We start from the raw sequence: 47,424 nt of genomic DNA, 5'->3' as shown, positions 1-47,424 counted from the left end.
ACGAATTGCTGCCGTGGGCGTGGGTCCGCGAAGATCATGTCAATGCCTGATTAAGTGCAAGCTTCGGACGCTTACGGGCGGGCAAAGTCAACTCATTCCCACGCTTTTCTTCGACTCTTCGAACTTCAGCCACTACCGACTCCCTGCACCAACGACGCGCAACTTCACCACAGCCGCGTACGCGACGTGCATTCACCAGGCGGGGTCCATGCGTTCCTTCGCGTTCAGCACTTCGGCCGTCGCATGCTCTTCATCAGGTTCGTAAACAGGGCTGTCCAAGCAGTCCGGCGCGCTCGTCCCCGAAGGGCGGTAGCCGGCAAGAGATAGCGGACATCCCCCGTTTCGCGGCCCCGCCAGGGAACGCCCACCGCGCGCGCGGATCTCTAATTTCGCTTCTCGTCAACATGCCTGGCGCAAACCCAGCGCTAATCCGTCGTCATGTGCCATGCCGCTACTGTGCAGGTTTCAACCGCAGCCTTCGCCGAATCCGACGTGGAAATCGGTCGCGCTGACCCACATCCGGTGCAGAATGCTCGCCAGCTTGCGCGACCGCGGTGATCGCGCACAACATGCTTGACCGTTTGGCGATCCGCAGGCCCCACGCCCGCAAGGCCGACCATTTCCTGACCCGCAGCAGCAGGCTTGCAGCCGCCTCGCAAAGCGCCTCCCGCACGGCGACGTCGCCCTGTTTGCTGATGCGCCCTTCGTAGTCGATCGACGTGCCGGAGTGGTGCCGCCTCGGCACCAAGCCAAAATGCGCGCCTACCGTTCGCGATCTGGCAAAGCGCCTGGGATCATCGACGTCGACCTTGAACGACAGGGCCGCAACGGGACCGACGCTAGAACCGTCATCAGGCGGCGGCATACAGCATCATGCTGGACCACCTGCAGCAGCACACGATGCAACCGATCGTAACCCTCAAGGATGGCGCAGCGCACATCCAACAATGCGTCGATGGTCATTACGAAGATCGGATCGCTGCGCTCGATCAGCTCGCGCAAGCGGGCTTCGTAGGCACCGCGGGCGACGGCTCCAACGAGCAACCCATAGGCCCGCAGTGCACCACGAACTTGGTTTTCGATGTCGATCAGTTTACGCTTGAGCAGCCTCCGGTTGGTCAGCAGCGTGCGCATCTTCTGCATGTCGATATTCGTGACATTGACGGCGCGGTACCAGCTCCACCGCACCATCCGCGCAATGCCGCGCGCATCGTTTCGGTCGGTCTTGTTGCGCATCGTCGACAGTGACACACGCATGTGGCGCGCTTCGACGACAATGAACGGAAGCCCGGCTGGCCGCAGTTCGCGATAGAGCCAGATGCCAAGCGATGACGCCTCGACTCCCACTCTCTCCAGGCGATCCGCGTAGTCCTCTACAGCGGAGCGGATCGCCGTTGGCTCGGTCGTGACCTTGAGCTCACGAACCTGAGACCTTCGCCATCGATAATGCAAAGACTGGTTTCTTCCAGACCGATGTCAACACAACGTAAAGCTTCATCGGAGCTCTCCTGTATGCGAACCACGACCTAAGGGCTCCAGATTCGGCCACACGGCGGCTATCCCCGTGCACCGATTTCTCGGAGCCCGATTTGAAGGTCTCACCCTCGTGCTTCCCAACTGTCCTCCCGCTTCCGCCAAGTCGACTCCTGCGTACCCCAGCGCTCGCCGGTTCACGCCATTGCTCATCGCGCGCCTCCAACTTCGGATCTCGCGCTGAACAGGCTCGCCCCCTCGGAATGATCGATAACATGGCGTGAACACCCGAAGAAGCGATCGCGTCGTTCGCAACGCTCCTGGCCTGTTGCCAATCTGGACTGCTCTTGCGTTCCGATTGCGTGACGAAGAGCGGGGCGACGGTCCAAGAGAGCTGGCCAGCGAGTCGACACTCTCACCAAGGTCGCGAGATTGGCGACATACGCTTGCGTCTCGGCCGGCAACGGTTCACCGGTGATATGCCATTCGTAGCGTGCTGGCCGGCATTGTATGCTGCAAACGCACCGGGCGCGCCATAGCGGTCAAGCAGTTCAGCTAGATACGCCGTGCCAGCCAAAATGTTGTCGCGAGCGTCGTAGGGATCGTTGCCAATACCAGGTCCCCGGCATGATTTGCATCAATCCCATTGCGCCTTTCGGCGATTTGGCGCGCACATCGCCGACGCTCTCCAGACGGATCACCGAGCTGACCCAGCGCACGGGCACTGCGAACCGTCGTGAGGCTTCTACAATGAATGGCGCAAGCACATTGCTAGCCTGATCCTTCACTGGCTGGCCAGCAAATTGCTCCCCGGCGAGAACGGCGCTGCTGCAGATCGTGAAAACGAACAGCAGTGGCACGACAGCCCAGATGCGCGCTCCAGACCGAGCCAAGCATGCCGTCGTGCTCGCGCCCGTCCAGGGTAAAGCCGCTTCGCGCCGGCCGTTCCGCCCTGGACCGCGGCTGCGCGCGTCATGTCGACCGAAATTGTGAGCCCGGTTCTGCAATCCGTTTGCCCTGGAAGCGCCAGCACGCGTTTGAGCATTGGCACGCCGACGGGCAGATGACGCCCTGAAGGACATGTAGCGTTCAATATCATTCAGAAATCTGTCGGCTATTGTGAGATCTTCGGCGAGCTCATCCTCTATGTGAGCAATCAACTCTCAACCGTATCGACATCAAACGGAGAAGACGGTGGCTTCGCCGCAGCTGTTCCAAGTCGCCTCTTCCAGACTCGACACGATTTTGGTCCCAGCTTCCGGCATGACAGTGCTGAGCAGCTGATACTGGGCAGCGGTGGCGGCCGGCCATGCGCCTCGCAACTTGTTAGCTGGAATGGATCCCTCCGCGAAGGCAGCGGCCATCGTCGATCTTGCGTCAACAGAGAAAGCCAACCGCTGGCTTTGCTTACAGCAGCGCAATCTCAGCGAATGACCAATCGTCGTGTTCTTCCTTCAGGCGATAGTGCTTGTGGGCATGGCCTGCAGCCGATCGGTCTTAACCGGCCGCCCTCTACGCCGACATGATCCTTTCCCTGCCAGCGGCGTGCAAGGGAACTGGCCTCATCAGGTCAACCGAAATCGCCGAACGTTTCTTTTTGTACGACACGCTGGCCAGGCGGTTGCCGGGCAGAGCCAAAAATCTTAGGCGCACAGCACTTATTGGTCTCAATCGCATGGAGAAAGCAATATGGCGCGTCGGGAAATCACACCGTTCAAGCGCACCATCCGGCGAGACCAGCTTCGCGAGATGGTCCCGCTTGCCGACAGCACCATCTATGAGATGGAGCAGCGCGGCGACTTTCCGAGACGTTTCGCGCTTTCGGCTCGATGTGTCGTCTGGGACCTTGCTGAGGTCGAAGCATGGCTGGCTGCGCGCAGGTCGACACCTCTCTCGCGCGCGCCACATCCTGACGTGAGGCAACGCCGAACCCGGCCGGTTAAAGGGCCGGGTCGGGCTGCACGAGCGGCATTGACGGCGGAATGAGTGCCGGGATGTATTTCTGGCCACCGATCCAGGCATCAACGATGTTGGACCACTCCTGCATCATATGACGACGCTGTACTTCGTATTCTGCCTTGTTGTAGACTCCCCTCGACGACCGTCCGTCCTCGTGCGCAAGGCACTTTTCGATCCAGTCGCTGTTAAAACCTAGTTCGTTCAGGAGAGTTGACGCCGTCCTTCGCAGGTCGTGAACCGTGAACGGCTCCAGCGGAAGTCCCTCCTTTCTTGCCTGCTCGACGACAAGATATGTGACGCGGTTAAACGTTGCTCGCGACATCGGAGCGTCGGCGTCATAGCGCGACGGCAGGACGTACTTCGAATTTCCTGCGCAAGTCTTCAACGCAATGAAGATATCGAGCACCTGGCGCGAGAAATACACGTTGTGCGCCTTGGAGCGCTTCATGCGCTCCTTGGGAATTGTCCAGACTGCATTCTCGAAATCGACTTCATCCCATGTGGCATCAAGCAGCTCGCTCTTGCGGACCATCGTGAGCAGATAGAGACGCATTCCCAGCCTGATGGTGGGCAATGTCGCGACATGTTCCAGTTGTTTGAGCATGATGCGAATTTCTGTCGGTGAAAGCGAACGGTCTCTCGGGACAAAGCTCGCGATCGACGCAGGTCCAACCTCGTCCGCTGGATTGGCAATCTTCTCGCCGTGCAGGATCGCAAACCCGTAGATCTGCTTCACGATATCGCGGACATGGATCGCTGTTGCAGGGGCCCCGCGCTCCACGATCGCAGCGCAATGGGCACGCAGATCGTCCGGTGCAATCTCATACAGGAGGCGCCTGCGCCAAACGGGAAGCAGCTCGCGTTCGAAGATCGATCGCCGCATTGCCCGCGTACTGTCGGCCATGGGTGCCGCGACGAGCCACTTCTCTCCGAGCTCGCCGAAACTCCTGGCTTCAAGGAGACGCCGCTTCTCGCGCTGTTTCTCGATCGCAGGAGAACGACCTTCACCGATTGCGCGCCTCGCATCGATGCATTTCTCGCGAGCGCGTGCGAGCGACAGGCCGGTCGGGCCGTACCTCCCGAGAACGACGGTCTCACGTCGGCCATGCAAACGGTAATCAAGCCTGAACGACACCGTTCCACCCGGCGTCACGAGCGCGTACATGCCGTCGCGGTCGGTGACTTTGTACGATTTTTCCTTTGGTCTCAGAGCTTTAAGCGCGGCATCTGTCAGCACGACTTCCCCTCCAGGCAAATCCCGTCGGCCACTTTTCAGCCGCGACTGGCCGGAATTTTCCTTGTTTTACAAATACTTGGACAAAGAAAAAATACCGTCAGACGCAGCATCGCGTGTGACGGTATCGATCAGGATCGGTGGTTTCAATGGGCTGTGACGCCGTCAGGCGCCCCGTCTGGCCAAATTTCTGCGTATCGATAGATATCGAACGTGGATAACGAATTCAGTCGTAAAATCAGTCTGTTAATTCGTGCAATTGGATGGAGCGGGATAGTCCCGGACGGACCCGAATTATTCCCACTCAATCGTCCCCGGCGGCTTGCTCGTTACGTCGTACACCACCCTATTCACGCCCTTCACCTCGTTGATGATGCGCGTGGCGGTCTCGCCCAGAAACTTCATGTCGAACTGGTAGAAGTCGGCGGTCATGCCGTCGGTTGAGGTGACGGCGCGCAGACCCACGACGTAGTCGTAGGTGCGACCATCGCCCATGACGCCCACCGTCTTCACCGGGAGCAGCACGGCAAACGCCTGCCAGATCTCGTCGTAGAGGCCGTGCTTGCGGATCTGGTCGATGTAGACGGCATCGGCCTTGCGCAGGATGTCGAGCTTGTCGCGCGTGATGTCGCCGGGGCAGCGGATGGCGAGGCCCGGGCCCGGGAACGGGTGGCGGCCGACGAAGATTTCGGGCAGGCCAAGCTCGCGGCCGAGCTCGCGCACCTCGTCCTTGAAGAGCTCGCGCAGGGGCTCGACGAGCTTCATGTTCATGCGCTCAGGCAGGCCGCCGACATTGTGGTGCGACTTGATCGTCACGGAGGGGCCACCGGTGAAGGAGACGCTCTCGATCACGTCGGGGTAGAGCGTGCCTTGGGCGAGGAAATCGGCGCCGCCGGTCTTCTTGGCCTCCGCGTCGAACACGTCGATGAAGAGACGGCCGATGGTCTTGCGCTTCACCTCCGGGTCGGTGACGCCTTCGAGCTCGCCGAGGAACTGCTTTGAGGCATCCACGTGCACGAGCGGGATGTTGTAGTGGCCGCGGAACAGATCGACCACCGTCTTGGCCTCATCGAGACGGAGCAGGCCATGATCGACGAAGACGCAGGTGAGCTGGTCGCCGATCGCCTCATGAATCAGCACCGCGGCCACCGCCGAATCGACGCCGCCGGAGAGGCCGCAGATCACCCTGCCCTTGCCGACCTGGTTGCGGATCTTCTGGATCGCCTCCTCGCGGAACGCGCGCATGGTCCAGTCGCCGGAAAGGCCTGCGATCTTGCGCACGAAGTTGCGGATCAGCTTGGCGCCATCGGGCGTGTGCACGACCTCGGGATGGAACATCAGGCCGTAATATTTGCGCTTCTCGTCCTGGATGATCGCGAACGGCGCATTCGGCGAGGTGCCGGCCACGGTGAAGCCCGGCGGCATCCTGGTGATGCGGTCGCCATGGCTCATCCAGACCTGGTGCTTGCCGCCGAGCGTCCAGGTGTCCTCGAACAGCCTGCTCTCGGCCTTCACCTCGACGTCGGCGCGGCCGAACTCGCGGTGGTGGCCGCCCTCGACCTCGCCGCCCAGCTGGGCCGCCATGGTCATCTGGCCGTAGCAGATGCCCATCACGGGCACGCCGGAGGCGAAGATCAGTTGGGGCGCGCGGGGCGAGCCCTCTTCATGCACCGATTCCGGTCCGCCGGAGAGAATCACCGCCTTCGGCTTCATCTCCTTGAAGGCCTCTTCGGCCTTGTTGAACGGGACGATCTCGCAATAGACGCCGTCCTCGCGAACGCGACGCGCGATGAGCTGCGTCACCTGGCTACCGAAATCGACGATAAGAATCTTGTCGTGCGCCGAGGCCACATGGGGCGACGACGGGGAGCGGTCGTGCTGTGCTGCTGTCATGGCAAGCAAATACGCGAGCGGGGACGGCCTCGCAATGCCGGAAACCGGCTTTCCAGCGGGAATTTTGGCCGATTTCGAGGGGAAATGGCCGCGTTGACCGGGGTGAGCAAAGCCTCACTTGCGCCGTGCCTGCCCCACACCGCTGAGCTGCGACGGCAGGGCGGAAAGGCCCAACATGCAGCGCAAGATAGAAAAGTCATACGATTCGCGATCCGCGCGCGCCGCCTTGAAGTAGCCTGAATATCTCGTTATATTTCAAGGATCGATACTTGGCCGAACGACTGGGCCGCTTCGCCTCGTTTTTGACGGGCGCGCACGCTTCAGATGATTTCCCCAAAACATCGACCAATCCGGATCATGGGCGCATCGATGCGTACCGGTCCACGTGCGTACTATCAAACAAAGGATATCCCCATGGCTATGGGCACCGTGAAGTGGTTCAACAATCAAAAGGGTTTTGGCTTCATCCAGCCGGATGACGGCGCCAAGGACGTTTTCGTTCACATCAGCGCAGTCGAGCGTGCCGGTCTCAGCACCCTCAACGAGGGCCAGAAGGTGTCGTTCGACATCGTCGCAGACCGCCGCAGCGGCAAGTCTTCCGCCGACAACATCCGCGCCGGCTAGTAGGCCCGCGCAACGCGCCAGGGCGCTCTGACCACGGACGTACTGGCAGAGCGTAAGCGATCAAGCCCCGCCACCGAGCTTCGGTGCGCGGGGCTTTGTTTTGGCGCGGGACAGCACTGCCTCGCGCACCGCTGTCATTCCCCGCGAAAGCGGGGAATCCAGTACGCCGCGGCCTATCGATTCACTGGATCGCCCGGTCAAGCCGGGCGATGACAGTTGTGATTGTGGATTCCGCTTCGCCCTTCGAAGGTGAGGTTACGCGGCCCTCTTCAGCACCGAGATGAAGAACCCGTCCGTGCCCGTACGGCGTGGCGTCATCAGCCAGCCTTCGGGCGATCGCAGCGCGGCCTCGGCAAAGGCTTCCGCCTTGTCCCAGAGCACGCTCGCGGTCTGCTCACTCGGCACGACCGAGAACTCCGGATGGCGCGCCACGAACGCCCTCACCTGCTCGTCGTTCTCCTCCGCCAGCACCGAGCAGGTGATGTAGGCGATGCGGCCGCCCGGCTTCACCAGCGGCACGGCGCGATCAAGCACCTCGACCTGGTCCTTCAGCCGGATCTCCAGGGCGCCTGGGCGCATGCGCCATTTGGCGTCGGGGTTGCGGCGCCAGGTTCCGGTTCCCGTGCAGGGGGCGTCGATCACGACGAGGTCCGCGGTGCTGCGGATATCGGCGAGCGGATCGGCCTCGCCCTTGGGCGTGCGGATCTCCGCATTGTGGACGCCCGCGCGCGACAGCCGCTCATGGATGGGGGCGAGCTGGCGCTTGTCGCGGTCGGTCGCGATCAGGCGTCCCTTGCCCTGCATGAGGGCCGCCAGCGCCAGCGTCTTGCCGCCGGCGCCGGCGCAGAGATCGATCACCTGCTCGCCGGGTTTTGCGGCCGTGAACAAGGCCGCAAGCTGCGAGCCTTCATCCTGCACTTCAATGGCGCCCTTGATGAAATCCTCTTCCGACTGGATGCCGGGATTGCGCGCGTCGGCGCCAAGCTCGATGCGCAGGCCGTTCGGCGACCATGGCGTCGGCTGCGCCTTCAGATGAGATAACCGGCCGAGAACCTTGTCGCGACTGCCTTTCAGCGTGTTGACACGCAGATCAAGCGGCGCACGGCTCGCCATTGCGGCAGCTTCCGCTGCACGATCCTCGCCAAAGATTTTTGCGAGGTACGGATCGAGCCACTCGGGATAGTCGCCGGCAATCGCAGCCGGTGCGTCCTTGAGGGAACGCGAGGCCAGCGCGGCCTGCTCGGCGTCGGTCAGCGGCGCCGGCGCATAGCGGTTGCCGTCGAACAGCGCAGCCATGGTCGGCGTGTCCATGTCGCGCTCCAGGCGCAGCATGCCGATCAGGCGGGCGCGCGCCGTGCCTGCGTCCATGAGATACGCGCTGGAGGCGTAACGGCGCAGCACGTCCCAGACAAGGCCCGCGATCGCGGCGCGGTCGCCGGAGCCGGCAAAGCGATGTGCAGTGCCCCACTCCTTCAGCGCCTTCGCCGCGGGCACGCGGTCTTTCTCGATGGTGTCGATCAGTTCGATGGCCGCGGACAGCCGGGCAGCAGGGGTCATGTGAATCTTTCAGATCAGGATCGGCGCGCAAAACGCTCAGATCAGCAACAGAATCTTCAGCGCGAAGTAGATCCACATCGCGAGCAGCACAAGCATGCTGGCGAGCCAGATCGTCGAGCGCTGGCCGAGGTCGTTCGAGTTGACGAAGACGCCGGCATGGGCGAACCGCGCCACCACGAACACCCAGGACATCAGCACGATGAAGAGATCGGCATGGCGCAGCGGCAGCGCCAGCGCGATCAGCACGTAGAACAGCACCGGCAGCTCGAACTGGTTGGCAAAGCAATTGGCGATCTGCGTGGCGCGCTTCGGCCAGTTCGGCTCGCCGAGCGCAATGTCGCGGATCTTGGTCTCGCCGGAGACCAGCGTCTCGCGGCGCGCCAGCGCCATCCAGATCAGGAGCGCGAAAGTCAGCGCGACCTGAACGAAGACTGGCAGCAAAACCATTTGAACGGACATCGGAATCCTTCCCGCTTGGTGCGGAGGGCGAGACCGTCATTAGCCGCCACCGCTGGCCCTGACAATCAACGACTTGAACCGCCGTTCCCGGTTCCGCGACCAACTATCGATAGTTAAAGCGATTTTGGCCTCTTCTCCCGCGCGACCTGCGAGCCGCCACCATGACGCTGTTGTCGTCCCTTTCCGCCCTGTTCGGCGATTCCGCCGATGGCGGGCTCGGAATCCTGATGTCGGCGCTGGCCGGGATCGCGGCGGCCCTGGCGGTCGCGATTACCCTCACCGTCTATTTCCGCACCGGCTACCGCACCCGGCGCGATGTCGTGCGACATGTGATCGCGGCACTGGCGGCCTTCGGGCTCTTCGCCTTCGTCGCCTACGACATGCGCGGCGCCGCGCTCGCCTATCTCGGGCTCAATCCGTCCAAGCCGGCGGTCGAGTTCGAAATCCGCTTGCCCAAGGGGGCTTTAGTGGAAGCTTCTGACACCCAGATCGAGCTCCACACCGATCGCAACCAGCGTCTCGCTCAAGTCGAGGGCACGGTCGACCTCGCCGACGGCCGCAGCGTGCTGAAGGGTGCGGTGGCGCTCGACCATCGCACCAGCGATCGCCGGCTGGTCGTGAGCCTCGCCGGCAAGGGCACCTTCGAGTTCAGGCTTCGGCTAGCAGCCGATCCCGCCCACACCGCGCAGTTCAGCCCCTGGCATCTCGCCGACCGCGTCGTCTCGCCGATCGCAAGCGCCGTCGCGCCGCAGGACGCCTTCGCGATCCGCTACCGCGTGCTTTAAACTTTGTTCGATCGCAAACGATGCGCGCGTCGTCATCGCTCCGACAAGCGAGTGCGGATATGCTGATCCCATGCCCGAATTTCGCCTCACGCAGATCTCCGACACCCATCTCGGCCGCCGCTTCCCGGGCCTCATTGCGAATTTCCACAGGGTCGCCGAGCACATCGACACCGCGCGCCCGGATCTCGTGATCAACACCGGTGACGTCTCCTTCGACGGCCCGACCAGCCGCGACGACATGGAGTTTGCAAAAACCCTTCACGACGCCCTGCCTGTGCCGTGCCGCTATCTGCCGGGCAATCACGACATCGGCGACAATCCGACCGCGATCGGGCCTGCGCCCGCGCCGCCAGTGGACGAAGCGCACCGCCGGCAATTCTGCGCCGTCTTCGGCCACGACCATTGGCAGTTCGAGGCGGCCGGCTGGTGCTTTATCGGCCTCAACTCGCTGGTGATGAATTCGGGACTTGGGTTCGAGCGCGAGCAGTTCGACTGGCTCGCCTCGCAATTGTCGCGCGCGAGCGGCAATCCGATCGCGCTGTTTGTGCACAAGCCGCTGTTCCCCAACAGGCCCGACGACCCTGAAGCGTTCGACACTGCGATCCGCTACGTGCCCCAGCCGGCGCGGGCGCGCCTGATCGAGATGATGGCGGGCGCAGATGTTCGCCTCGTCGCGAGCGGTCACGTCCATCAGCGGCGTGATTTCACCTATGGCCGCACCAGGCACGTCTGGGCGCCTTCGGCCAGCTTCGTGATCTCCAGCGATGCGCGCCAGGTGCGCATCGGCATCAAGGAGACCGGTCTCGTCGAGTACCGCTTCCAGCCCGACAGTTTTGAGGTCCGCCAGGTCAGGGCCGCCGGCCAGGTCGATGTCGACATCGAGGAATTGCTGGCACAGATGGGCCAGCCTCATCCTTAGGCACCTCTCCCTACTATAGCACCTCAATGCCTCGCTCTTGTGTTGCAATGGCTAGAAACTCCTGATGACAACGTTGTCATTTCCGTCATATCGTCGTCCCCGGCGATTGAGCGTCGCGAGACGGAGGGACAATGCAGTCGTTTTCCCGGTGGGGCACCCAGCGCCTGTCTGCGACCACGCGGGGAATCCCCGTGGTCGACGGCCTCGCCACCGAGGAGATCGGCAGCCAAGGCTGGCGGCCCTGCGGCGGCGACCTCGCGCTGCCTGCCCTCACCCTGGATGAAGCCGCCTTTGCGGCCAACCGCGACCTTTTCCTGCGCTGGTGCAGTGGTGCCGGCGTTGCCGTTGCCCCGCACGCCAAGACGCCGATGTCGCCGGAGCTCGCCCGCTCCCTGCGCGAGGCCGGCGCCTGGGGCACGACGGTCGCCAACATCCAGCAGGCCGCCGTGCTCCTTGCCCATGGCGAACGGCGCCTGCTCTTGGCCAACGAGATCGGCGGCCTTGCCGCCGGGCTGCGGCTCGGCGCGCTGCTGGGCGCCTATCCTGATGCGGAGTTTTACGCCTTCGCAGACTCGCCGGCTGCGGTCGCCTCGCTTGCCGAAGCCGCGCGCCTGTCGGGCCGCAACGACATCGCCGTACTGGTCGAGCTCGGCGCGGGACGCGCCGGCGCGCGCGAGCGCGGTACGGTCGAGGCCGTCATCGCGGCGGTGCTCGCTGCGAAGGGACTGACGCTCGGCGGCGTTGCCACCTACGAAGGCGCTGTTGCCACGTCCGGCGCTGATGAGACCGCCCGCGCGATCGCGAAGCTGATGGCGCGCACGATCGAGGCCTTTGCGTTCGTCCGCGACGCCGCCCCTGGCCGCTCGCTGATCCTCAGTGCTGGCGGCTCGGCTTATTTCGATGTCGTGGCAGCAGCCCTCGTGCCGGTCGCGCAGCGCGACGGCAACGCGACCGACGTCCTGCGCTCCGGCGCGCTGTTCTTCTCCGATCACGGCATCTACGCACGCGCCGTCGCAGAAATAGACCGGCGCGGCGGTCTCGTCATCGACGGCGTGCACCGCTCCGCGGCTGAAAGTTTTCGCCCTGCCCTCATGCTCTGGGCCGAGGTGCTGTCCCGCCCCGAGGCCGGGCTCGCGATCTGCGGTTTCGGCATGCGCGACGCGTCCTTCGATCAGGGCCTTCCGGTCGCGCTCAGCGTCTACCGCGATGGGGTGGAGCAGCGAGGCCTTGCCGAGGCGCTCACCGTCACCCGGCTCAACGACCAGCACGCCTTCATCGCCCTCGCTGAGGACAACCCGCTCGCCGTCGGCGACATCCTCGCCCTCGGCATCTCGCATCCCTGCACCTGTCTCGACCGCTGGCGCGTGATCTATGGCCTCGATGCCGGCGGCACGGTCACGCGTGCGCTCACCACGCAGTTCGGCTGAGAGCGGCCACGCGATGAATTTCCTTCCGCTCTGGCGCTATCAGAACCAGTTGATCGACGGGGCGATCGTCACGCTCGAATTGACCGTGATCGCCGCACTGTTTGGCCTGTTGATCGGCATCGCCGGCGCCGTCGCGCTGAAGGGCAGCGTCAAATCGCTGCGCTGGCTGGTGCGCGGTTACATCGAGCTGTTCCGCAACACGCCATCGCTGATCCAGATCTTCATCGTCTTCTTCGTACTGCCGACCTTCGGCCTGAAGCTGCCGGCCTTCGAGGCCGCGTCGGTGGCCCTGTCGCTCTATTTCGGTGCCTATTCGGTCGAAATCATCCGGTCGGGCCTCGATTCCATTCCGAACAGCCAGGTCGAGGCCGGCCACTGCCTCGGCCTCTCCGGCTGGCAGGTGTTTCGCCACATCGTGCTGCCACCGGCGCTGCGCAATGCGTATCCGGCGGTCACCAGCCAGTTCGTCCTGCTGCTGCTCGGCACCTCGCTCGCCTCGCAGGTCGCCGCTGACGAGCTGTTTCACGTTGCAGGCTTCATCGAGAGCCGCACCTATCGCAGCTTCGAAGTCTATGCGGTGATCTGCGTCGTCTATTTCGCGATGGCGATGTCGTTCAAGGCGCTCTTTGCGCTTGTTGGCGCGGCCGCCTTCCGCTGGCCACGGCGGCGCTGAGGGAAGAGGCAATGCGATCCTTCTCCCTCATCGATCTCGTCTCGCTGTTCGCAGCCCTGCGCTGGACCGTCGTCCTCGTCGTGCTCGCGCTCGCCTTCGGCGCGCCGCTGGCGCTCGGGCTTGCCATGGGCCGTATCAGCCGCTTCACCGGCCTGCGCTGGACGATGGCCGGTATCATCCAGGTCGTCCAGAGCGTGCCGCTGCTAGGGCTGCTGTTCTTCTTCTACTTTGGCATGCCGGTGTTCCTCGGCATCCAGGTGCCGGCGCTCGTCGCGGTCACTGTTGCCTATGCGCTGTATACCGCTGCCTTCCTCGGCGAGATCTGGCGCGGCGGCCTCGAGGCCGTGAAGCTGGCGCAATGGGAAGCGGGCGCGTGCCTCGGCCTGTCGCTCTGGCACCAATTCCGCCACATCATCGCGCCGCAGGCGCTGCGATTGTCGCTGCCGCCGACCGTCGGCTTCCTGGTTCAGCTCATCAAGGGCACCTCGCTCGCCTCGATCCTCGGCTTCGTCGAGCTCGCCCGCGCAGGGCAAGTGGTGAGTGCGGCGACGTTCCAGCCGCTCCTCACCTACGCGCTCGTCGCCGCGATCTATTTCGCGCTCTGCCTGCCGCTCACGCTCTGGTCCCGATCCCTGGAGGCCCGCCTCGATGGCTCTCGTTGAAATTCGCGACGTGCACAAGAAGTTCGGCCGGGTCGACGTGCTCAAGGGAGTCTCGCTCGACGTCGAGGAAGGCGAGATCGTCACGATCATCGGCCGATCCGGCTCCGGCAAGTCGACCCTGCTCCGCTGCATCAATGCGCTGGAGAGCGTCGACGCCGGCGAAATCCGCGTCGAAGGGCAAAAGGTCTACGCTGGGATGCCCGACCTCAAGAAATTCCGTCAGCACGTCGGCATCGTGTTCCAGGCCTTCAACCTGTTTCCGCATCTGAAGGTCGAGCGCAACATCACCCTGGCGCCACTGCTGACCGGCCGCATCGACAAGGCAAAGGCCCGCGCGTTGGCCCTGGACGTGCTCACCCGCGTCGGGCTTGCCGACAAGATCGACGCCTGGCCGGAGCAGCTCTCCGGCGGCCAGCAGCAGCGCGTCGCGATCGCCCGCTGCCTCGCCATGGCCCCTCACCTGATGCTGTTCGACGAGGTCACCTCGGCGCTCGACCCCGAGCTGGTCGGTGAGGTCCTGAAGGTGATGGAGGCGATGGCCAAGCAGGGCATGACGATGATCCTCGTCACTCACGAGATGGGCTTTGCCCGCAACGTCGCCGACCGCATCGTCTTCATGCATCAGGGCCGCGTCTGGGAACAGGGCCCGCCGGCAAAGCTGTTCGCAAACCCCGAGACGTCAGAGCTCGCAAGCTTCATCGCTTCGGCGAAATGAACGTCGTCCCACCAGTCCGGCCATCGTGCCGCCACCAGGAGAGAGTCATGAGAAAGCGGAAGTCCCTTTTCACGATCGCAGCAGCGGCGCTTGCCGTCCTCGCCGCGACAAGCCTCGCCAAGGCCGACAAGCTCCAGGACGTGCTCGGCGCAGGCAAGCTCCGCGTCGGCATCCTCACCGACGCCGCGCCCTGGGGATTCAAGGACGACAAGGGCGAGATCGCGGGTCTCGACGCCGACCTCGCCAAGCTGATCGCTGCCGACATGGGCGTGAAACTCGAGCTCGTCCCGGTCACCGGCGCGGCGCGGATTCCGAGCCTGCTCTCGGACAAGATCGATATTTTGATCGCCGGTCTCGGCGCCACACCGGAGCGTGCGCAGCAGGTGATGTTCTCGCAGCCCTATGCGGTGGTGAATCTCGGCGTCTACGGCGCCAAGTCTATCCCGGCAGCAACCGGCAAGAAGCCCGACAATCTGGAGGGGCGCACCGTCGCGGTCGCCAAGGGCACGACGCTCGACGTCTGGCTCACCGACAACGCACCAAAGGTGAAGCTGGTCCGTTTCGAGGACACGCCGGCCGCAATCGCCGCCTTCCTCGCCGGACAAGCCGATACCTTTGCCGAGAACAGCGCGATCGCGATCAAGGTGCAGGAGCAGAACCCGACCAAGGAGGTCGAGCTGAAATTCCTGATCCGCCAGTCGCCGGCCCATGTCGGCGTGCGCCAGGGCGAGCAGAACCTGCTCAACTGGATCAACACCGACATCTTCACCAACAAGCTCAACGGCAAGCTCGGCGCGCTGCAGCTCAAATGGTTCAAGGAAGAGCAGTCGCTGCCGACGCTGTAAGCTTGGACAACGCTCCCGCGCGCCGTGCGCGGGAGCTCATCTTCACGAGGAGAATTTTCAGATGATCAAACGTTACGTCGCCGGCCCGCGCATGAGCCAGGCGGTCGCTGCCGGCGGCCTGGTGCACATCGCCGGCCAGGTCGCCGACGACCGCAAGGCAGGCATCGTGTCGCAGACGCAGCAGGTGCTCGCCAAGATCGACGCGCTGTTGAAGGAAGCCGGCTCTGACCGCTCCAAGCTCGTCGCGGTCAACGTCTTCCTGCCGCACATCACCGACTTCGACACCATGAACTCGGTCTATGACGTCTGGATCGATCCGGCCAATCCGCCTGCGCGCGCCTGCGTCGAGGCCCGCCTCGCAGATCCCGACCTGCGCGTCGAGATGACTGCGGTCGCCTTGCTCTAAAGGCGTCGCTTCTCTTCCAACCTTCGGCCGGCGTCGCCAACGGCGCGGCCCCGAGGCAGCACATGCACACCGGACTTTTTCACGAGATCGATTTCGAGAAGGACCAGAAATGGTCCGGCCATCTCGGCATTCCCTTCTCGATCGATCGCTCCCCCTATTTCCAGCTCAAGATCCCGATCTTCCGGATCAGGAACGGCGCCGGCCCAAAGCTCCTCTTGATGGCCGGCAATCACGGCGACGAATATGAGGGCGAGATCACGCTCGCGCGGCTGTATCGCCAGCTCGATGCTGCCGCCATCAAGGGCGAGATCACCATCCTGCCCTTCGCCAACCTGCCCGCCGTGATGGCGGCGCGGCGGCGCTCGCCGCTCGACGAGGGCAATCTCAACCGCGCCTTCCCGGGCGATGCCGGCGGCACGCCGACGTTTCGCCTGGCACACTTCCTCGAGCACGAGCTGTTTCCACGCCACGACGTCGTCTTCGACATTCATTCCGGCGGCACCTCGATGGCGCATGTTCCCTGCGCGCTGATCGAGCGGCAGGGACCACCCGAGATGTTCGGCCACGCGCTGCGTCTGATGGAAGGGTTAGGGATGCCCTTCGCCTTCGTCGCCGAGAATGGCGCCACCGCACCGACCTCGATGGCGGCGGCGGCGCGCGCCGGCGCGATCGGGCTGTCAGGTGAATTCGGCGGCGGCGGCACCGTCACGCCGCAGACGATGGCCCTCACCGCGCGCGCCGTCGACCGCTTGCTGCTCGCACTCGGCATCGTGCAGGCGCCGGTGCTCGGACCTCATGCACCGGTCGAGCGCGATACCGAATTGCTGGCCCTGCAAAGCCACGCGCAAGCGGTGTTCGCGTCGCGGCGCGGCTGGTTCGAGCCGGCCGTCACGGTTGGTGCACGCGTCAAGGCCGGCGACATCGCCGGCTGGTATCATGATTTCGAGCGCCCGGAAGTTCCCGAAGAGGTGCTTCGCTTCCCCACCGACGGCATCGTGATCTCGCAACGCCTGCACACCGACAGCCAGAGCGGCGATTGCCTGGTCCAGGTCGGCCGCGCCCTGACACGCGAGGAGACATTGGCGCAATGAGCTTTGGCCGCAGGCACGCTGCACCTCTCCCGCTTGCGGGAGAGGTCGGCGCGAAGCGCCGGGTGAGGGCTTTCTCCCCTTGGGGGTTGCGGAGAAACCCTCTCCCCAGCCCTCCCCGCAAGCGGGGGAGGGAGCGCACCTCCGTCGAGGTTGCAATGAATTCTGATCTCATCATGCTCTAACCTAACGTCGTTTTCTTCAGGGATTCGATGACCGCTCCGACAACGCCGACATACGATGACGTGCTGCGCATTCCGTCGCCGCCTGGCCGAGGCAGCGCGGGCGGACGGCCGCCGCGCATCGAGGAGGTGGCGGAGCGCGCCGGTGTCGCGCCGATCACGGTGTCGCGGGTGCTGCGTCATCCCGAGAAGGTCAATCGCGAGACGCGTGACCGCATCCTCGAAGTGATCGAGGCCACCGGATACGCGTCGAACCCGCATGCGCGCGCGCTGCGCTCGGGCCGCTCGAACGTGGTCGTCGCCTTCGTCTCTAACATCCTGAGCCAGCAGTTTGGGCTTGCGGTACGCAGCTTCGCCGCCACGCTTGAGCCGGAAGGTTTTGAGGTGCTGGTCGGCCAGACCTCCTACTCCTATGCCAAGGAGGTCGCGATGATCCAGTCGCTGCGCGGCATCCGCCCTGCAGCGGTGATGTTCACCGGCGTGATCGAGCTGCAGGAGAACCGCACCGCGCTCGCCGAGCTCGGCATGCCCGTGATCGAAACCTGGGCGTTTCCGCGCGATCCCATCGACATGCTGGTCGGCCTCTCCAACACCGACGCAGGTGCAATGGCGGCACGGCGGTTGGCGGACGCCGGTTATCGCCGCGTCGCCTTCATCGGGCGCAACGGCGGCCGCGGCGCTCTCCGCCGCGACGGGTTTCGCGCGGCGGCGGCAAGGCTGGGCTTAGAGATCGTCCACGAGATCGGCCTCAATGAGATCACGGGCCTCGTCGACGGCCGCGCAGCCTTCACCGCCCTTCTCGACCGCGGCGGCAGCGTCGACGCCGTGTTCTGTGCCAACGATCTGCTGGCGACCGGTGCGCTGATCGAGGCGCGGTCGCGCGGTGTGTCGGTCCCACGCGATCTCGCCGTGCTCGGCTTTGGCGACAACGACGTGGCGGAGCAGATCACGCCGGGCCTCACCACCATCACTTTTGATTCCGCCGCGATCGGCCGCATCGCCGGCGAGCTCTTGCTGGCGCGCCTGTCCGGCAGGCCGAGCACCGAGCCGCGACGCGCGGTCGAACTCGCCCTGGTCGAGCGCGGCAGCGTCTAGGCTCTATGCAACGTCCTTCAGGTTCTGTTGGATCGCGACCAGCAGCGATTGAAGGGCGTCGCTGTTCACGGGCTTCGGGCTGCCAACGGCCCGCGGCACGGGACGCTTGGGGAAGACCGGCCGGGTCGGAAACGGTGGCGCAACAGGCGCTGCTCCTTCCTCGGCATCGGTGTGAACAAACTTGCCGTGCAGCACGTCGTCGTGACGGCCCATAATGAACATGGTCGCCCAATAGCCGGCGGCCAGCAGAATTACGCTGAAAATACCAATCTCAAACATCATCGCACCTGAAATTGGTCCAATGATTCAATGCCTTCACCGGCCGGTCAATGAACGGACGGTCACAGCTGCGACTTTTGCGGGCAGGTGTTGCCGATTGGCGACTCTTTATTAACCAATCACCCGCCCCGGGCCGAAGCGGGGCCAGCTAGGGGTTCTGCCCCGGACTGCCGTCCTTGCGAGCGAATTGCGGCCGCCAGCCGAACTCCTTCGTGGCGGCCGCGATGACCGGCGCGATATCCGTCGCGATCTGCGGCGAGCATGATTGCCCTGGCACCCGGATGACGGTCCGGCGCTCGATATGCAGCGTTTGCCCGTTGAGCTCATAGCGAGCTTCGAAGCTCGCGAGCGGCAGGCTCACATTGACGCTAGCGGGAATGTTCGTCGGGGTCCGCCCCTCAGGCAGGTGTAGATCGATGATTTGATCGTAGCTCTGCGCCTGGCACACGAAGTTCTGCCTGTGCTTTCCCTTGATGGCCTGGTCGAACGGGTTCAGGGCCGGAAGCAATAAACGCGGCCCCATCGGGATGGCACTCCGGTTGCCTTCGTCGCCGAAGAACTTGTTGGACAAATCATAAGTGGTCTTTACGACGAACGGCTCGCTGTGATCAGTCGCCGGCCCGACCTCGATATTGCCTGTGCCACGCCAGTTCTGCTTGCCAAGCAATTCCTTCGCAAGCACGTCGCCCCCCTTCAGGGCGACCTGGGTCATGACCCCGCGCAAGCTGGCGCCTGTCGCGCCCTGCGCTGCGACGGTTGCAGTGCCTTTGGCCGTCCCATCCGCTGCGAGGGTGACGTCGGCCGTGACCGTCAGTCGATTGCTCTCGGCGGCAAGTGGGGGCGTCCGCACCACGACGATGCCTTTGGTGCCGATCCGCAGCACGGTCTTGTCCGTCTCGACGCCCGGCAAGCTTGCGAAGGTAGAGGTGCTCGCAGTCGGATCGACGTAGTGGTCGAACTCGGGCAGCCACAGGATCACATGGTTGAACCACCCTGGGGTCGGCACCTCAAAGGCGCGATAGACCGGTAGCGTGGAAATCAGCGCGTAGTCCGCCTCGATGCCTTTGGCGGCCAGGAGAGCCCGCATCAGCGTAACGTGATCCTTGCAGTCGCCGTACTTGTTGGCGAGCACGCTTGCCGCATCGTGCGGCACGAAGCCGCCTTGCCCGAGGAAGATCGAGAAATAGCGCACATTCTTCGAGACCCAGTCGAAGATGGCGCGCGCCTGATCGCGGCGATCCGTGATGCCCCTGGTGACGTCATCCGCCAGCGTCTTCAAGTCCGCTGTCGGCTTGCTCATCGGGGCGGCACCGTCCAGAAACGTCTGGCCGATCGCCTGCCAGCTGCCGTAGCTCGAAAGAATGAGATACGGGCTGTGATCGATGGCCGCGGTCGCGCCGGGCTCATCGGCCTGATAGGTCTGTGGTCCAAGCGTCCATGACACGACCCGGCGCTCGCCCTTCTCTTCTGACAAGCGAGCAAAGCCGTCCGACTGTTCCGCGACGGCAAGGCTCTTGGGCGCATCAAGCGTGATTTCCACATTTTCGAAACGGCCCGAGGGCGGCACGACGTACGTCGCGCTGAACCCGCCCGAGATGCCGTGCTGGCGTTCGCGGCTGTGCGTTTTGTAATGAAGGCTATCGCCGACGGCGACGTCGGGGAAGACAATGGTGCGGTTCCTGACATCCGCCTCGAAGATACCGAGTTGCGACGCGTTCGGGAGATTGGAGGTGAGAATCTTGTCCGCGGGAACGTCGATGCGGCGCCCGTCGGCCTTGACGGTCGTCGCCTCGATGATCTCGAGGTTCGCGAAGTGTTCATTGACCTGAAGCGTGATCTGGCCAAACGCGGTGACAGCCACTTCGGAGCGGATCGCGACATCGACCGTCGATATGGTTTCGAGGAGATCGCCGGGCAGCACCGTCAACGCCATCGACACGCGTCGCGAGAACGGCGCTTCGTCAGCCAAGGCTGGGGCAACGAGGGCAGACGTCAGGGTGATTGCGACGACGACATGCAGTCCTACGCCGATGTTCATCGTTCGCCGCCCGCCAGCCCCTTTTCGGAATGCCACGGCCGCGCGAATTCGTGGCCCGATCCGATCAGTCACTCTAACGAGCGCATTTCTTCCGCACAATCATTGGGTGAGTCAACCGGATTCCCGACCGACCCACCCACCAGCGTCGCGTGCCGCGCAGACGACGGCGGCTTAAGCCTTGTCCGGCCCGACCCGGACGAGTTGCTTACCGAAATTGGCGCCCTTCAGGAGCCCCATGAAGGCGCCGGGCGCGCTGTCCAGCCCCTCGGTGACGAACTCCTTGTACTTGACCTTGCCCTCGCGGACCCAGGCGGACATGTCGCGAAGGAAGTCGCCGTGGCGAGACGCAAAGTCGCTGACGATGAAGCCGCGGAACGTGAGCCGCTTGGTCAGGATCGCGCGCATCATGCTGCCTGCCCATTTCGGCGGCTTGGCCTCGGTGTCGTTGTAATGCGCGATCAGGCCGCAGACCGGCACGCGCGCGAAGGCATTGAGCTGCGGGAAGACCGCCTCGAACACCGCGCCGCCGACATTCTCGAAATAGACGTCGATGCCCTTCGGGCAGGCGTCCTTCAGCCTGGCTGCGAGATCGGGATCGCGGTGATCGATGCAGGCATCGAAGCCGAGCTCTTTGACCACGTAGTCGCACTTGTCCTTGCCGCCGGCGATGCCGACCGCTCGCGCACCCTTGATCTTCGCGATCTGGCCGACGGCCGAGCCCACCGCGCCCGAAGCGCCGGCGACGACGACGGTCTCGCCGGCTTGCGGCTTGCCGATGTCGAGGAGGCCCGTATAAGCCGTCATGCCGGGCATGCCGAGCACGCCGATCGAGGTCGAGATCGGCGCCAGCTTCGGATCGACCTTGATCAATCCCTTGCCGTTCGAGATTGCATGCGTCAGCCAGCCGGCGCGCGTGCGCACGATGTCGCCCTTGGCGAAAACGGCATTGTTGGAGGCCGTCACCTCGCTGACCGTCTCGCCCTCCATCACGCCGCCGATCGGCACCGGCGCGGCATAGGACGGGCCTTCGCTCATGCGTCCGCGCATATAGGGATCGAGCGACAGCCAGATCGTCCGCAACAGCACTTCGCCTGCGCCCGGCGTCGGGACTGCGAATTCCTCGATACGGAAATCAGACGGCTTGGGCTCGCCGACAGGACGTGCAGCGAGAACGATGCGCTTGCCTTGGGACATGATGGCTTCCTCATTGTTGTATTCGTCATTGCGAGCGAAGCGAAGCAATCCAGTTCAGTCAACTCAAAAGGACTGGATTGTCTCGTCGCTTGCGCTCCTCGCAATGACGACGTTGAGGCATGCCCGCCCACACTGTCAGCGTCATCGCCCGCGGAAGGCGGGCGATCCAGTATTCCAGAGACAGCGATGGGATACGGAGAAGCCGCGGAGTACTGGATGCCCCGCCTTCGCGGGGCATGACGGCAGTGCGTGGGGGTGAGCGCGCGTAAACTTACGCGCGCCGTGGAATGACAGGGAGAGCCCTAACCCCCGCCCGGATAGTTCGGGGACTCGCGCGTGATGGTCACGTCGTGGACGTGGCTTTCGCGCAGGCCCGCGCCGGTGATGCGGACGAACTGTGCCTTCTGGTGCAGATCGTTCATGTCGCGCGCGCCGACATAGCCCATCGCGGCGCGCAAGCCGCCGGCGAGCTGGTGCATGACGTTGCCGACCGGGCCCTTGTAGGGCACCTGGCCCTCGATGCCTTCAGGCACGAGCTTCAAGGTGTCCTTGATGTCCTGCTGGAAGTAGCGGTCGGCCGAGCCGCGCGCCATCGCGCCGACCGAGCCCATGCCGCGATAGGCCTTGTAGGAGCGGCCCTGCCACAGGAAGACCTCGCCTGGCGTTTCATCCGTACCGGCGAGCAGCGAACCGACCATGGCGATGTCGGCGCCAGCTGCCAGCGCCTTCGCAAGGTCGCCGGAGAACTTGATGCCGCCGTCGGCGATGACGGGAATGTCGGCTTTCTTCGCCGCTTCCACCGCATCCATGATCGCGGTGAGCTGCGGCACGCCGACACCGGCGACGATGCGCGTGGTGCAGATCGAGCCCGGGCCGATGCCGACCTTGATGCAGTCCGCGCCCGCGTCGATCAGCGCCTGCGCGCCGTCTTCGGTCGCAACGTTACCGGCAACGACCTGCACCGAGTTGGAGAGACGCTTGATGCGGTTGACGGCGTGGAGCACGTGACGGGAGTGGCCATGCGCGGTGTCGACGACGACGAGATCGACGCCGGCGTCGATCAGCCGCTCGGTGCGCTCGAAGCCGGTATCGCCGACGGTGGTGGCAGCAGCGACCCGCAGGCGGCCCTGCGCGTCCTTGCAGGCGAGCGGATGGGCGACCGCCTTCTCCATGTCCTTCACGGTGATCAGGCCGACGCAGCGATACTGATCGTCGACGACGAGCAGCTTTTCGATGCGATGCTTGTGCAGCATCCGCCTCGCTTCATCCTGGCCGACATTCTCGCGCACCGTGACGAGATTTTCGTGCGTCATCAGCTCTGAGACTTTTTGCCGGCGGTCGGTCGCAAAGCGCACGTCGCGATTTGTGAGGATGCCGACCAGCTTGCCCGGCGTGGTCTTGCCGGCCCCGGTGACGACGGGAATGCCGGAGATGCCGTGATCGCTCATCAGCTTGAGCGCGTCGTCCAGCGTGGCATCGGGGCTGATGGTGAGCGGGTTCACCACCATGCCCGACTCGTATCGCTTGACCTGCCGCACCTGGGCGGCCTGCCCCTCCGGATCGAAATTGCGGTGGATGACGCCGAGGCCGCCGGCCTGCGCCATGGCGATCGCCATGCGCGCCTCGGTCACGGTGTCCATGGCGGAAGCCATGATCGGAATGTTGAGCGGAATGGCGCGGGTGACGCGCGAGCGGATATCGACCTCGGAGGGAAGCACGTCCGACAGGCCCGGCTTCAACAGCACGTCGTCGAACGTAAAGGCTTCGCGAATGCCTTGAAGTTGCACCGTGGCCATATGCCAACTCCTTCCTGCGGCCGTGCCGCAAATGCTTATGGATGAGCGCCGCCCTCGGCGTACCTTGCGGCAGCACCGTCGAATCGGAGCCCATCGGTGGGGTTGACGCCGGTCGATAGCACGGCCGGGTGACGAATCAAAGCAATTCGGTCCGATTGCCAGCCATGCACAGGCTTTTTTGCGCCTTTTAGCGCGGATAACCCGGCGGCGGGCCGTGCTGGCGGATCGCGTCCACGACCTCCCGGTGCCGCCGGTCCTCCCGCTTCATGTGAACCGCGATGACGGCATGCGCCGACGGGACCAGCAGCAAAACGTGGAAAACCAGGCCGAAAATCACGCAAACCACGCACAAGACGAGGTTGAAGATCGCCGAGAACGGCTGCCCGTTCAGGAGCAGCCCGATCGGCGGCAGAAGCGCGGCAAGGATGTAGATCATCGCGGGATCTCCAGCACACGGTGAATCCCGGACACAGTCGGGGTCGCACCGTCACGCAGGATTTAGGTGCTATGCGCGGTTCCGCAATGGTCTCGGAGCAGCGACGGTGTTAAGCCGCATCGCTCACCTTTCCCTTCTGATTTCCATTAAATATCCGTCATGTCGGTCAACAAGCAACGCGTGATCCCGCTGATCGTGGCGACCGCCCTGTTCATGGAAAACATGGACTCGACGGTGATCGCGACATCCCTGCCCGCGATCGCCGCCGACATCGGCACGAGCCCGCTGACGCTGAAGCTCGCGATCACCTCCTACCTGCTCTCGCTTGCAGTGTTCATCCCGGCGAGCGGCTGGACCGCGGACCGGTTCGGCGCGCGGCTGGTGTTTGCGATCGCCGTGGGCGTGTTCATGGTGGGCTCGGTCGGCTGCGCGCTGTCGGGCTCGGTGACCGACTTCGTGTTCGCGCGCATCCTCCAGGGCATGGGCGGCGCGATGATGACGCCGGTCGGGCGGCTCGTACTGCTGCGCTCGATCGACAAGAGCGATCTCGTCAACGCCATGGCCTGGGTCACCGTACCCGCACTGATCGGTCCCGTGGTCGGCCCGCCACTCGGCGGCTTCATCACCACCTATGCGTCCTGGCACTGGATCTTCCTGATCAACCTGCCGATCGGTCTGCTCGGCATCTTCATGGCGCTGCGCTTCATCGATCCGATCAAGAGCGAGGCGCAGGAGCCGTTCGATCTCAAGGGCATGATGCTCGCGGGCATCGGGCTTGCCGGTATTGCCTTCGGTCTGTCGGTCGCGGGCCTCAACCTGTTGCCCTGGAGCACGGTGCTGGCCCTGATCGCGGGCGGCGCGATCTCGATGACGCTGTACGTCATTCATGCGCGGCGCACGGGATCCCCGGTGCTGGACTTTTCGCTGCTGAACCTTCCGACGCTGCGCGCGGCCGTCATCGGCGGCTTCATGTTCCGGCTCGGCATCGGCGCACTGCCGTTCCTGCTGCCGCTCCTGATGCAGATCGGCTTCGGGCTGACGCCGTTCCATTCGGGCCTCGTGACCTTCGCCTCCTCGCTCGGTGCCATGGGCATGAAGACGCTCGCTGCCCGCATCATCCGCGCCTTCGGCTTCCGCAACCTGATGACGGTGAACGCGATCATCAGCGCGTTCTTCCTCGGCGTGTGCGCGCTGTTCACGGTGACGACCCCGCTGCTGATCATCATGGTGATCCTCGTGGTCGGCGGTTTCTTCCGCTCGTTGGAGTTCACCGCGATCAACACGGTTGCCTATGCGGACGTCGAGGCCGCGCAGATGAGCCGCGCCACCACGCTCGTCAGCGTCAACCAGCAACTCGCGGTCTCCGCGGGCGTCGCGGTCGGCGCCTTCTCGGTCGAATCGACGATGTGGTGGCGCCACGTCACTGAGATCGACGCCACCGTGTTCTGGCCCGCTTTCATCGTGGTGGGGCTGACCTCGGCCGCGTCGGCCTGGTTCTTCTGGCAGATGCCCCGCGATGCCGGCCACGAGATTTCCGGCCGCAAGGCGGTCGAGATCGCCAGCCGCAAGGGCGCGGCGAAGAGCGCGGCGAGTGCCGCCGTCAAGGCTGCGACCGAGGATACGCAGGACATGCGGGATCAGCGGCTGGGGTGACTCCTCCCTCGTCATTGCGAGCGCAGCGAAGCAATCCAGACTGCATCCACGGAAAGATTCTGGATTGCTTCGCTGCGCTCGCAATGACGGAGCCTGTGGCCACAGGGCGCTCCCTGGCAAAAATCCGGAAAACAACCCCATGCAAAGTAGCAGGGAGTGCCGAGACGACACCCTGCGTCTTTTCCGAAATCGTTTGACGCGTCGGGCAAATCACTGGCAATATGCGATCGTGGTGCAATTCGCGAAAGGGCGCCTCTAGGCCCCGCCCGAAAGCGGCGTTCAACTGGGCGTACGATCATAAAACGAGATGCCTGGTGCCGACGCGCCTGATGTCCGCTTGTTCACTAACAGCGGCGGAATAGCGGAAATCGCCGGAGGCTTGCCGCCGTCTTCACGTGGCCCAGAACTGATCAAATTTCAGACATTCATCAACGCCCATTGATATTTGTGCACTATCCCAAACGGCTAGAGTGCTGCGATATGGTGAGCCACCGATAAATGGACGGTTTCGGCGTGAATGAGCTTCCTACGCGCAGCTCATCTCTCAGCAATTGCGTTTTGCACCCTCGTAAGTTGCCGTCTCAGGTCCCACCGAATTCCAGATGCTCGCGATCGAAACTTCTATTCCTGCCGCCGAGACCGCGACCGAGTTGGTCGATTTCAAACGCGAACACCGCCCCTCACCTGGTCTGTCGGGAATGCTCGCCGCGACGGTGGCCGCCGTGATCGCAGCCGCCTTCGGCGTCATGCTCTGGTTTGCCGACGGCTACGAGATCGAAATCGGAACCCGTGTTCGTGGCGGCGAGATGCGGCTCGTCAACGGCGAGCTCTCGACCGCGTTCGACCGCGGCGGCCGTTTCGCGCTGGCGCTGGCCGAGGTCACGGCGCGGCGTACGACGATCCGCCAAGCGCTCGCCGCGCGCGACCGAGCCGAATTGATGCGCCAGTCTGCGGAGACATTTGCCCATCTGCGCCAGCAGGCTGGCGTGCAGATCTTCGGCTTCCAGGACAAGGACATCCGCTATTTCCTGCGCGTCCACAAGCCCGATCAATTCGACGACGACATCTCCGGATTTCGTCCGATGATCGTCGCCGCCAATCGCACCGGTCGCTCGCAGGTCGGGCTGGAAATCGGCGTTGCCGGAATCGGCCTGCGCGGGGCGACCGTCGTCGAACAGCAGGGCGTCATGGTCGGAACCGTTGAAGTCGGCCTCGATCTCAAGCCTCTGATCGAGAGCGTCAAAGCAACCTCAAACGCCGACATCGCGATCGTCGTCGTTCCCTCTCTCGCAGGCATCGCGCTCGATCCCAATCTGCCTGCCTTCGGCGACCTCGTGCTGGCTATGTCGACCGACGACCGGCTGTTCTCGTCGCTGTTGAAGACGATGCCGCTGCGTCCGGCGCATGACAGCGTGGCAGCTTCGCCGACGATCGACGGCCGTCGCTACGACCTGATTACGCGTCCGCTTGTCGATTTCAGCGGCCGCATGATCGGCTTCTCCATCGCGCTCAAGGCCGACTACGGTATCGAACTCGGACGCTCGCGCACCGAGTTGCGCGTCATCGCGATCTGCGGCGGCATCTGCGCTTTCCTGGCGTTCGCACTCTTGTTCCGCGCCACGTGCGCGCGCGGCAGGTCACGCCCATGAGACCGTTCGCCGGCATCCTGAGCGTGATCCTGACGCTGTTCTGCCTCGCCTCGACGCCAGCGGAGGCCGTTCAGACCGAACTGCCAACGGGAGCACAGCTTCCCGTGCGGGTGCGCGTCGCGGTGCGGATCCTCAAGGTGCTCTCGATCAAGGAAGTCGTCGGCGAAGGACGCCTGTTCGTCGAAGTCACGCAGCGCTGGACCGATCGTCGGCAGGCCTTCGATCCCGTCGCGATAGGCTTCGGCCGCCTCGACCGCACCGGCGCGGGAGCCGACGAATATCTGAAATCGATCTGGACGCCTGGCCTCGAAATCGAGAATCGCATCGGCGAGCCGGAGGCGCGCACCGTGGCCACGTCGACCTATGCCAATGGCGAGGTGATGCTCATCGAACGCTACGAGGCGCGCTTTCGCTTCGGCCTGAACCTCAACGCTTTCCCGTTCGACCGCCAGGATCTCACGCTTTCGTTCTTCCTGCCGCGCCATGCGGCGCAGGACGCGATCCTGGTTTCCACCGAGTCCGATCGGGACATCTCCGGGATCGAGGATACGACCGCCTCGGTCGACTGGCGCGCCGCCGGCCTGCGCTTCGCGAACCGTGATGCGATGGGATGGAACGCCCGCAGCTATTCCAAGCTCGACGTGACCATGACGCTCGCACGGATCTCGACGCATTATCTGCTGCGCATTTTCGTGCCGATCATGGCCGTGCTGGCCGTATCCGTTTTCGTACTATGGGCACCGGATCTGGCGTCCAAGGACAAGGGCAGCCTGATCTTCTCGTCGCTGCTCGCGCTCGCCGCCATCAGCTTCACGTTCGAATCGAGCTTTCCGGGCTGCATTTCGCTCAACACGCCGGTCGCCCAAATCATCTCCCTTGGTTACATGTACCTGATCGTGGTCCTGATCGTCGACATGTCATTGGACACGCTGTCGCGTCGCGCGCAAGCGGTGAGTGGAGCCGTGATCGATGAACTCAGGCAGCAGATACGCTGGGCGCTACCGTGCATCATGGCTGCCATCTGCATCGGCGCGGCGGTGCGGGCGATCCCGGCCTGATTCAGCCGCAAGCGCGACCAGGCGCTCATCGGTCTCGGCTTCGAGCTGCAGGTGGACCGGGCGCGCCCGCGAGATCAACGCGCATTGATGGTGGATTCTCCCACCTTCACCTAACAGACCTCAGTCGATCCCAGACACGTAAGACGTCGAGTCGCGCGGATTTGCGGCAGTTGATGGGCCGCGCGTCCCGATCAGTGCGGGTGCCCGCGCCGAGACCAGTCTTCGGCCGGGATCCGAAAAGGTGGGGCTGGGACATGATCTCTTTTGACTTGGACAAGATTGCACGCCGCGGCCATATTCGGTTCGGGTACACATGGCTCGCCGCCGTGCTGGCGGCCTTCTCGTTCTTCGCCATCGATGGCACCGCCCACGCCCAGCGAATACTGCCGAGCGGCACGGTCGGAACGGTGTACTCCCAGTCCGTCACCGTCTACACGGACGCTCTATCATGTACGCCGCAGCCATCTAACTTCACTTTCCCTGGCCTCACCCCCGTACAAAGCGGCACCTCCCCAACGTGCGCCTTCACGTTGACCGGGACTCCAACTGCGGCGGGCACATACACCGCCGCGTATAACTTCGTGGATGGAACGGACACCTATCCTGCTGACGCGGCTGGCTTTTCTGTGTTCTACCAAATCACCATCAACAAGGCGTCGCCGACGCTGTCCCTGTCGCCATCATCCTCCTCCGTGGTCTACGGCAATGCGCTGACACTGACCGCCACGCTCGCCAATGGGGTCTCGCCCAGTGGAACGGTCACGTTCTTTGACGGCAGCACCGCGATCGGATCGGCGTCGGTATCAGGCAGTTCGGCAAGCCTTTCGATCACTCTTTCGGTCGGCTCGCATACGATCACGGCGAGCTATGGCGGCGACTCCAATCACAACGCCGCCTCGACGACCAGCACGACCAGCGTGACAGTGGTCCAGGCCACGCCGTCGATCGCGCTCAACGCCTCATCCTCCTCGGCGAGCTACGGCGCCTCGGTCGCGCTGGTCGCGACGATGTCAGGCGGTGTCACGCCGAGCGGCACCGTCTCCTTTTACGAAGGCTCGACACAGCTCGGCAACGCGACGATCTCCGGTTCTACCGCGATCCTGATGCTGTCGTCGCTATCACTGGGCTCGCACACGATCACGGCAACCTATGATGGGGACACCAACAATGCATCGGTGAACTCGAGCTCAGTCACTGTGGCCGTCGGTCAGGACACTCCGACGGTCACCTTGACCGCGTCCTCGACGGCCATGGCCCCCAGCACCTCGGTCACGCTGATCGCGACCATCAGCAGCGGTCGCTCGCCGACAGGATCGGTGACTTTCTACGACGGTTCCACCTCGCTCGGCACCGTCACCGTCTCCGGATCGGCCGCAATCCTGTTCGTCTCCTCGCTTTCGGGAGGATTGCATGCGTTCAGGGCGGTCTATGGCGGTGACAGCAACAACACCACTGCGATATCCAGCACGGTCTCGCTGTCGGTCGGCTCGGCCACCCCGACGATCTCAGTCTCGAGCTCAACGACGTCGCCGGCTGCGGCACAATCGGTGACCTTGACCGCGACGCTGTCGGGCGGAAGCTCGCCGACTGGCACCGTCACGTTCAAGGACGGCACGACGGTTCTCGGCACCGCCACGGTCTCGGGTGCGATCGCAACGCTTGCGACCCCGGCCCTGGCGATGGGCACGCATGCGATCACCGCCACTTACGGCGGCGACGGCAACAATGCCGGCGCGACCTCGAGCGCAATCACGCTGACGGTCGGACGGTCCGATCCGACCGCGAGCAGCACCGTGCGCGGCCTGATCGGCTCGCAGGTGTCGAGCGCCGTGCAGTTCGGCCAGACCCAGATCTCCAATATCTTCAGCCGCTTTGAAGCGCTGCATGACGAGGACGATGGCGGCGGCGCTTCCGGCCTAGCCGGCGCCTCCGGCTCGTCACAAGTGGGATCTGGCGCGAACGGCAACACCGCGTCCGGCGGCGGAGCCGGCCGCACTGCCAGCTCTTTGGACAGCCAGGCCAGCGCGGGCCCTGCCCTCGGCTATGCCAGCGAATTGCTCCTTGGCACTTCCCTGACGAAGCAGAGCGATGAGGGCCGCGCCGTCAACCAGTTTGCCGCAATGCTGCCGCAGGCCGTCGAGTCCCTCAACAAGACCAACGTGCTCCCATTTCACGTCTGGGCCTCCGGCACCGTCGGCTTCGGCCGGCTGCGCAGCGACGACAGTTTCGACAACCGCTTCACCTCGTCGGGCGTCACGCTCGGCTTCGATCGGCGCATCGCCGACGGCCTGAAGCTCGGCGCGGCCTTCGGTCTCGGCTTCGACCATAGCGACATCGGCAGCGACGGCTCGCGGATCGACGCGCGCAACTTCGATGCCGCGATCTATGCGAGCTGGCGCTTTCGGCCGCACACCTATCTCGACGTCGCCGGCGGCTACGGCACGCTGCGATTCGATAGCAAGCGCTGGTCCGGCGACGGTAACGTTATGCTCGCGGGCGCGCGCACGGGACGCGACGTGTTCGGTACGGTCGGTGTGACCCACGTGTCCAAATGGGACGGCTGGAAGATCTCGTCCTATGGCCGTCTCGATATCGTCAGGGCCGCCCTCGACGGCTATAGCGAGACGGGCTCGAGCACGTGGGCGCTGACCTACGACAGCATGAACACCACGAGCGTCGCCAGCGTCATCGGCGGCCGCCTCGCTTATCCGATGCTGCAGAGCTGGGGCGTGCTGACGCCGACAGCCCGCGCGGAATGGCGCCATGCCTTCGACGGCGGATATGCTCAGACGCTGAACTACGTCGATCTCGTCGGCCTCGCCTCCGGCTATACGCTCAGCGGCACCTCGACCTCGCGCGACACCCTCACCGGCGGACTTGGCTTGCGGGCCGGGGTCGGTGGCGCCCTCAGCCTCGATCTCGAATATCTCCTGACGAGCTCCGTCAGCGGCATCGAAAGCCAGCGGGTGCGCGGCGCGGTGAAGTACGGCTTCTGATGCCGGGAAGCGGCCGGAGCGAACCTGCCACGCAAAGCGGTCAAGGCATGGCTGCAATAAGATCGGCGTCACGAAGGTGCGCGTACCCCCAGTCGTTCGGCGAAGCGGATCAGGTAACCATCCGGATCTTGAACGAGAAATTCACGCTGTCCGCACTCTTGGTCACCCACCCGATACCAAGCATCGTTCGGTTGCTCATAGAGCGGCCAGTCAGCATCGCTTAGAGCGTTCAGGATAGGCTCGATGCGATCGACGGCGATCTGAAGATTGATGCCTCGTCCAAACGGGCGCTGCATCTCAGCCGTCTCCCAACGCCCGTTCAATTCGCAGAGCATAACTTGCAAACGTCCCCTAACGAGATATGCAAATCGAGCAACCGGGCGGTCGTAAGCGACTTCGAAACCAAGTAGATCTCGCCAAAACGACAAGCTGTTTTGAATGTTCGAAACGCCGAGTTCGGGGACAAGATCGGCCCAGCCGTCGCGCGGCGCGCTCCCTGTACTATCGGAGGTCGCGCGAGAGCCAGGGTCTGAAAGCGACGGTTTGGACATTTTGACGTCGTTAGGTGTCATGATCCCTGCAGACAAGCTATCACGTCTGTATGCGAAGTGCGGCGTGACAACGGGTGAATGACCGTCGCGTCCTAATTGCCACCCCGAAATCCCGTCGCCAGCACGTAGCGCTCCGACGAATCCTGCCTACTCGCCGCCGGCTTCACGTGACGCACGGTGGCAAAATCGCGCTTGAGCTGCGCGAGCAGGTCGGCGTCGGCGCCGCTCTGGAACGTCTTGGCCAGAAACGTCCCGCCAGGCTTGAGCACATCGCAGGCAAAGGCCGCTGCGGTCTCGACGAGGCCGACGATGCGGAGCTGGTCGGTCTTGCGGTGGCCGGTGGTATTGGCGGCCATGTCGGACATCACGATGTCGGCGCCGCCGCCCAGCATCGCGGTGAGCTTGTCCGGCGCCTCGTTGTCCATGAAATCGAGCTGGGCGAAGTCGACGCCGGGGATTTCCGGCATCTCCAACAGATCGATGGCGACGACCTTGCCCTTGCCGTCGACGGAGCCGACGCGCTTGGCCGCGATCTGGCTCCAGCCGCCCGGCGCCGCACCGAGATCGACCACGGCCATGCCGGGCTTCAGAAGGCGGAATTTGTCGTCGATCTCGAGCAGCTTGAACGCGGCGCGCGAGCGATAGCCCTGCGCCTTGGCCTTGGCGACATAGGGATCGTTGAGCTGGCGCTCGAGCCACAGCTTTGACGACAGCTTGCGCTTGCCGCCGGTCTTGACCTGGACGTGCAAGCGGCCGGTGGTGTCCTTGGCCATTTCACCAGCTCCTGAGCGCGCCGTCCTCGCGCATCATCTCGACCAGCATGCCTTCGCGAAGGCCGCGGTCGGCGACGCGCAGGCGCGGCAGCGGGAAGGCGCGGCGGATGGCATCGAGGATGGCGCAGCCGGCGAGCACGAGATCGGCACGCTCGATGCTGATGCAATTGTTGCTGGCACGCTCCGCATAGCTCATGCCGAGCAGCTTGTTGATGGTCGCGGCGATGTCGGCATCATCCATCCAGATGCTGTCGACGCGGCGGCGATCGTAGCGCGCCAGATTGAGGTGAATGCCGGCGAGCGTCGTCACCGTGCCCGAGGTGCCGAGCAGATGCATGTCGGCGAGATCGCGGCCGTGCTCCTCGGCAAAGGGCGCGACATGCCGGGCGACCTCCTCTTCCATCGCCGCGTAGGTCTCGCGCGTCACGTCGCGGCCACCAAAATGCTCGGCGAGCGTGACGACGCCAAGCGGAATCGACATCCAGGCCTTTGTGCGCGGCTGGGGATTCTCGTCCGTGGGGTCGCGCTCGATCCGCACCAGCTCGGTCGAGCCGCCGCCGATGTCGAACAGGATCGCGCCGCGCCCCCTGGGATCGACCAGCGGCGAGCAGCCGAGCACGGCGAGCGCGGCCTCGGTCTCGCGGTCGATCACCTCGAGCTCGATGCCGGTCTCGGCGGCGACGCGGCTGCGAAAGCCGTCCGCGTTCGACGCGGCGCGGCAGGCCTCGGTGGCGATCAGCCGCAGCCGCCGCGCTTTACGCAGCTCGATCTTGTCGCGGCAGATGCTGAGCGCCGCGATGGCGCGCTCGATCGCGGCCTCGCTGATGCAGCCGGTGGCCGAAACGCCCTCGCCGAGCCGGATGATGCGCGAGAAGGAATCGACCACGCGAAACCCCTCACTGGTCGGACAGGCGATCAGCAATCGGCAGTTATTGGTGCCGAGGTCCAGCGCCGCGTAGACGCCGGTTCCCGACATTTGCGCAGGGGCGGCCGGTTCGACGGCCAGCGCCGCCGTGGCCATCGCCCCGAGCTCTCCGTGCGGCGCAAGGCCGTCGCGGAGCCTCGTGTGGTCATTCATACAAACTGTCTTTCCACGGCCCCGAAAGGGCCGATCCGGAATTGCTTTTTCGCCCGAAACTTTAGCAGCGCGTGGGCCCCGCGCAACAACCCATCACAATGGGACCATGCCTATTCGTGCGTTGTCGTGAACGGGCCCGTGCGTTATCTGAACGGGGTCCGGTCCTTCCGCCGCCCGCGAAACCCGCGCAAAAGCCGGCTTTTCAGGTCATTTCCATGCAAGAACACACCAAATCGTCCTCGCTCGAAAACGCTATTGCACTGCAAAAAAACGGTGTCGGACAGCCGGTCCGGCGCAAGGAGGACGACACGCTGGTCCGCGGCATGGGCCGCTATACCGACGATTTCAACCTGCCCGGCCAGGCCTATGCCGTGATCGTTCGCTCGACCCACGCGCATGGCGTGATCCGCGGCATCGGCACCGAGGCGGCCAAGGCAATGCCGGGCGTGCTGGGGGTGTGGACCGGCACGGACCTTAACGCTGCCGGCTATGGCCCGTTCACGTGCGGCCTGCCACTGAAGAACCGCGACGGCTCACCCCTGCTCCAGACCAACCGCCAGCCGCTTGCGTCCGACAAGGTCCGCTTCGTCGGCGATCCCATCGCCTTCGTGGTAGCGGAAACGCTGGCGCAGGCGCGCGACGCCGCGGAAGCCGTAGAGGCCGACATCGAGCCCCTGCCCGCGGTCACCGATCCCGAGGAAGCCGCGCAGGCAGGCGCGCCGCAGCTTTACGACCACATCCCGGGCAACGTCGCGCTCGACTATCACTTCGGCGATGCCGAGAAGGTCGAGGCGGCGTTCGCCAGCGCCGCGCACGTGACCAGCCTCGACATCGAGAACACCCGCGTCGCCGTGGTCTCGATGGAGCCGCGCGTGGGGCTCGCCTCCTACGACAAGAAGACCGAGCGCTACACCATCCAGGTGCCGACGCAGGGCGTTTCGGGCAACCGCGCCAATCTCGCCAAGAACCTGAAGGTGCCGAACGAGAAGGTGCGCATCCTCACCGCCAATGTCGGCGGTTCCTTCGGCATGAAGAACATCAACTACCCCGAATATATGTGCATCCTGTTTGCGGCGAAGACGCTGGGCCGTCCGGTGAAGTGGACCGACGAGCGCTCGACGAGCTTCCTCTCGGACAGCCACGGCCGCGCCCAGAAGATCCACGCCGAGCTGGCGCTGGATGCCGAGGGGCATTTCCTCGCAGCCAAACTCTCCGGCTACGGCAATCTCGGCGCCTACATCACCGGCGTCGCGCCGAGCCCGCTTTCGCTCAACACCGGCAAGAATTTTTCCAGCGTCTACCGCACGCCGCTGATGGCAATCGACATCAAGACGGTGTTGACCAACACCACCTTGATGGGAGCCTATCGCGGCGCCGGCCGCCCCGAGGCGAACTACTACATGGAGCGGCTGATCGACCGCGCCGCCGACGAGATGGGGATCAGCCGGCTGACCTTGCGCAAGCGCAACTTCATCAAGCCGAACCAGATGCCCTTCCCGGCCTCCTCCGGCGTGACCTATGACAGCGGCGACTTCCAGGCCGTGTTCAACAAGGCGCTGGAGCTGTCGGACTATGAGAGCTTCTCCAAGCGCAAGAGGGAGAGCAAGAAGAGCGGCAAGCTGCGCGGCATCGCCATCGGCTCCTATCTCGAGGTCACCGCCCCTCCCGGCGTCGAGCTCGGCAAGATCGTGTTCGCCCCCGATGGTGCGGTGCAGCTCATCACCGGCACGCTCGACTACGGCCAGGGCCACGCGACGCCGTTCACGCAGGTGCTGTGCGCGCAGCTTGGCGTGCCCTTCGAGAGCGTAAAACTCGTGCAGGGCGACAGCGACATCGTCCACACCGGCAACGGCACCGGCGGCTCGCGCTCGATCACCGCCAGCGGCATGGCGATCGTTGAATCCTCCCGCCTCGTCATCGAGAAGGGCAAGCGCGCCGCGGCGCATCTCATGGAGGCGTCCGAGGCCGACATCGAGTTCGCCGACGGCCGCTTCACCATCGCCGGCACCGACCGCAGCATCAACATCATGGACCTGGCCAAGCGCCTGCATGACGGCAAGGTGCCGGAGGGCGTGCCCTCTTCGCTCGACGTCGACCACACCACCGAACCGGTGCCATCAGCCTTCCCGAACGGCTGCCACGTCGCCGAAGTCGAGATCGATCCGGACACCGGCGTGGTGGAGATCGTGCGCTACAGCGCGGTGAACGATTTCGGTACCGTCATCAACCCGATGCTGGTCGAGGGCCAGCTCCACGGCGGCGTCGTCCAGGGCATCGGCCAGGCGCTGATGGAGCATGTCCGCTACGACGAGAGCGGTCAGCCGATCACAGGATCGCTGATGGACTACGCGCTGCCGCGCGCAGAGGACGTTCCGTTCATGAGCGTCGGCGATCACCCGGTGCCGGCCAAGAGCAATCCGCTCGGCACCAAGGGCTGCGGCGAAGCGGGCTGCGCGGGCAGCCTGTCGACGGTGGTGAACGCGGTGGTCGATGCGCTCTCCGACTACGGCATCAAGCACATCGACATGCCGCTGACGCCGGAGCGCGTGTGGCGGGCGATTCAGGATGCGAAGGGGACGGCGTAGGGGGAGGCTCGCTGCCTCCTTACCCTCCGCTGTCATCGCCCGGCTTGACCGGGCGATCCAGTACGCCGCAGCTGTGGTAATAGATCTCGATGTCTCTGGAATACTGGATGCCCCGCCTTCGCGGGGCATGACAGCGAGTGAGAGGCACCTGCCTGCCCCTTCCCACCTTACGCCGCCGCCTCCTCGCGCGGCTGGTAGATCGCGGTGTGCTGACAGTGCGCGAGTGGCGTCTTGCCGTTGGCGACGACGAGCGAGTCGAATTCGACGAAGCGGTGGCCCTTCTTCTCGTAGTTCGCGGTGACCTTGGCTCGCGCGGTGATCTGGTCGCCGGCGCGCGTAGCCGACAGCAACTGCATGCGGCTGCCGACGTGGATCCATGGACCCAGAATTGTGTTGTCGACGAGCACGCGGTTCATGACGCGCTGAATCAGACCGGGATGACCAAGTCCTTCCCCCGCGAATATCGCATCGGTTTCCCTGACCTCGGCGAGATACTCTGTAGCCGCCTTTTCCGCCCAGCGGTGTTGCGCGGTGCCGAGCCATTTACCGACCTCGAAGGTGGCCGGATTGACGGGCTTGCGCTCGGCGGCGGCGGGGACCTCGACATAGTCGGCCAGGGCGACCGCTGGCGCAGACTCGGATAGCGACGCCGTTCCCGTCGCGCAGAGTTCGCCGCGCGAAAACACCTCGATGGTGAGCACCCCGTTGTGCTCGACCGCATCGACATCGGCCGTCTCACCGTCATAGACCGGCTTGATAAAGCGCGCCTCGATCAGGCCACGGGCGAGAAAATCCCGCTCCCAGCGGGCGACCGGCACGTGCATCATGTAGGCCATGACGTCGACGCCGGGGACCAGCCCCCCGGAAAAGCCGAAGCGGCGCGCCACGGTGTCGTCGTGCATCTTGTTCTCGGATTGCTTGGCGGTGTTGTAGGCCTCAACACGGTAGGTTTCGAGCCGGGTTGGCATGCTGTCGCCTTCGCCCTGATTTTTGTTGCTTCAGAGCCCGATCGTAGGGCGTCAGGAACCCCGGTCAATCCGCTCGCCTTTGGGCGGCGAATGCGGTACCACGCGGCCGATGACGAGCCCCCCAGCCACGCCCCGCATCTATGTCGACGCCGACGCCTGTCCGGTCAAGGACGAGATCTATCGCGTCGCTGCCAGGCACGGCGTGCCCGTGAGCGTTGTCGCGGGCAATTTCATCCGCGTGCCCCACGACCCGCTGATCGAGCGCGTCGCAGCGGGCTCCGCGATGGACGCTGCCGACAACTGGATCGCGGAGCGGGCCGGTGACGGCGATATTGTGATCACCGCGGACATCCCGCTCGCGAGCCGCTGCGTGAAGACCGGGGCCGACGTCATCGCGCCGAACGGCAAGCCGTTCACCGAGGAATCGATCGGCATGACGCTCGCGGTGCGCAACCTGATGACGGATCTGCGCTCGGCTGGCGAAATCACCGGCGGCCCGAGATCGTTCACGCCGCGCGATCGCTCCGCCTTCCTGTCCGCGCTGGACCAGACCATCCGCCGCATCCAGCGCCGCCGCGCCGAGCAGGCCGCAACGGTCAAGGGCTGATCATGGCGCCGCCCCTGATCCAGCTGAAAGACATCCGCCTCACATTCGGCGGCACGCCTCTGCTCACGAGCGTCGAGCTCAACGTCGCACCAAGCGAGCGCGTCTGCCTGATCGGGCGCAACGGCTCGGGCAAATCGACGCTGCTCAAGATTGCGGCCGGTCTCGTCGAGCCGGACGGCGGCACGCGTTTTGTCCAACCCGGCGCCACGATCCGCTATTTGCCGCAGGAGCCGGATTTCGGCGCTCACACGACGACGCTCGCTTATGTCGAGGCGGGGCTCGCGCCCGGCGATGACCAGCATCAGGCTCATTACCTGCTGGAGCAGCTCGGGCTCACCGGCGAGGAGACTCCGGCCAATCTCTCAGGCGGCGAGGCCCGCCGCGCGGCACTGGCGCGGGTGCTGGCACCCTCGCCCGATATCCTGCTGCTGGACGAACCGACCAACCACCTCGACCTCACCACCATCGAATGGCTGGAGCAGGAGCTCGACAGCCGGCGCAGCGCGCTGGTGCTGATCAGCCATGATCGCCGCTTCCTCTCCAACCTCTCGCGTTCGACCGCATGGCTGGACCGCGGCAGGATCAAGCAGATCGATCGCGGCTTTGCGTCGTTCGAGGCCTGGCGTGACGAGGTGCTGGCCGAGGAAGAGCGCGACCAGCACAAGCTCGACCGCAAGATCGTCGACGAGGAGCACTGGCTGCGCCACGGCGTCTCGGGCCGGCGCAAGCGCAACGTCAAGCGGCTCGCCAATCTGTATGCGCTGCGCGCGCAGCGGCGCAATTATCGCGGCACGGCCGGCAGCGCCAATCTTGCTGCGGCCGAAGCGGAAGCCTCCGGCAAGCTGGTGATCGAGGCCAAGGGCATCACCAAGGCCTATGGCGAACGCAGGATCGTCGAGAACTTTTCCACCCGCATCCAGCGCGGCGACCGGCTCGGCATCATCGGGCCGAACGGCGCCGGCAAGACCACGCTGGTCAATCTTCTGACCGGCGGGACAGAGCCGGATTCCGGCACCGTGCGGCTGGGGGCCAACCTCGAGATGGCGACGCTCGACCAGCACCGCGAAAGCCTCGATCCCAAATCGACGCTCGCCGAAGCGCTCACCGGCGGCCGCGGCGACCACGTCATGGTCGGCGGCAAGCCGAAGCACGTCGTCGGCTACATGAAGGACTTTCTGTTTGCGCAGGAGCAGCGGGGCACGCCGCTCGAAGTCCTCTCGGGCGGCGAGCGCGGCCGTCTGATGCTGGCGCGCGCGCTGGCAAAGCCGTCCAACCTGTTGGTGCTGGACGAGCCGACCAACGATCTCGACCTCGAGACGCTCGACGTGCTCGAGGAGATGCTCGGCGATTACGAGGGCACGGTGATCCTGATCAGCCACGACCGCGACTTCCTCGACCGCGTCGTGACCTCGGTGATTGCGCCCGAGGGCAACGGCAAATGGATCGAATATGCCGGCGGCTACAGCGACATGCTGGCGCAGCGCGGCGCGGACCTGAAGCGCGAGCCGGTGAAGGCGCAGGCCCCTGCGGAGAAGAAGGAAGAGCGACCCGCCGCTCCGACGTCGGCACCAAAGCGGCGGCTGAGCTTCAACGAGAAGCATGCGCTGGAAACACTGCCGAAGAAGATCGAGAGCCTGCACACCGACATCGCGAAGCTGCAGCGCGTCCTCGATGATCCCGGTCTCTACGCCAAGGACCGAAAGAAATTCGACGATACGTCCGCAGCCATTGCCAAGGCGCATGAAGAACTTTCGGCTGCGGAAGACCGCTGGCTCGAACTCGAAATGCTCCGGGAAGAGATTGAACAGGCTTAAATCGTAGGATGGGTAGAGCGCAGCGAAACCCATCACGCAACGGGAATTGGTTCTGATGGGTTTCGCTTCGCTCTACCCATCCTACGGGCCCAAAAAATAGAGAGATCATATGACCACGCCCCTCGCCGCCAAGATCGCCCGTGAATATGGCACTCCCTGTGCCGTCATCGACATGGACAAGGTCGAGCGCAACATCGCACGGATCCAGAAGGCCTGCGACGACGCCGGCGTCGCCAACCGTCCGCACATCAAGACGCACAAGAACCCGACGCTGGCGAAAATGCAGGTCGCGGCGGGCGCGAAAGGTATCACCTGCCAGAAGCTCGGCGAGGCCGAGATCATGGCCAATGCCGGCATCGACAACATCCTGATCAGCTACAATCTGCTGGGCGAGGAAAAGATGGCGCGCTTGGGGGCGCTGCAGGCCAAGGCCAACATGACGGTCGCGGCTGACAACGCCACCGTGGTTGCAGGATTGCCCAAGGCGGCCGCGGCCTCAGGGAGGCCGCTGTCCGTCGTCGTCGAATGCGACACGGGGCGCAAGCGCGCGGGCGTCGAGACGCCGGCCGAGGCGATTGCGCTGGCGCGCGAGATTGCGGCCTCAAAGGGACTGCAATTCGCCGGCTTCATGCTCTATCCGACGGAGACCGGCTGGGCCGACGCGCAGAAATTCTATGATGAAGCGCTGGCCGGCGTGCGCGCCCACGGCCTCGATGCCGCGATCGTCTCGACCGGCGGTACGCCGAACCTTGTCAATATCGGCAAGCTGAAGGGCAGCACCGAGCACCGCTTCGGTACCTATATCTACAACGACCGCATGCAGGTCGCGGCCGGCGTCGCCAGCTGGGACGACTGCGCGCTGCACATCTACTCGACGGTCGTCAGCCGCGCCGCGCCCGAGCGCGGCATTCTTGACGCGGGCTCGAAGACGCTGACCACGGATACCGGCGGGCTCGACGGCCATGGCCTGATTCTGGAGCATCCCGAGGCGAAGATCGCGCGCTTCGCCGAAGAGCATGGCTTTCTCGATCTCTCCCGCAGCAACACCCGTCCCAATGTCGGCGACGTCGTGCGCATCGTGCCGAACCACGTTTGCGTCGTCGTCAACATGATGGACGAGGTCGTGATGGTGCGCGGCGATGAGATCATCGGCACGTTGCCGGTGGCCGCGCGAGGGAAGTTGCGGTAGCGCGCGCCGCTTCCACGCTCGTCATTGCGAGGAGCGAAGCGACGAAGCAATCCAGACTGTCATCGCGGCGGGATTCTGGATTGCTTCGCTGCGCTCGCAATGACGATGTTTAGCCAGCGAGCCACTTTAGAACGCCCTTCCCCACAGCCGCTCCGGTCGCAAACGACGCCTGCAACAGATAGCCCCCCGTGGGCGCTTCCCAGTCCAGCATCTCGCCGGCGGCGAAGACGCCGGGCAGCTTGCGGATCATGAAATCGGCATCGAGCTCATCGAAGGAGATACCGCCGGCGCTTGAAATGGCGCGGGCGATCGGGGCTGCACCGGTGAGCTTGATCGCTACGGCGTTGATCAACTCAGCGAGTTGAGTCGGCGCCAGCGAGGACGGGGACAGCCCAGCAGCCATCGTGACCTCCTGCACGAGGCCGACCGCGGCTGGCGATAGCTGCGCCGACTTGCGCAGGAAGTTCGAGAACGATTGTTTGCCGCGCGGCGCCGACAGACGTCTGACGAGATCCGCCTGGTCGAGATCGGGGCGAAGCGCAATCCGCAACGTCGCTTCACCCTTTGCCGCGATCGCCTCGCGCAACTCGGCCGACAGCGCGTAGATCGCGCCGCCTTCGATGCCGCTTCGGGTGACGATCGCCTCGCCGCGCACCGTGTGTCCGCCGAAGACGAGGGCAATGCCCTTGAGCGGCTGGCCTTCGAAGCGCGTCCGGAACACTTCGGACCAGCCGACGTCGAAGCCGCAATTCGCAGGCCGCAGCGGCGAGATCGCCACGCCCTTCCCGGCGAGCACTTCCGTCCAGCCGCCGTCGGAGCCGAGGCGCGGCCAGCTTGCGCCGCCGAGCGCGAACACGGTGGCGTCGGCGCCGATGGCGAAAGGGCCGTTGGGCGTCAAGAACAACAGCCGCCCCTCGTCGTCCCATCCGCTCCAGCGATGCCGAAACGCAAACCTCACGCCGGCCGCATCGAGCCGGCGCAGCCAGGCCCGCAGCAAGGGCGAGGCCTTGAACGCCTTGGGAAACACACGCCCGCTGGTGCCGACGAAGGTCGGCTCACCCAGCGCCTCGCACCATTGACGGAGCGCGTCTGGCGGAAACGCGTCGATTGCGGCTTGCAGCTTAGGCGCCGCCTCGCGGTAGCGCGCGAGGAATTGCGGCAGTGGCTCGCTATGCGTGAGGTTAAGCCCGCCACGGCCGGCCATCAGGAATTTGCGCCCCGCAGACGGCATCGCGTCGTAGACGGTGACGGCAGCGCCGCCCGCGGCCAACACCTCCGCCGCCATCAGTCCGGCCGGGCCGGCGCCGATGACGGCAACGTGAATTTGGGTCGAGGTCATGACGGGAGTTTAGGCCAGATTCTCGGGCCACAAAGGAGCTCGTCATTCCGGGGCGCGCCCTCTTAGGCGCGAGCCCGGAGTCCATACTCCCGATCGTGGTTATGGATTCCGGGCTCGTCGCTTCGCGACGCCCCGGAATGACGGTGGTTAGAGCTTGATCCCTGCTCTTGCGGCGGCTTGCGCGACATATTTCTGCGTCTGCTCGAATGCGCCTTGCAGCGCCTTGGCCTTCGACATGTCGCTGATCTCGCCAAAATGCGCGGCGATCGCGTCCGGCGTCCATTCGGCAGGCGGCAGATTGACGCCCTCGCTCTCGATGATCCTGATCACCGCGAACGAGCCGGCGCCGGCGCCCATGATGGTGCGGGTCGGGGCGTCCTCGCTGAGCATGTACTCGACCGCCGGCGTGATCGCTTCCGGCCTCATCAGTTGCAGCGCCTGCGGCGGCAACAGCTCCTCCGTCATGCGGGTCGCGGCCGTCGGCGAGATGATGTTGACGCGAATGTCGGTCTTGCGGCCCTCTTCCGCCAGCACGTTCATCAGACCGACCATGCCGGACTTCGCTGCGCCGTAGTTGGCCTGGCCGAAATTGCCATAGAGCCCTGAGGAAGAGGTGGTCAGCACGATGCGGCCGTAGTTGCGGTCGCGCATGCCGGCCCACACCGCCTTGCAGCAATAGAAGGTGCCGACGAGGTGCACGTCGAGCACCTTCTGGAAGTCGGCCGCCTCCATCTTGCCGAACGACTTGTCGCGCAGGATGCCGGCATTGGCGCAGAGCAGATCGACGCTGCCCCATTCCTTGGTGGCACGCTCGACCATCGCAGTGACCTGCTCGAAATTGGAGACGTCGGCGCCATCGGCCATCGCGGTGCCGCCCGCCTTGCGGATCTCCTCGACGACGGCCTCCGCCGGCGACAGCGAGGCTCCGGTACCGTCGCGCGCGCCGCCGAAATCGTTGACCACGACCTTGGCCCCGCGGCTCGCGAGCCCCAACGCATGCGCCCGCCCCAGACCATTGCCCGCGCCCGTGACGATAGCGACGCGTCCGTCAAACCTGATTGACATTAGTGCAGTTCCTTTCTTCCCTTCTCCCCTTGGAGAAGGTGGCGTAGGCGGCCTACGGCCGCCGTCCTTAAAAGCGACGCCGACGGGTAGCGTCGGCTACGGCGCCGGATGATTGGTTGTCTCCACAGATGCGCTCGCGGAGAGAGACCCCTCACCCGCCTCGCGTTCCGCGAGGCACCCTCTCCCACAAGGGGGGAGGGTACGAGCGCGCCGATTTGAAGGCGTTTTGAGCAGCGATGGATTGCCGGGTCAAGCCCGGCGATGACGGGTACGTTCAGGCGAAATAGATCAACCCGAGCCACTCGGCGACGAGCGCCGGCTTGTCCTCGCCCTCGATCTCTACCGTCACGCTGGTGCGGGACTGCAATTCCGTCGGCTTGCGGAGTTTTGCTTCCGCGAGCACGAAACGGCCACGGACGCGCTTGCCCGAACGCACCGGCGAGATGAAGCGCAGCTTGTCAAAACCGTAGTTGACGCCCATCGTGGTGCCGGCGATGACCGGCATCACCTCATAGGACATGATCGACAGCAGCGACATCGTCAGGAAGCCATGCGCGATCGTGGTGCCGAAAGCGGTCTCCTTCCTGGCGCGCTCGGGATCGACATGGATGAACTGGTGGTCCTCGATCACGTCGGCATAGGTGTCGATGCGCGGCTGGTCGATCAGGTGCCACGACGACACGCCGACCTCCTTGCCGACCAGGGCCTGATAGGCCTCTAGCGTTATCGGCGGCTTCTTCCAGACTTCGTTCACTTAAGTCTCACTCCTTGCCTTTGGCAGCTCCGGAAAATCCTCCTCGCGGAATTCCCGGCCGCGCAGGGGATCGTCGCGATCGTCGTCGCGCTCGAGCCTGCGTAGCTGCACCCGGCGGATTTTTCCAGAGATTGTCTTCGGCAGCTCGGTGACGATCTCGATACGGCGGATGCGCTTGAACGGCGCAAGCCGGGTGTGCAGATGCCTGAAGATCGACAGCGCCGTTTCCGGCGAGCGCTCGGCGCCCGAGGTGAGCAGCACGAAGGCCTTGGGGATCGCGAGCCGGATCGGATCCGGGCTCGGCACCACGGCGGCTTCCGCGACCAGCTCATGCTCCAGCAGGACGCTTTCCAGCTCGAACGGGCTGATGCGGTAGTCGGAGGATTTGAAGACGTCGTCGGAGCGGCCGACAAAAGTGAGATAGCCCTCCTCGTCTTCGAATACGACGTCGCCGCTGCGATAGAGCTCGCCTTCGGCGCCGGACAATCGGCCGTCGTCGCCCTGATAGCCCTGCATCAGGCCGGCGGGACGGCTGTCGCCGAGGACGAGCGTTACCTCGCCCTCCCTCGCTCGATTTCCGTCGGCATCGCTGATCTGCACACGAAAGCCCGGCAGCGGCCTGCCCATCGAGCCGATCTTGACCTTCTGGCCCGGCGAATTGCCGGCAAGCGCCGTGGTCTCGGTCTGGCCGTAGCCGTCGCGGATGGTCAGGCCCCAGGCGGCGCGCACCTGGTCGATGACTTCCGGATTGAGCGGCTCGCCGGCGCCGCAGGCCTCACGCAGGGACACGTTGAACGCGGCGAGGTTCTCCTGGATGAACAGCCGCCACACCGTCGGCGGGGCGCACAGCGTGGTGACGCCGCAGCGGCCGATGGTGGCGAGCAGTCCCTTGGCGTCGAAGCGCGGCTGGTTGACCACGAAGATGGTCGCGCCCGCATTCCACGGCGCGAAGAAGCAGCTCCAGGCGTGCTTGGCCCAGCCGGGCGAAGAGATGTTGAGGTGAACGTCGCCTGGCTGCAGGCCCAGCCAGTACATCGTGGAGAGATGACCGACGGGATAGCTGCGCTGGCTGTGCCGCACGAGCTTTGGCTTTGCCGTGGTGCCCGAAGTGAAATAGAGCAGCATCGGATCGTCAGCCTGCGTCGGACCATCAGGCGTAAAGCTTTCGGCGGCTTTCGCCGCCTCGTCATAGGAGAGCCAACCATCGGCGGCGCCGACGACGATGGGCACGAGTCCGTTCGCATTGAGACTTGCAAACTTGGCGACCTGGTCCTGGGCGGCAACCACTGCCCTCGCCTTGCCGCGATCGAGGCGATCGCGCAGCTCATCCGCGGTGAGCAGCGTCGTGGCCGGAATCACGACGACGCCAAGCTTCATCGCTGCGAGCATGGTTTCCCAGAGTGGAACGACGTTGCCGAGCAGCAGCAGGAGATGATCGCCGCGCTTCAGGCCCTGCGCGCGCAGGAAGTTGGCAACCTGGTTGGAACGGCGCGACAGCGCAGCAAAGGAAAGTCTGGTCTGCCGGTCCTGCGCGGCATCGACGATCCAGAGCGCGGGCCGATCCTTGCTATCGGCGTTCTTCGCAAGCTCGGCATCGAACCAGTCGAGCGCCCAGTTGAAGGGAACCGGATCGGGCCAGCGGAAGCCTCTGACCGCGGCGTCGTAATCCGCGCGGTTGTGAAGCAGAAACGCGCGCGCTTCCTGAAAGGTCGTCATCTCAGGTCGTCCTCTCCGCGCGGATTCTGGTCGTCCAGGGAATGACGACCGTTATTTCCCGGCCAGCCCCCTAACGTGCTTGATAATTCCGGAAAAATCCACCCCGCCGTGACCGGCTGCATCGAAAGACTGATAGATCTCCTGCGCATGCTTGCCGAGCGGCGTCGTGGCGCCTGCCGCTTTAGCGGCGTCCTGCGCCAGTGTCAGGTCCTTCACCATCAGCGCCGAAGCAAAGCCCGGCTTGTAGTCGTTGTTGGCGGGTGACGTCGGCACCGGGCCCGGCACCGGGCAATAGGTCGTCAGCGACCAGCACTGACCCGACGAGGTCGAGGCGACATCGAACAGCGCCTGATGCGAGAGGCCGAGCTTCTCGGCGAGCGCAAAGGCCTCGCTCACCGCGATCATGGAAATGCCGAGGATCATGTTGTTGCAGATCTTTGCCGCCTGACCTGCGCCGGCACCGCCGCAATGGACGATCTTCTTGCCCATCTTCTCCAGCACCGGTTTTGCCACAGCAAACGCCGTCTCGTCGCCGCCGCACATGAAGGTGAGCGTCGCGCCCTTCGCGCCGCCGGTGCCACCCGAGACCGGCGCATCGACCGAGAGCACACCCTGCTTGCTGGCCAGCGCATGCGCCTGCCGCGCGCTTTCGACGTCGATCGTCGAGCTGTCGATGATCAGCGCGCCCTTCGCCATGGCAGGAATGACGTCCTTCCAAACGCCGAGCACATGCTTGCCGGCCGGCAGCATGGTGACGACGACATCGGCGCCCGTCACGGCACCGGTCGCGCTCTCGGCAATGCTGGCGCCATCGGCCCTGGCCTGATTGCGCGAGGCCTCGACCAGGTCGAACGCGACCACCTTGTGGCCGGCCTTGACGAGGTTGGCCGCCATCGGGCCGCCCATGTTGCCGAGACCGATGAATGCGATCGTGGCCATCTTCGTTTCCTCCGCTTGAGCGTGTTTCGCTCTGTTAGTTGAATTTGAGCTCGTCGGCGCCGATCTCGGCGAAGTACGGTGCGACCATGTCTGGCGTGACATCCTCGATCCGCGGCGGCGACCATTTTGGATTGCGGTCCTTGTCGATCACGGCGGCACGCACGCCCTCGCGAAAATCATCGCTGCGGAACACTTCCAGCGCGGCGCGATATTCCCGGACGAGGCACTCTTCCAGCGAGCCCGATTGCCGCGCCAGTCGCAACAGCTTCAGCGTCACCACCATGCCGCGCGGCGATTTCTCGCCGAGCGTCTTGAGCGTGGATTGCGCGAATTCGGACCCATCGCGCTCGAACGCTGCGACGATGTCTTCCATGCGGTCGAAGGCGAACAGTACATCGATCGTCGCCTGTCTTGCTGCCACCGGCCCCGCTGTCTCACCGGTCGCAAAGCCGTTGATGAGCTTGCTCACATCTGCCGCGGAAGCGCGCAGAGGAACCTTCGTCAGCGCCTCGCGCAGCCCCGGGAGTTTTGCAGCGGGCACGACAGCGTCGGCGAACCGGGCATGGATCGCATCCGGCCCGTTCATGGTCTGGCCGGTCAGGCCGAAAAACGTGCCGATCTCGCCCGGCGCATGCGCCAACAAATACGTGCCGCCGACATCGGGGAAGAAGCCGAGGCCAACCTCGGGCATCGCCAATTTGGTGCGGTCGGTCACAACGCGATGGCTCGCATGCGCCGACAGACCGACGCCGCCGCCCATCACGATGCCGTCCATGAAGGCGACGTATGGCTTCGGAAATTTCTTGATCCGGGCGTTGAGGATGTACTCCTCGCGCCACAGGATCTTGCCGAGATCGCCATCGACCTTCGAGCTCTCCCAGAGTGCGCGGATATCGCCGCCGGCACACAGGCCGCGCTCGCCGGCGCCTTCGAGAAGGATCACGCTGACGG

The 47,424-nt window shown here is 64.5% G+C and carries 43 protein-coding genes and 1 pseudogene; 20 read left to right on the top strand and 24 right to left on the bottom strand.

Going from position 1 to position 47,424, the window contains the following annotated elements:
• Positions 1-451: 451 nt before the first annotated feature.
• From Q2941_RS33465 to Q2941_RS33445, 5 genes and pseudogenes are all read right to left on the bottom strand, one after another.
• The gene (locus Q2941_RS33465) at positions 452-865 is read right to left on the bottom strand and encodes a transposase (protein ID WP_458195088.1); all 414 of its coding nucleotides are present in this window, start codon (positions 863-865) and stop codon (positions 452-454) included.
• Positions 763-1,452, bottom strand: coding sequence for an IS110 family transposase (locus tag Q2941_RS33460; RefSeq protein WP_458195087.1), 690 nt, complete (start codon positions 1,450-1,452; stop codon positions 763-765). The genes Q2941_RS33465 and Q2941_RS33460 overlap by 103 nt, the downstream gene beginning before the upstream one ends.
• A gap of 436 nt (positions 1,453-1,888) precedes the next feature.
• A complete protein-coding gene (locus Q2941_RS33455) occupies positions 1,889-2,050 on the bottom strand; it encodes a lysozyme family protein (RefSeq protein WP_458195086.1) in 162 nt (53 codons plus the stop codon).
• Positions 2,025-2,333 carry a transglycosylase SLT domain-containing protein gene (locus Q2941_RS33450; RefSeq protein WP_458195085.1) on the bottom strand — a complete coding sequence of 103 codons (309 nt, stop codon included), beginning with the start codon at positions 2,331-2,333 and terminating at the stop codon, positions 2,025-2,027. Before Q2941_RS33450 ends, Q2941_RS33455 begins: the two co-directional genes overlap by 26 nt.
• Before the next feature lie 116 nt (positions 2,334-2,449).
• A pseudogene (locus Q2941_RS33445) lies at positions 2,450-2,539 on the bottom strand (S26 family signal peptidase); the annotation flags it as partial.
• A gap of 623 nt (positions 2,540-3,162) precedes the next feature.
• Here Q2941_RS33445 and Q2941_RS33440 point away from each other — a divergent pair.
• Positions 3,163-3,459 carry a helix-turn-helix transcriptional regulator gene (locus Q2941_RS33440; RefSeq protein ID WP_254112744.1) on the top strand — a complete coding sequence of 99 codons (297 nt, stop codon included), beginning with the start codon at positions 3,163-3,165 and terminating at the stop codon, positions 3,457-3,459.
• On the opposite strand, the gene Q2941_RS33435 is transcribed toward Q2941_RS33440, so the two are convergent.
• Together Q2941_RS33435 and guaA are read right to left on the bottom strand one after the other, a co-directional pair.
• The gene (locus tag Q2941_RS33435; protein ID WP_254112746.1) at positions 3,413-4,669 is read right to left on the bottom strand and encodes a tyrosine-type recombinase/integrase; all 1,257 of its coding nucleotides are present in this window, start codon (positions 4,667-4,669) and stop codon (positions 3,413-3,415) included. The genes Q2941_RS33440 and Q2941_RS33435 overlap by 47 nt on opposite strands.
• A 291-nt stretch (positions 4,670-4,960) precedes the next feature.
• Positions 4,961-6,559: a glutamine-hydrolyzing GMP synthase gene (gene guaA, locus Q2941_RS33430; protein WP_458195084.1), complete on the bottom strand. Its 1,599-nt coding sequence runs from the start codon at positions 6,557-6,559 to the stop codon at positions 4,961-4,963.
• 414 nt (positions 6,560-6,973) lie between these two features.
• Here guaA and Q2941_RS33425 point away from each other — a divergent pair, with 414 nt between their 5' ends.
• Positions 6,974-7,183, top strand: coding sequence for a cold-shock protein (locus tag Q2941_RS33425; protein ID WP_027526965.1), 210 nt, complete (start codon positions 6,974-6,976; stop codon positions 7,181-7,183).
• A 255-nt stretch (positions 7,184-7,438) separates the two neighbouring features.
• On the opposite strand, the gene Q2941_RS33420 is transcribed toward Q2941_RS33425, so the two are convergent.
• Positions 7,439-8,740: an RsmB/NOP family class I SAM-dependent RNA methyltransferase gene (locus tag Q2941_RS33420; RefSeq protein ID WP_027526966.1), complete on the bottom strand. Its 1,302-nt coding sequence runs from the start codon at positions 8,738-8,740 to the stop codon at positions 7,439-7,441.
• Positions 8,741-8,776: 36 nt separating this feature from the next.
• Positions 8,777-9,199: an MAPEG family protein gene (locus tag Q2941_RS33415; RefSeq protein ID WP_027526967.1), complete on the bottom strand. Its 423-nt coding sequence runs from the start codon at positions 9,197-9,199 to the stop codon at positions 8,777-8,779.
• A gap of 161 nt (positions 9,200-9,360) precedes the next feature.
• Here Q2941_RS33415 and Q2941_RS33410 point away from each other — a divergent pair, with 161 nt between their 5' ends.
• The 10 genes from Q2941_RS33410 to Q2941_RS33365 all read left to right on the top strand — a co-directional run bounded on the left by Q2941_RS33410 (position 9,361) and on the right by Q2941_RS33365 (position 17,996).
• The gene (locus Q2941_RS33410) at positions 9,361-9,984 is read left to right on the top strand and encodes an acriflavin resistance protein (RefSeq protein ID WP_254112752.1); all 624 of its coding nucleotides are present in this window, start codon (positions 9,361-9,363) and stop codon (positions 9,982-9,984) included.
• A 70-nt stretch (positions 9,985-10,054) separates the two neighbouring features.
• A complete protein-coding gene (locus Q2941_RS33405; protein WP_458195083.1) occupies positions 10,055-10,903 on the top strand; it encodes a metallophosphoesterase family protein in 849 nt (282 codons plus the stop codon).
• A 131-nt stretch (positions 10,904-11,034) separates the two neighbouring features.
• Positions 11,035-12,330 carry an alanine racemase gene (locus Q2941_RS33400; RefSeq protein ID WP_458195082.1) on the top strand — a complete coding sequence of 432 codons (1,296 nt, stop codon included), beginning with the start codon at positions 11,035-11,037 and terminating at the stop codon, positions 12,328-12,330.
• A 13-nt stretch (positions 12,331-12,343) separates the two neighbouring features.
• On the top strand, positions 12,344-13,003 hold the full coding sequence (locus tag Q2941_RS33395) for an amino acid ABC transporter permease (protein WP_254112757.1): 660 nt from the start codon (positions 12,344-12,346) through the stop codon (positions 13,001-13,003).
• Between the two features lie 11 nt (positions 13,004-13,014).
• Positions 13,015-13,665, top strand: a complete 651-nt coding sequence (locus tag Q2941_RS33390) for an amino acid ABC transporter permease (protein ID WP_458195081.1) — start codon at positions 13,015-13,017, stop codon at positions 13,663-13,665.
• Positions 13,652-14,380 (top strand): amino acid ABC transporter ATP-binding protein, encoded by a 729-nt coding sequence (locus Q2941_RS33385; RefSeq protein WP_027526973.1) that lies wholly within the window; start codon positions 13,652-13,654, stop codon positions 14,378-14,380. The genes Q2941_RS33390 and Q2941_RS33385 overlap by 14 nt, the downstream gene beginning before the upstream one ends.
• Before the next feature lie 47 nt (positions 14,381-14,427).
• The gene (locus tag Q2941_RS33380; RefSeq protein WP_027526974.1) at positions 14,428-15,225 is read left to right on the top strand and encodes a transporter substrate-binding domain-containing protein; all 798 of its coding nucleotides are present in this window, start codon (positions 14,428-14,430) and stop codon (positions 15,223-15,225) included.
• Between the two features lie 61 nt (positions 15,226-15,286).
• Complete coding sequence (locus Q2941_RS33375) at positions 15,287-15,631, top strand: RidA family protein (RefSeq protein WP_254112761.1); 345 nt, start codon at positions 15,287-15,289, stop codon at positions 15,629-15,631.
• 62 nt (positions 15,632-15,693) lie between these two features.
• Entirely contained in the window at positions 15,694-16,722 is a 1,029-nt protein-coding gene (locus Q2941_RS33370; protein ID WP_458195080.1) for a succinylglutamate desuccinylase/aspartoacylase family protein, read from the top strand.
• Between the two features lie 209 nt (positions 16,723-16,931).
• The gene (locus Q2941_RS33365; RefSeq protein WP_458195079.1) at positions 16,932-17,996 is read left to right on the top strand and encodes a LacI family DNA-binding transcriptional regulator; all 1,065 of its coding nucleotides are present in this window, start codon (positions 16,932-16,934) and stop codon (positions 17,994-17,996) included.
• 3 nt (positions 17,997-17,999) lie between these two features.
• Here Q2941_RS33365 and Q2941_RS33360 read toward each other — a convergent pair whose 3' ends face one another.
• From Q2941_RS33360 to Q2941_RS33340, 5 genes are all read right to left on the bottom strand, one after another.
• Positions 18,000-18,275 (bottom strand): hypothetical protein, encoded by a 276-nt coding sequence (locus tag Q2941_RS33360; RefSeq protein ID WP_027526978.1) that lies wholly within the window; start codon positions 18,273-18,275, stop codon positions 18,000-18,002.
• Positions 18,276-18,423: 148 nt separating this feature from the next.
• On the bottom strand, positions 18,424-20,313 hold the full coding sequence (locus Q2941_RS33355; protein ID WP_458195078.1) for a DUF3857 domain-containing transglutaminase family protein: 1,890 nt from the start codon (positions 20,311-20,313) through the stop codon (positions 18,424-18,426).
• Positions 20,314-20,484: 171 nt separating this feature from the next.
• A complete protein-coding gene (locus Q2941_RS33350) occupies positions 20,485-21,507 on the bottom strand; it encodes an NADP-dependent oxidoreductase (RefSeq protein ID WP_458195077.1) in 1,023 nt (340 codons plus the stop codon).
• Positions 21,508-21,809: 302 nt separating this feature from the next.
• Positions 21,810-23,303, bottom strand: coding sequence for an IMP dehydrogenase (gene guaB / locus Q2941_RS33345; RefSeq protein WP_458195076.1), 1,494 nt, complete (start codon positions 23,301-23,303; stop codon positions 21,810-21,812).
• 187 nt (positions 23,304-23,490) lie between these two features.
• Complete coding sequence (locus tag Q2941_RS33340) at positions 23,491-23,739, bottom strand: hypothetical protein (RefSeq protein WP_027526982.1); 249 nt, start codon at positions 23,737-23,739, stop codon at positions 23,491-23,493.
• A gap of 159 nt (positions 23,740-23,898) precedes the next feature.
• Between Q2941_RS33340 and Q2941_RS33335 the strand changes: the two genes are divergently transcribed.
• From Q2941_RS33335 to Q2941_RS33320, 4 genes are all read left to right on the top strand, one after another.
• On the top strand, positions 23,899-25,392 hold the full coding sequence (locus Q2941_RS33335) for an MFS transporter (RefSeq protein WP_035664468.1): 1,494 nt from the start codon (positions 23,899-23,901) through the stop codon (positions 25,390-25,392).
• Between the two features lie 602 nt (positions 25,393-25,994).
• Complete coding sequence (locus Q2941_RS33330; protein ID WP_458195075.1) at positions 25,995-27,041, top strand: cache domain-containing protein; 1,047 nt, start codon at positions 25,995-25,997, stop codon at positions 27,039-27,041.
• Entirely contained in the window at positions 27,038-28,099 is a 1,062-nt protein-coding gene (locus Q2941_RS33325) for a ligand-gated ion channel (protein WP_254112771.1), read from the top strand. Before Q2941_RS33330 ends, Q2941_RS33325 begins: the two co-directional genes overlap by 4 nt.
• Positions 28,100-28,353: 254 nt before the next feature.
• On the top strand, positions 28,354-31,095 hold the full coding sequence (locus Q2941_RS33320) for an autotransporter family protein (RefSeq protein ID WP_254112773.1): 2,742 nt from the start codon (positions 28,354-28,356) through the stop codon (positions 31,093-31,095).
• 68 nt (positions 31,096-31,163) lie between these two features.
• On the opposite strand, the gene Q2941_RS33315 is transcribed toward Q2941_RS33320, so the two are convergent.
• The 3 genes from Q2941_RS33315 to Q2941_RS33305 all read right to left on the bottom strand — a co-directional run bounded on the left by Q2941_RS33315 (position 31,164) and on the right by Q2941_RS33305 (position 33,497).
• On the bottom strand, positions 31,164-31,667 hold the full coding sequence (locus Q2941_RS33315) for a bleomycin resistance protein (protein WP_458195074.1): 504 nt from the start codon (positions 31,665-31,667) through the stop codon (positions 31,164-31,166).
• A gap of 71 nt (positions 31,668-31,738) precedes the next feature.
• Positions 31,739-32,419: an RlmE family RNA methyltransferase gene (locus Q2941_RS33310; protein ID WP_027526987.1), complete on the bottom strand. Its 681-nt coding sequence runs from the start codon at positions 32,417-32,419 to the stop codon at positions 31,739-31,741.
• 1 nt (position 32,420) lies between these two features.
• Positions 32,421-33,497 carry a Ppx/GppA phosphatase family protein gene (locus Q2941_RS33305; RefSeq protein ID WP_027526988.1) on the bottom strand — a complete coding sequence of 359 codons (1,077 nt, stop codon included), beginning with the start codon at positions 33,495-33,497 and terminating at the stop codon, positions 32,421-32,423.
• A gap of 215 nt (positions 33,498-33,712) precedes the next feature.
• Here Q2941_RS33305 and Q2941_RS33300 point away from each other — a divergent pair, with 215 nt between their 5' ends.
• The gene (locus tag Q2941_RS33300) at positions 33,713-36,082 is read left to right on the top strand and encodes a xanthine dehydrogenase family protein molybdopterin-binding subunit (protein WP_458195073.1); all 2,370 of its coding nucleotides are present in this window, start codon (positions 33,713-33,715) and stop codon (positions 36,080-36,082) included.
• A 167-nt stretch (positions 36,083-36,249) separates the two neighbouring features.
• Here Q2941_RS33300 and Q2941_RS33295 read toward each other — a convergent pair whose 3' ends face one another.
• Entirely contained in the window at positions 36,250-37,050 is an 801-nt protein-coding gene (locus Q2941_RS33295) for a hypothetical protein (protein ID WP_458195072.1), read from the bottom strand.
• 109 nt (positions 37,051-37,159) lie between these two features.
• On the opposite strand from Q2941_RS33295, the gene Q2941_RS33290 reads away from it, so the two are divergent.
• From Q2941_RS33290 to Q2941_RS33280, 3 genes are all read left to right on the top strand, one after another.
• Positions 37,160-37,657 (top strand): YaiI/YqxD family protein, encoded by a 498-nt coding sequence (locus tag Q2941_RS33290; protein ID WP_458195071.1) that lies wholly within the window; start codon positions 37,160-37,162, stop codon positions 37,655-37,657.
• A gap of 2 nt (positions 37,658-37,659) precedes the next feature.
• On the top strand, positions 37,660-39,471 hold the full coding sequence (locus tag Q2941_RS33285) for an ABC-F family ATP-binding cassette domain-containing protein (RefSeq protein ID WP_458195069.1): 1,812 nt from the start codon (positions 37,660-37,662) through the stop codon (positions 39,469-39,471).
• A 109-nt stretch (positions 39,472-39,580) separates the two neighbouring features.
• Complete coding sequence (locus tag Q2941_RS33280; RefSeq protein WP_458195068.1) at positions 39,581-40,660, top strand: D-TA family PLP-dependent enzyme; 1,080 nt, start codon at positions 39,581-39,583, stop codon at positions 40,658-40,660.
• A 109-nt stretch (positions 40,661-40,769) separates the two neighbouring features.
• Here the strand turns inward: Q2941_RS33280 and Q2941_RS33275 are convergent, their stop codons facing one another.
• From Q2941_RS33275 to Q2941_RS33250, 6 genes are all read right to left on the bottom strand, one after another.
• On the bottom strand, positions 40,770-41,999 hold the full coding sequence (locus Q2941_RS33275; protein ID WP_458195067.1) for a BaiN/RdsA family NAD(P)/FAD-dependent oxidoreductase: 1,230 nt from the start codon (positions 41,997-41,999) through the stop codon (positions 40,770-40,772).
• 147 nt (positions 42,000-42,146) lie between these two features.
• Complete coding sequence (locus Q2941_RS33270) at positions 42,147-43,064, bottom strand: SDR family NAD(P)-dependent oxidoreductase (RefSeq protein WP_458195066.1); 918 nt, start codon at positions 43,062-43,064, stop codon at positions 42,147-42,149.
• A 274-nt stretch (positions 43,065-43,338) separates the two neighbouring features.
• Complete coding sequence (locus Q2941_RS33265; protein ID WP_027523785.1) at positions 43,339-43,818, bottom strand: MaoC family dehydratase; 480 nt, start codon at positions 43,816-43,818, stop codon at positions 43,339-43,341.
• Positions 43,819-45,534 (bottom strand): AMP-binding protein, encoded by a 1,716-nt coding sequence (locus Q2941_RS33260; protein ID WP_458195065.1) that lies wholly within the window; start codon positions 45,532-45,534, stop codon positions 43,819-43,821.
• A gap of 51 nt (positions 45,535-45,585) precedes the next feature.
• A complete protein-coding gene (gene mmsB / locus Q2941_RS33255) occupies positions 45,586-46,575 on the bottom strand; it encodes a 3-hydroxyisobutyrate dehydrogenase (protein WP_458195064.1) in 990 nt (329 codons plus the stop codon).
• Positions 46,508-47,424, bottom strand: a 917-nt coding sequence (locus Q2941_RS33250) for an enoyl-CoA hydratase/isomerase family protein (protein ID WP_458195063.1), incomplete at its 5' end; no start/stop codon positions are given. The genes mmsB and Q2941_RS33250, both read right to left, overlap by 68 nt.

It is taken from the genome of Bradyrhizobium sp. UFLA05-153, assembly GCF_054185185.1.
This window is presented reverse-complemented; position numbering and strand designations above follow the sequence as displayed.

Excerpts from the sequence above, each read along its gene's own strand:
- Q2941_RS33465 (WP_458195088.1), bottom strand. The coding sequence starts at position 865 with ATGCCGCCGCCTGATGACGGTTCTAGCGTCGGTCCCGTTGCGGCCCTG.
- Q2941_RS33440 (WP_254112744.1), top strand. The coding sequence starts at position 3,163 with ATGGCGCGTCGGGAAATCACACCGTTCAAGCGCACCATCCGGCGAGAC.
- guaA (WP_458195084.1), bottom strand. The coding sequence starts at position 6,559 with ATGACAGCAGCACAGCACGACCGCTCCCCGTCGTCGCCCCATGTGGCC.
- Q2941_RS33425 (WP_027526965.1), top strand. The coding sequence starts at position 6,974 with ATGGCTATGGGCACCGTGAAGTGGTTCAACAATCAAAAGGGTTTTGGC.
- Q2941_RS33420 (WP_027526966.1), bottom strand. The coding sequence starts at position 8,740 with ATGACCCCTGCTGCCCGGCTGTCCGCGGCCATCGAACTGATCGACACC.
- Q2941_RS33415 (WP_027526967.1), bottom strand. The coding sequence starts at position 9,199 with ATGTCCGTTCAAATGGTTTTGCTGCCAGTCTTCGTTCAGGTCGCGCTG.
- Q2941_RS33410 (WP_254112752.1), top strand. The coding sequence starts at position 9,361 with ATGACGCTGTTGTCGTCCCTTTCCGCCCTGTTCGGCGATTCCGCCGAT.
- Q2941_RS33405 (WP_458195083.1), top strand. The coding sequence starts at position 10,055 with ATGCCCGAATTTCGCCTCACGCAGATCTCCGACACCCATCTCGGCCGC.
- Q2941_RS33400 (WP_458195082.1), top strand. The coding sequence starts at position 11,035 with ATGCAGTCGTTTTCCCGGTGGGGCACCCAGCGCCTGTCTGCGACCACG.
- Q2941_RS33395 (WP_254112757.1), top strand. The coding sequence starts at position 12,344 with ATGAATTTCCTTCCGCTCTGGCGCTATCAGAACCAGTTGATCGACGGG.
- Q2941_RS33390 (WP_458195081.1), top strand. The coding sequence starts at position 13,015 with ATGCGATCCTTCTCCCTCATCGATCTCGTCTCGCTGTTCGCAGCCCTG.
- Q2941_RS33385 (WP_027526973.1), top strand. The coding sequence starts at position 13,652 with ATGGCTCTCGTTGAAATTCGCGACGTGCACAAGAAGTTCGGCCGGGTC.
- Q2941_RS33380 (WP_027526974.1), top strand. The coding sequence starts at position 14,428 with ATGAGAAAGCGGAAGTCCCTTTTCACGATCGCAGCAGCGGCGCTTGCC.
- Q2941_RS33375 (WP_254112761.1), top strand. The coding sequence starts at position 15,287 with ATGATCAAACGTTACGTCGCCGGCCCGCGCATGAGCCAGGCGGTCGCT.
- Q2941_RS33370 (WP_458195080.1), top strand. The coding sequence starts at position 15,694 with ATGCACACCGGACTTTTTCACGAGATCGATTTCGAGAAGGACCAGAAA.
- Q2941_RS33365 (WP_458195079.1), top strand. The coding sequence starts at position 16,932 with ATGACCGCTCCGACAACGCCGACATACGATGACGTGCTGCGCATTCCG.
- Q2941_RS33360 (WP_027526978.1), bottom strand. The coding sequence starts at position 18,275 with ATGTTTGAGATTGGTATTTTCAGCGTAATTCTGCTGGCCGCCGGCTAT.
- Q2941_RS33355 (WP_458195078.1), bottom strand. The coding sequence starts at position 20,313 with ATGAACATCGGCGTAGGACTGCATGTCGTCGTCGCAATCACCCTGACG.
- Q2941_RS33350 (WP_458195077.1), bottom strand. The coding sequence starts at position 21,507 with ATGTCCCAAGGCAAGCGCATCGTTCTCGCTGCACGTCCTGTCGGCGAG.
- guaB (WP_458195076.1), bottom strand. The coding sequence starts at position 23,303 with ATGGCCACGGTGCAACTTCAAGGCATTCGCGAAGCCTTTACGTTCGAC.
- Q2941_RS33340 (WP_027526982.1), bottom strand. The coding sequence starts at position 23,739 with ATGATCTACATCCTTGCCGCGCTTCTGCCGCCGATCGGGCTGCTCCTG.
- Q2941_RS33335 (WP_035664468.1), top strand. The coding sequence starts at position 23,899 with ATGTCGGTCAACAAGCAACGCGTGATCCCGCTGATCGTGGCGACCGCC.
- Q2941_RS33330 (WP_458195075.1), top strand. The coding sequence starts at position 25,995 with ATGCTCGCGATCGAAACTTCTATTCCTGCCGCCGAGACCGCGACCGAG.
- Q2941_RS33325 (WP_254112771.1), top strand. The coding sequence starts at position 27,038 with ATGAGACCGTTCGCCGGCATCCTGAGCGTGATCCTGACGCTGTTCTGC.
- Q2941_RS33320 (WP_254112773.1), top strand. The coding sequence starts at position 28,354 with ATGATCTCTTTTGACTTGGACAAGATTGCACGCCGCGGCCATATTCGG.
- Q2941_RS33315 (WP_458195074.1), bottom strand. The coding sequence starts at position 31,667 with ATGACACCTAACGACGTCAAAATGTCCAAACCGTCGCTTTCAGACCCT.
- Q2941_RS33310 (WP_027526987.1), bottom strand. The coding sequence starts at position 32,419 with ATGGCCAAGGACACCACCGGCCGCTTGCACGTCCAGGTCAAGACCGGC.
- Q2941_RS33305 (WP_027526988.1), bottom strand. The coding sequence starts at position 33,497 with ATGAATGACCACACGAGGCTCCGCGACGGCCTTGCGCCGCACGGAGAG.
- Q2941_RS33300 (WP_458195073.1), top strand. The coding sequence starts at position 33,713 with ATGCAAGAACACACCAAATCGTCCTCGCTCGAAAACGCTATTGCACTG.
- Q2941_RS33295 (WP_458195072.1), bottom strand. The coding sequence starts at position 37,050 with ATGCCAACCCGGCTCGAAACCTACCGTGTTGAGGCCTACAACACCGCC.
- Q2941_RS33290 (WP_458195071.1), top strand. The coding sequence starts at position 37,160 with ATGACGAGCCCCCCAGCCACGCCCCGCATCTATGTCGACGCCGACGCC.
- Q2941_RS33285 (WP_458195069.1), top strand. The coding sequence starts at position 37,660 with ATGGCGCCGCCCCTGATCCAGCTGAAAGACATCCGCCTCACATTCGGC.
- Q2941_RS33280 (WP_458195068.1), top strand. The coding sequence starts at position 39,581 with ATGACCACGCCCCTCGCCGCCAAGATCGCCCGTGAATATGGCACTCCC.
- Q2941_RS33275 (WP_458195067.1), bottom strand. The coding sequence starts at position 41,999 with ATGACCTCGACCCAAATTCACGTTGCCGTCATCGGCGCCGGCCCGGCC.
- Q2941_RS33270 (WP_458195066.1), bottom strand. The coding sequence starts at position 43,064 with ATGTCAATCAGGTTTGACGGACGCGTCGCTATCGTCACGGGCGCGGGC.
- Q2941_RS33260 (WP_458195065.1), bottom strand. The coding sequence starts at position 45,534 with ATGACGACCTTTCAGGAAGCGCGCGCGTTTCTGCTTCACAACCGCGCG.
- mmsB (WP_458195064.1), bottom strand. The coding sequence starts at position 46,575 with ATGTCACGCCAGACATGGTCGCACCGTACTTCGCCGAGATCGGCGCCG.